Annotated in this window: 49 protein-coding genes and 1 pseudogene; 18 read left to right on the forward strand and 32 right to left on the reverse strand. The window is 67.1% G+C overall.

Going from position 1 to position 42,003, the window contains the following annotated elements; all coding sequences use genetic code 11:
- A partial coding sequence (locus DMX06_RS22565; RefSeq protein WP_146229522.1) for an IS3 family transposase occupies positions 1-95 on the forward strand: 95 nt, incomplete at its 5' end.
- Positions 96-477: 382 nt separating this feature from the next.
- Here DMX06_RS22565 and DMX06_RS22575 read toward each other — a convergent pair.
- Positions 478-708 carry a metallothionein gene (locus tag DMX06_RS22575; protein ID WP_082337739.1) on the reverse strand — a complete coding sequence of 77 codons (231 nt, stop codon included), beginning with the start codon at positions 706-708 and terminating at the stop codon, positions 478-480.
- The gene (locus tag DMX06_RS22580; protein WP_110739426.1) at positions 708-1,169 is read right to left on the reverse strand and encodes a phosphotransferase system, HPr-related protein; all 462 of its coding nucleotides are present in this window, start codon (positions 1,167-1,169) and stop codon (positions 708-710) included. Before DMX06_RS22580 ends, DMX06_RS22575 begins: the two co-directional genes overlap by 1 nt.
- Positions 1,170-1,324: 155 nt before the next feature.
- Here DMX06_RS22580 and ligD point away from each other — a divergent pair, with 155 nt between their 5' ends.
- From ligD to DMX06_RS22605, 5 genes are read left to right on the forward strand one after another with little or no spacing between them, the layout of a single operon-like run.
- Complete coding sequence (gene ligD / locus DMX06_RS22585; RefSeq protein WP_110739427.1) at positions 1,325-3,787, forward strand: DNA ligase D; 2,463 nt, start codon at positions 1,325-1,327, stop codon at positions 3,785-3,787.
- Complete coding sequence (locus tag DMX06_RS22590) at positions 3,787-4,809, forward strand: acyl-CoA dehydrogenase family protein (RefSeq protein ID WP_110739428.1); 1,023 nt, start codon at positions 3,787-3,789, stop codon at positions 4,807-4,809. Before ligD ends, DMX06_RS22590 begins: the two co-directional genes overlap by 1 nt.
- Positions 4,806-5,561, forward strand: coding sequence for a PIG-L deacetylase family protein (locus DMX06_RS22595; RefSeq protein WP_110739429.1), 756 nt, complete (start codon positions 4,806-4,808; stop codon positions 5,559-5,561). The genes DMX06_RS22590 and DMX06_RS22595 overlap by 4 nt, the downstream gene beginning before the upstream one ends.
- A 10-nt stretch (positions 5,562-5,571) precedes the next feature.
- The gene (locus tag DMX06_RS22600; RefSeq protein ID WP_110739430.1) at positions 5,572-6,171 is read left to right on the forward strand and encodes a class I SAM-dependent methyltransferase; all 600 of its coding nucleotides are present in this window, start codon (positions 5,572-5,574) and stop codon (positions 6,169-6,171) included.
- Positions 6,168-6,830, forward strand: a complete 663-nt coding sequence (locus tag DMX06_RS22605; protein WP_110739431.1) for a glycosyltransferase — start codon at positions 6,168-6,170, stop codon at positions 6,828-6,830. Before DMX06_RS22600 ends, DMX06_RS22605 begins: the two co-directional genes overlap by 4 nt.
- Before the next feature lie 17 nt (positions 6,831-6,847).
- Here the strand turns inward: DMX06_RS22605 and ku are convergent, their stop codons facing one another.
- The 8 genes and pseudogenes from ku to DMX06_RS22640 all read right to left on the reverse strand — a co-directional run bounded on the left by ku (position 6,848) and on the right by DMX06_RS22640 (position 12,764).
- Positions 6,848-7,684 carry a non-homologous end joining protein Ku gene (gene ku, locus DMX06_RS22610; protein WP_110739432.1) on the reverse strand — a complete coding sequence of 279 codons (837 nt, stop codon included), beginning with the start codon at positions 7,682-7,684 and terminating at the stop codon, positions 6,848-6,850.
- A 9-nt stretch (positions 7,685-7,693) separates the two neighbouring features.
- Entirely contained in the window at positions 7,694-7,831 is a 138-nt protein-coding gene (locus tag DMX06_RS26395; RefSeq protein WP_181427880.1) for a PSPA7_2676 family Cys-rich small protein, read from the reverse strand.
- An 81-nt stretch (positions 7,832-7,912) separates the two neighbouring features.
- Positions 7,913-8,818 carry an SDR family oxidoreductase gene (locus DMX06_RS22615; RefSeq protein WP_110739433.1) on the reverse strand — a complete coding sequence of 302 codons (906 nt, stop codon included), beginning with the start codon at positions 8,816-8,818 and terminating at the stop codon, positions 7,913-7,915.
- Between the two features lie 86 nt (positions 8,819-8,904).
- Positions 8,905-10,029: a carboxylate-amine ligase gene (locus DMX06_RS22620; RefSeq protein WP_110739434.1), complete on the reverse strand. Its 1,125-nt coding sequence runs from the start codon at positions 10,027-10,029 to the stop codon at positions 8,905-8,907.
- Between the two features lie 7 nt (positions 10,030-10,036).
- The gene (locus tag DMX06_RS22625) at positions 10,037-10,990 is read right to left on the reverse strand and encodes a methyltransferase (protein WP_110739435.1); all 954 of its coding nucleotides are present in this window, start codon (positions 10,988-10,990) and stop codon (positions 10,037-10,039) included.
- Positions 10,990-12,318 (reverse strand): annotated as a pseudogene (locus DMX06_RS22630) (iron-containing redox enzyme family protein). Before DMX06_RS22630 ends, DMX06_RS22625 begins: the two are co-directional and overlap by 1 nt.
- Before the next feature lie 13 nt (positions 12,319-12,331).
- Complete coding sequence (locus DMX06_RS22635; protein WP_110739436.1) at positions 12,332-12,511, reverse strand: hypothetical protein; 180 nt, start codon at positions 12,509-12,511, stop codon at positions 12,332-12,334.
- A gap of 61 nt (positions 12,512-12,572) precedes the next feature.
- Positions 12,573-12,764, reverse strand: a complete 192-nt coding sequence (locus DMX06_RS22640; RefSeq protein WP_110739437.1) for a general stress protein — start codon at positions 12,762-12,764, stop codon at positions 12,573-12,575.
- A 240-nt stretch (positions 12,765-13,004) separates the two neighbouring features.
- On the opposite strand from DMX06_RS22640, the gene DMX06_RS22645 reads away from it, so the two are divergent.
- Positions 13,005-14,216 (forward strand): multidrug effflux MFS transporter, encoded by a 1,212-nt coding sequence (locus DMX06_RS22645; RefSeq protein WP_110739438.1) that lies wholly within the window; start codon positions 13,005-13,007, stop codon positions 14,214-14,216.
- 5 nt (positions 14,217-14,221) lie between these two features.
- Positions 14,222-14,818 carry a TetR/AcrR family transcriptional regulator gene (locus DMX06_RS22650; RefSeq protein ID WP_181427881.1) on the forward strand — a complete coding sequence of 199 codons (597 nt, stop codon included), beginning with the start codon at positions 14,222-14,224 and terminating at the stop codon, positions 14,816-14,818.
- Positions 14,819-14,994: 176 nt separating this feature from the next.
- Here DMX06_RS22650 and hpaR read toward each other — a convergent pair whose 3' ends face one another.
- Positions 14,995-15,417 carry a homoprotocatechuate degradation operon regulator HpaR gene (gene hpaR / locus DMX06_RS22655; RefSeq protein WP_110739440.1) on the reverse strand — a complete coding sequence of 141 codons (423 nt, stop codon included), beginning with the start codon at positions 15,415-15,417 and terminating at the stop codon, positions 14,995-14,997.
- A 170-nt stretch (positions 15,418-15,587) separates the two neighbouring features.
- The gene (gene hpaA / locus DMX06_RS22660; protein WP_028688922.1) at positions 15,588-16,490 is read right to left on the reverse strand and encodes a 4-hydroxyphenylacetate catabolism regulatory protein HpaA; all 903 of its coding nucleotides are present in this window, start codon (positions 16,488-16,490) and stop codon (positions 15,588-15,590) included.
- Positions 16,491-16,652: 162 nt separating this feature from the next.
- Here hpaA and DMX06_RS22665 point away from each other — a divergent pair, with 162 nt between their 5' ends.
- The 8 genes from DMX06_RS22665 to DMX06_RS22700 all read left to right on the forward strand — a co-directional run bounded on the left by DMX06_RS22665 (position 16,653) and on the right by DMX06_RS22700 (position 23,717).
- The gene (locus tag DMX06_RS22665) at positions 16,653-17,327 is read left to right on the forward strand and encodes a fumarylacetoacetate hydrolase family protein (RefSeq protein WP_110739441.1); all 675 of its coding nucleotides are present in this window, start codon (positions 16,653-16,655) and stop codon (positions 17,325-17,327) included.
- Positions 17,324-18,103, forward strand: coding sequence for a fumarylacetoacetate hydrolase family protein (locus DMX06_RS22670; protein ID WP_110739442.1), 780 nt, complete (start codon positions 17,324-17,326; stop codon positions 18,101-18,103). Before DMX06_RS22665 ends, DMX06_RS22670 begins: the two co-directional genes overlap by 4 nt.
- On the forward strand, positions 18,100-19,560 hold the full coding sequence (gene hpaE, locus DMX06_RS22675; protein ID WP_110739443.1) for a 5-carboxymethyl-2-hydroxymuconate semialdehyde dehydrogenase: 1,461 nt from the start codon (positions 18,100-18,102) through the stop codon (positions 19,558-19,560). Before DMX06_RS22670 ends, hpaE begins: the two co-directional genes overlap by 4 nt.
- A gap of 90 nt (positions 19,561-19,650) precedes the next feature.
- Entirely contained in the window at positions 19,651-20,574 is a 924-nt protein-coding gene (hpaD, locus tag DMX06_RS22680; RefSeq protein ID WP_110739444.1) for a 3,4-dihydroxyphenylacetate 2,3-dioxygenase, read from the forward strand.
- Between the two features lie 11 nt (positions 20,575-20,585).
- Positions 20,586-20,996 carry a 5-carboxymethyl-2-hydroxymuconate Delta-isomerase gene (locus tag DMX06_RS22685; RefSeq protein ID WP_110739445.1) on the forward strand — a complete coding sequence of 137 codons (411 nt, stop codon included), beginning with the start codon at positions 20,586-20,588 and terminating at the stop codon, positions 20,994-20,996.
- Between the two features lie 7 nt (positions 20,997-21,003).
- On the forward strand, positions 21,004-21,807 hold the full coding sequence (hpaH, locus tag DMX06_RS22690) for a 2-oxo-hept-4-ene-1,7-dioate hydratase (RefSeq protein ID WP_110739446.1): 804 nt from the start codon (positions 21,004-21,006) through the stop codon (positions 21,805-21,807).
- 9 nt (positions 21,808-21,816) lie between these two features.
- Positions 21,817-22,617, forward strand: coding sequence for a 4-hydroxy-2-oxoheptanedioate aldolase (hpaI, locus tag DMX06_RS22695; protein WP_110739447.1), 801 nt, complete (start codon positions 21,817-21,819; stop codon positions 22,615-22,617).
- A 140-nt stretch (positions 22,618-22,757) separates the two neighbouring features.
- Positions 22,758-23,717: a ribonuclease Z gene (locus tag DMX06_RS22700; protein WP_110739448.1), complete on the forward strand. Its 960-nt coding sequence runs from the start codon at positions 22,758-22,760 to the stop codon at positions 23,715-23,717.
- A 58-nt stretch (positions 23,718-23,775) separates the two neighbouring features.
- Here the strand turns inward: DMX06_RS22700 and DMX06_RS22705 are convergent, their stop codons facing one another.
- Together DMX06_RS22705 and DMX06_RS22715 are read right to left on the reverse strand one after the other, a co-directional pair.
- Positions 23,776-25,344, reverse strand: coding sequence for a sensor domain-containing diguanylate cyclase (locus DMX06_RS22705; protein ID WP_110739449.1), 1,569 nt, complete (start codon positions 25,342-25,344; stop codon positions 23,776-23,778).
- A gap of 230 nt (positions 25,345-25,574) precedes the next feature.
- Entirely contained in the window at positions 25,575-26,456 is an 882-nt protein-coding gene (locus tag DMX06_RS22715) for a LysR family transcriptional regulator (protein ID WP_110739451.1), read from the reverse strand.
- A gap of 107 nt (positions 26,457-26,563) precedes the next feature.
- Here DMX06_RS22715 and DMX06_RS22720 point away from each other — a divergent pair, with 107 nt between their 5' ends.
- Positions 26,564-27,559 (forward strand): polysaccharide deacetylase family protein, encoded by a 996-nt coding sequence (locus DMX06_RS22720; RefSeq protein WP_110739452.1) that lies wholly within the window; start codon positions 26,564-26,566, stop codon positions 27,557-27,559.
- Positions 27,560-27,705: 146 nt separating this feature from the next.
- Here DMX06_RS22720 and DMX06_RS22730 read toward each other — a convergent pair whose 3' ends face one another.
- Complete coding sequence (locus DMX06_RS22730) at positions 27,706-28,260, reverse strand: ester cyclase (protein WP_110739454.1); 555 nt, start codon at positions 28,258-28,260, stop codon at positions 27,706-27,708.
- A 128-nt stretch (positions 28,261-28,388) separates the two neighbouring features.
- Between DMX06_RS22730 and DMX06_RS22735 the strand changes: the two genes are divergently transcribed.
- Entirely contained in the window at positions 28,389-28,805 is a 417-nt protein-coding gene (locus DMX06_RS22735) for a winged helix-turn-helix transcriptional regulator (protein WP_110739455.1), read from the forward strand.
- A gap of 7 nt (positions 28,806-28,812) precedes the next feature.
- On the opposite strand, the gene DMX06_RS22740 is transcribed toward DMX06_RS22735, so the two are convergent.
- From DMX06_RS22740 to DMX06_RS22820, 17 genes are all read right to left on the reverse strand, one after another.
- Positions 28,813-29,664, reverse strand: a complete 852-nt coding sequence (locus tag DMX06_RS22740) for a CsgG/HfaB family protein (protein ID WP_110739456.1) — start codon at positions 29,662-29,664, stop codon at positions 28,813-28,815.
- A 32-nt stretch (positions 29,665-29,696) separates the two neighbouring features.
- Positions 29,697-30,116: a curli assembly protein CsgF gene (locus tag DMX06_RS22745; protein ID WP_110739457.1), complete on the reverse strand. Its 420-nt coding sequence runs from the start codon at positions 30,114-30,116 to the stop codon at positions 29,697-29,699.
- On the reverse strand, positions 30,113-30,508 hold the full coding sequence (gene csgE, locus DMX06_RS22750) for a curli production assembly/transport protein CsgE (protein WP_110739458.1): 396 nt from the start codon (positions 30,506-30,508) through the stop codon (positions 30,113-30,115). Before csgE ends, DMX06_RS22745 begins: the two co-directional genes overlap by 4 nt.
- Entirely contained in the window at positions 30,505-31,023 is a 519-nt protein-coding gene (locus DMX06_RS22755; protein WP_110739459.1) for a type II secretion system protein, read from the reverse strand. The genes csgE and DMX06_RS22755 overlap by 4 nt, the downstream gene beginning before the upstream one ends.
- Positions 30,998-31,372, reverse strand: coding sequence for a type II secretion system protein (locus DMX06_RS22760; protein ID WP_110739460.1), 375 nt, complete (start codon positions 31,370-31,372; stop codon positions 30,998-31,000). Before DMX06_RS22760 ends, DMX06_RS22755 begins: the two co-directional genes overlap by 26 nt.
- Positions 31,373-31,377: 5 nt before the next feature.
- Entirely contained in the window at positions 31,378-31,851 is a 474-nt protein-coding gene (locus tag DMX06_RS22765; RefSeq protein WP_110739461.1) for a type II secretion system protein, read from the reverse strand.
- Positions 31,848-33,725 (reverse strand): secretin N-terminal domain-containing protein, encoded by a 1,878-nt coding sequence (locus DMX06_RS22770; protein WP_110739462.1) that lies wholly within the window; start codon positions 33,723-33,725, stop codon positions 31,848-31,850. Before DMX06_RS22770 ends, DMX06_RS22765 begins: the two co-directional genes overlap by 4 nt.
- Complete coding sequence (locus tag DMX06_RS22775) at positions 33,722-34,228, reverse strand: hypothetical protein (protein WP_110739463.1); 507 nt, start codon at positions 34,226-34,228, stop codon at positions 33,722-33,724. The genes DMX06_RS22770 and DMX06_RS22775 overlap by 4 nt, the downstream gene beginning before the upstream one ends.
- Positions 34,228-34,779 carry a type 4a pilus biogenesis protein PilO gene (gene pilO / locus DMX06_RS22780; RefSeq protein WP_110739464.1) on the reverse strand — a complete coding sequence of 184 codons (552 nt, stop codon included), beginning with the start codon at positions 34,777-34,779 and terminating at the stop codon, positions 34,228-34,230. The genes DMX06_RS22775 and pilO overlap by 1 nt, the downstream gene beginning before the upstream one ends.
- Entirely contained in the window at positions 34,766-35,308 is a 543-nt protein-coding gene (locus DMX06_RS22785) for a PilN domain-containing protein (RefSeq protein ID WP_110739465.1), read from the reverse strand. Before DMX06_RS22785 ends, pilO begins: the two co-directional genes overlap by 14 nt.
- Position 35,309: 1 nt before the next feature.
- The gene (locus DMX06_RS22790; protein ID WP_110739466.1) at positions 35,310-36,092 is read right to left on the reverse strand and encodes a hypothetical protein; all 783 of its coding nucleotides are present in this window, start codon (positions 36,090-36,092) and stop codon (positions 35,310-35,312) included.
- Positions 36,073-37,872, reverse strand: a complete 1,800-nt coding sequence (locus DMX06_RS22795) for a GspE/PulE family protein (RefSeq protein WP_258378904.1) — start codon at positions 37,870-37,872, stop codon at positions 36,073-36,075. Before DMX06_RS22795 ends, DMX06_RS22790 begins: the two co-directional genes overlap by 20 nt.
- A gap of 54 nt (positions 37,873-37,926) precedes the next feature.
- A complete protein-coding gene (locus DMX06_RS22800) occupies positions 37,927-38,460 on the reverse strand; it encodes a response regulator (protein WP_181427882.1) in 534 nt (177 codons plus the stop codon).
- Positions 38,461-38,699: 239 nt separating this feature from the next.
- On the reverse strand, positions 38,700-39,341 hold the full coding sequence (locus tag DMX06_RS22805; protein WP_110739470.1) for a SurA N-terminal domain-containing protein: 642 nt from the start codon (positions 39,339-39,341) through the stop codon (positions 38,700-38,702).
- Between the two features lie 21 nt (positions 39,342-39,362).
- Positions 39,363-40,853 carry a cytochrome c/ABC transporter substrate-binding protein gene (locus DMX06_RS22810; protein ID WP_375538114.1) on the reverse strand — a complete coding sequence of 497 codons (1,491 nt, stop codon included), beginning with the start codon at positions 40,851-40,853 and terminating at the stop codon, positions 39,363-39,365.
- Between the two features lie 152 nt (positions 40,854-41,005).
- Entirely contained in the window at positions 41,006-41,662 is a 657-nt protein-coding gene (locus DMX06_RS22815; RefSeq protein ID WP_110739467.1) for an SCO family protein, read from the reverse strand.
- On the reverse strand, positions 41,659-42,003 hold a 345-nt coding region (locus tag DMX06_RS22820), incomplete at its 5' end, for an SCO family protein (RefSeq protein ID WP_181427883.1). The genes DMX06_RS22815 and DMX06_RS22820, both read right to left, overlap by 4 nt.

Here is a 42,003-nt window from a genome sequence, read left to right on the forward strand (position 1 = left end):
AGGATTACATCGCCTATTACAACCAAGAACGCATCAGTCTCAGACTGAATGGCTTGAGTCCGGTAGAATTCCGAACCCAAGCGCTGGCCGCATAGCGCTACCTGTCCAACTTTCGGGGGTCAGTTCAACGGCGGGTAACTTTTTGAAGGATCAAAAAGTCACCAAAAAATCCTCGCTCCATTCATCCGGCCCCTACGCTTCGCTCCGGGGTCCCCTCGCTCCGTTCTTGCTCCCGGGAGGGCCGCGCTGAACGCCCCATCCTGGGGCGCTGCGCTTGACGGGCATCCATGCCCGTCACCTCCCTCCGCAAGAACTCCGCTCGGCCTCCTGAAGTCGCAATTGGCGGCGCCTGAACTATCGCGCACTTAGAAGCAAGATCAAGATCAACAGAATTACTGTTTAACAGTGCACGCATTGATGTAAAAACTACCCCTCGCCGGAGATTGCAACGAGGGGGCCATTGAAAGTAAAGGAATCTTATGGCGAAATAGGATCACTCGCCGGGAATGTTTCATCCAGCGCGTTATCGACATTGCTCTCCTTCGGCTGGGTCATCTCACCACATTTACAGTCAGCCATACGACAAGGCTCCCCATTGCGATGCCCCGTCGCGCAGGCTTCGCAGCAATAGGCCTTGCCATCCTGGACCACGGCATTGGCATCCACGGTGCAGGAACAGTGGTTGCAGGAACAGCGTTGCTCGTTCATCACGGCTCTCTCATGTCGTCATCAGGCACCACCTCATCGGCCCACGGCTCACCATCCAACGGGGCCGAGCGGGCCAGTTCGGCCTCATCCAGGCCGGTGCCGCCACCGATCTCGTGGGCTTCCACCTGGCGCAGGGTCTGGTCGGCAGGTCCGTTGCCTGTGCCGGGCTCATCCGCATCCCGCGCACCGGTTTCATCGAACAGCGTATCCGGGCTCAGGTCGTCGAGGGTGACATTGTCCTCGTGCAGGCTGTCGCTCAGGGCCTCGCCGCCGGTCATGCCGCTTTCGGCGACGCGCCGGGGCGGGTACTCCTCGGCGATCTCGCGCGCCGGACGCTCGTCGCCGACACGCCCCTGGCGTTCATCGCGGCGCTCGCTGAAATCCAGCTCGTGGACGCTGCCCATGCGGTCCTCGGTGTCGTCGATCTCGACCTGCGGTCTTTTGTCATCGGGTTCAGGCATGAACGTTCTCCGTCAGTGGGCTTCACATGGTCGACTGCCCCCACGAAGAAATGATTCAGAGTTTCTTCAAAGGCATCGCCCCGCGCTTTTTTTGAACTCCGCACCGCGCCGCCGCCTCCCAATCTTGAGACCCGCGAACCCTCCCGGAGCCCGCCATGGCCAAGCCCCTGCAGGAGTACCAGCGCAAGCGCGATTTCAACGCCACGCCCGAACCCGCTGGCAAACGCGCCCGCCGCCACTCGGCACACGCGTTGCAGTACTGCATCCAGAAGCACGACGCCAGCCACCTGCACTACGACTTGCGCCTGGAACTCGACGGCACCCTCAAGAGCTGGGCGATCCCCAAGGGCCCCTCGCTCGATCCCAAGGTCCGGCGCCTGGCGGTGCACGTGGAGGATCACCCACTGGATTACGCCGATTTCGAAGGAAACATCCCCGAAGGCCATTACGGCGCCGGTGATGTGATCGTCTGGGACCGAGGGGTCTGGGAGCCTGAGGGCGATCCGCATGAAGCCTACGCCAAGGGCAAGCTACGCTTTCGCCTGCAAGGCGAGAAGCTGTCGGGAATCTGGAACCTGTTCCGCACCCACCTGGCCGGCAAGAAAGAGCAGTGGATGCTGGTCAAGTCCCATGACGGGCAGGCGCGCAGCGAAACCGACTACCGCATCGTCGAGGCCCTGCCGGACAGCGTGCTGAGCGAGCGCACCCTGCCACCACGGCGCCCGGCCAAGGCAACCGCTTCCACACGCAAGCGCAAGGCCGGCCGCAAAGCCCTGCCGGCGCTGCTCCAGCCACAACTGGCGACGTTGGTCGACTCACCGCCCAGCGGCGACTGGCGCTACGAAGTCAAGTTCGACGGCTACCGGATCCTGGCGCGCATCGACGGTGACGACGTACGCCTGTTTACCCGCAATGGCCACGACTGGAGCGCGAAGATGCCTCGTCAGGTCAAGGCGCTCAAGGCACTGGGGCTCGACACGGCGTGGCTGGACGGCGAGATGGTGGTGGTCGACGATAACGGCGTGGCCGACTTCCAGGCCTTGCAGAACGCCTTCGACACCGAGCACGACGAACGCATCACCTATTACCTGTTCGACCTGCCCTGGCTGGGCGATGAAGACTTGCGCGAGCTGCCGCTGCAGGCCCGTCGCGCCACCCTGGCCAAGCTGCTGGAAGACAACGCTTCGCCGTTGCTCAGGTATTCCGCCGATTTCAAGGAGCCGGTCGACTCGCTGCTCGACAGCGCCTGCCGCCTGGAGCTCGAGGGGCTGATCGGCAAACGTGCCGACAGCCCCTACGTCGGCCGGCGCAGCAGCGACTGGATCAAGCTCAAGTGCAAGCAGCGCCAGGAGTTCGTGATCGTCGGCTACACCGACCCCAAGGGCAGCCGCCACGGCTTCGGCGCCCTGCTGCTGGCCCTGCACGACCCTGACAGTGGCCAGCTGCGCTACGCCGGCAAGGTGGGCACCGGCTTCAGCGCCGCCACCCTGGACAGCATCCTCGCCCGCCTGGAACCGCTGCAGACCGCCAAGCCTCCCTTGGCCAGCCCCCACACCGGAGCCGAAGCCCGCGGCGTGCACTGGCTCAAGCCGCAACTGCTGGCAGAGGTCGCCTACGCCCAGATGACCCGCGAAGGCGTCGTGCGCCACGCGGTGTTCCATGGCCTGCGCGACGACAAACCCGCCACCGCCATCGACCTGGAGCGAGCGATGCCCGCCAAGCGCGCAGCAAAACCCGAGGGCCTGGGCACCCTGCGCCTGACCCACCCCGACCGCGTGGTCGACGCAACCAACGGTGCCACCAAGCGCCAGGTCGCACAGTACTACGCCCAGGTCGCCGACTGGCTGCTGCCACAGCTCAAGGATCGACCCGTGGCCCTGGTCCGGGCACCGAATGGCCTGGGCGGCGAACTGTTCTTCCAGAAAAACGCCGGCCAGTTGCATATCCCCAAGGTGCTCAGCTACAGCAAGGCCCAGGCCGGTCAGGCGGCCATGGTGGTCAACCGCGCCGACAGCCTGCTGGGCGCGGTGCAGATGAACACGCTCGAACTGCACACCTGGAACGCTACCACCAAGGACTTCGACAAGCCCGACCGCTTCGTCCTCGACCTTGACCCCGATCCCGCGCTGCCCTGGAAAGCCATGATCGAGGCCACCCAACTGACCCTCACCCTGCTCGACGAGCTGGGCCTGAAGGTGTTTCTCAAGACCAGCGGCGGCAAGGGCATGCACCTCGTCGTGCCGTTGACCCGGCGCGCCGGCTGGGACGAAGTGAAGGACTTCAGCCATGCCCTGGTCGAGCACATGGCCGGCCTGTTCCCCGATCGCCTCAGCGCCGTGTCCGGGCCGAAGAACCGGATCGGGCGGATCTTCATCGACTACCTGCGCAACGGCAAGGGCGCCACCACGGTGGCCGCCTACTCGCTGCGCGCCCGCGAGGGCCTGCCGGTATCGGTGCCGATCTGGCGCGAGGAGCTGACCCAACTCAAAGGCGCCAACCAGTGGAACATCGGCAACCTGCAGGCCCGGCTTGGCGAAGTGGACGATCCGTGGGCCGAAATGCCCAGGACCCGCCAGTCGATCACCGCGCGCATGCGCAAGCAACTGGGGATCGCCTGATGGACCCGACTCGCTTCGACCCGTTGCTGCAACGACTCACCACCCGTTCGCAGCCCCTCGAACTCGACCCTTTGCTGCCGGACCTGCTGCGAGCGCTGCAAGACGAACACCTCGACCGGCTTCCCTTGCCGGGCCAGGGGCGGACCCTGGACCGCTGGCGGGCACTGGCGCGGGTCGCCGCTTGCGATCTCAGCCTGGCCAAACTCTACGAAGGCCATACCGACGCCCTGGCGATCCTCGCCGAATGCGCCGCCGCCGATCATGCCGGCGACGGAATCTGGGGCGTATGGGCTGCGGAGCCGCCGGATGCCCGCACCCACATCGTCGCCCGGGACGGCGAGCGGGTTCATCTGCAGGGCCGCAAGGCCTGGTGTTCGGGGGCGTTGCAGATCGACCGTGGGCTATTGACCGCCTGGCAAGACGACCAGCCGCAACTGGTGGCCATCGAACTGCCCCATCCCAGCCAGCGCATCCTGGCTGATCACTGGCAGGCCGTTGGTATGGCCAGCACCACCAGTGTCGCCATCGAGTTCGACGACTCGCCGGGGTTGGCCATCGGCGAGCCCGGCCAGTACCTGTCCCGCCCGGGCTTCTGGCACGGCGGCGCGGGCATCGCCGCCTGCTGGTACGGCGCGGCCGAGGCCCTGGCAGGCTACCTGCGTGAACACTGCCGCAAACCCCGGCCCGACCCGCACACCGATGCGCACCTGGGCGCCGTCGATGCCGCCTTGCACGGTGCCCGTGCCGCTCTTCGCGAATGCGCCGCGTGGATCGACGGGCATCCTCACGACGACGCCAGCTTCCAGGTGCGGCGTGCCCGCGCACAGGTCGAACAGGCGGTCGAGCAGGTCATCCAGCATGTCGGTCGGGCGCTGGGCGCCACGCCCTTCTGTCGCAGCAGCCATTTCGCCCGGCTCAGCGCCGACCTGCCGGTGTACCTGCGCCAGAGCCACGCCGAACGCGACCTCGCCGAACTGGGCCGGCAACTGACCGACAGGCCTGCAGGAGCATGGCAGCTATGAATGACAACCTGATCCAGGCCAGCCGCGGCACGCCCTGGAGCGACTGGCAGCATTGCGCGCACCTGGCCCGTGCCGCCTGGCTCAGCCCCGACCAGTTGTGCCCGCCGGGGCGCCGAGTGGTGCTGGTGGCCCCGCACCCTGATGACGAAATACTCATGGCCGGTGGGCTGTTGGCCGGTTTTCACGGACGTGAACGCGACCTGCTGTTGATTTCCGCCACCGATGGCGAAGGCAGCCACCCGCACTCCACACACTGGACCGAGCACCGTCTGCGGCGCCAGCGCCCGCTGGAAAGCCGGCACGCCCTGCAGCAGCTTGATCTGGACCTCGACACCCTGGATTGGCGGCGCCTCAACCTCAAGGACGGCGCCCTGCACCGCGACGAAGCCTTCCTGGTCAACCACCTCAACCAGTTGCTCAAGCCTGACGACCTACTGCTGACCACCTGGCGTGGCGACGGCCACTGCGACCACGAGGCGGCAGGCCGCGCTTGCGCGCAGGCAGCCCAGGCGCGCCGTGCGCAGCTCGCCGAGGTGCCGGTCTGGGCCTGGCACTGGGCCGGCCCCGACGACCCGCGCCTGCCATGGCCGCGGGCGCACCGCGTGCAGCTCGACGAAGCACGCCTGGCCCGCAAGCGCCAGGCGCTGGCCGCCCATGCCAGCCAGTTGCAGGCCGATGGCGACCGTCAGCCGGTATTGCCGGCAAACTTGCAGGCATGCCTGCTGCAACCTTTCGAACTGGTCTTTCTGTGAAGGGGTCGCCGTGAGTCTCGATGCGCGCTATTTCGCCGAACTGTATGCCAACGACGACGACCCCTGGGCGTTTCGCACCCGCTGGTACGAACGGCGCAAACGCGAGCTGGTGCTGGCCAGCCTGCCGCGCCAGTACTACGCCCGGGTGTTCGAGCCGGCCTGTGCCAACGGCGAACTCAGCGCGCTGCTCGCCGAACGCTGCGCCAGCCTGTTGTGCCAGGACATCGACGCCACCGCAGTGGGCCTTGCCCGCCAGCGCCTGGCCGGGGTGAGCCACGCCAGTGTCGAGCAGGCCCACTTGCCCGGGGACTGGCCCGGCGGGCAGTTCGACCTGATCGTGCTCAGCGAGATCGGCTATTACCTCGACCCCACCGACTGGCTGCAGGTGATCGAACAGGCGGTGGCCAGCCTGACCTGGGACGGTGGCCTGCTCGCCTGCCACTGGCGTCATCCCATCGCCGGCTGCCCGCAGGATGGCCGCCAGGTGCATGACAGGCTTTCCAGGCACCTGCCGCTGTATCCGCTATCGCGCCACGAAGAGGCGGACTTCCTGCTCGAATACTGGTCGTGCCAGCCCGGCGTGGTCGACCTGGACGAGACCTGTCCATGATCGCCGTGATCATTCCGGCCCACAACGAGGCCCGGCGCCTGGGGCGCTGCCTGAAGGCGGTGAAGGTCGCCGCTGAGCGGGCCGAGCTGGCAGGGTTGAGGGTCGAGGTGCTGGTGGTGCTCGACCGCTGCGCCGACGCCAGTGCGCTTGTCGCCAGACGCCACGGCGTGCATGCCTTGGAGCTGGCGGCAGGCAACGTCGGCATCGCCCGCCGGGCTGGCGCGGCCTGGATGATCGAACGCGGTGCGCAATGGCTGGCCTTCACCGATGCCGACAGCCGCGTGCCCGTGCACTGGCTGGTGTCGCAACTGCAATGGCACGCCGACGCGGTGTGCGGCACGGTGCATATCGAGCGCTGGCAACCCTGGCAGAACGCCGCCCTGCGCCAGTTGTACCGCAGCCGTTACCAGGCCCGGGAGGGGCACCGGCATATCCATGGCGCGAACCTTGGCGTGTGCGCGAAAGCCTATGAGCGGGTCGGTGGATTCCAGCCTCTGCCGGCCCATGAAGATGTGCAGCTGGTGCTGGCCCTCGAGGCCAGCGGCGCGCAGATCGTCTGGACCGCAGCGCACAGCGTGGCCACCAGCAGCCGGCGGGACAGCCGCGCTCGCCAGGGCTTCGGGGATTACCTGACGGGGCTGGAGGGGCAACTGCCGTAGCGTCTTTCGCAACAGGATTATGACGCTTTGCGCGGTCGCTTGACCGCCGGCTTCTTCGCCTTGGTCTTGCCCCCGAGGCTGCGCTTGAGCAGTTCGGTGAGGTCGATGATGTCCGCCCCCTTTTCCGCCGTCGTGCCATCGCCTTTGTCCACGGTCTCGATCTTGCCTTTGCTGGCCTTCTCCTCGACCAGGTCCATGATGGTCTGGCGGAATGCATCGTGGTACTCCTCTGGCGTCCACGGCCCACTCATGTCCTGCACCAGTTTCCTGGCCATCTCCAGCTCGCGCTTGTCCAGCTTGCTGTCGGTCACACTCTTGTCCAGCTCCAGCGACTCCAGGCCGCGCACTTCCTCGGGCCAGCGCAGGGTGATCATCACCAGCGCGTCCTCGAGCGGTCGCAACAGCGCCAGGTGCTGGCGGGTGTGCAGCACCACGGTGGCCAGGGCGACCTTGCCGGTGCTTTCCAGGGTCTCGCGCAGCAAGGCATAGACCTTGCCGCCACGGCGGTCGGGGCTCAGGTAGTACGGGGTGTCGAACTGTTGCAGCGGAATCTCCCCGGCATCGACGAAGGAAAATATCTCGATGGTCTGGGTCGCCTCGGGCCGGGCCTTGCGAATCTCCTCCTCGCTGATCACCACGTAGCGGCCCTTCTCGTACTCCACACCCTTGACGATGTACTCCTTGTCGATCTCCTTGCCGGTCACCTTGTTCACCCGCTTGTAGCCCACCGGCTCCATGCTGCGTTTGTCGAGCCAGTCAAAATCCACACGCTCGGTGCGCACGGCGGTGTTGAGGGAGACGGGGATGTGCACGAGGCCGAAGCTGATCGCACCTTTCCAGATTGCCCGGGCCATGGTCGGCTCCTACGCGTCGAACGGTTGGCCGGGCTGGCTGTAGCGCAGCGCGCCGCAGCGTTCGCAGCAATGGCATTGGAGCCCGGCGACTTCAGGGACCTGCAGGCTGCGCCACTGGCAGCCACGCAGCAAGCAGACGAGTTTCATCAGCCACCTCCCGGGCCCACCTGAACGGGGCTCTTACAAGGACTGACTGCGTGGCGCGGCGAAGGTTTATTCGACTTTGCCCTATGGCAGTGGATTACCCCCGGTGACGCCGAACACCTCCCCGGTGATGTAGCTCGATTCCTGACTGGCCAGCAGCACGTACAACGGCGCGCACTCGGCGGGCTGGCCTGGGCGCTTCATCGGCGTGTGCCCGCCGAAATCGGGGATCTTCTCTGGCGGCTGACCGCCACTGGGCTGCAGCACGGTCCAGATAGGGCCCGGGGCCACCGCGTTGACGCGGATGCCGCGTTCGATCACCTGCTTGGCCAGCGCCTTGGTGAAGGCAACGATGGCCGCCTTGGTGGTGGCGTAGTCGAGCAGCGTCGCCGATGGCTGGTAGGACTGGATCGAGGCGGTGTTGATGATGGTCGCCCCGGCCGGCATCGGCGGCACGGCAGCCTGGCACAACCAGAACAACGCGTAGACGTTGGTCTTGAGGGTGTGATCGAACTGTTCGTGGGTGATCTGGCCAATGTCCTTGCGCGCCACCTGCTTGCCAGCGACATTGACCAGGATATCCAGACCGCCGAGCTGTTCGTGGGCCTGGTCCACCAAATGGCTGCAGAAACGCGGGTCCTTGAGGTCGCCGGGAAGCGCCACGGCCTTGCGGCCTTCGGTCTCGATCAGCTGGACCACTTCACGGGCGTCACGCTCCTCCGAGGGCAAGTAGTTGAGGGCGATGTCGGCGCCCTCGCGGGCGAAGGCGATGGCCACGGCGCGCCCGATACCCGAATCTGCACCGGTGATCAGGGCGCGACGACCGGCCAGGCGGCCGAAGCCTATATAGGTGGTTTCGCCATGGTCAGGCTTGGGTTGCATGAGGGCATCCAGGCCAGGAGCGGGTTGGCCCTGGGCCGGGAAAGGCGGATGGGGGTACTGGGTCAGGGGATTTTGCAGGGTGAATTGGTCCTGGGGCTTGCTGGGCATGGGGTAGGGCTCCTTCTGGTTTGGCTTCGTGCTGCCGAATTGCGGGGCACACAGCTTTCGAGGCAGGCGACCAGCGGAAGGTTTACTCAATGAGTCCCGAGCACCGACAGTTGGTGGTCCATCACCTGTTTCACCACGTTGCGCATCGCCTGTCGGTCACTCAGGCCTTGTTCACGGGCCAGCGCATAGGTTTCGCGCTGGTTATCGGCACCGGTGCCGTCGCGCAAGATGCGCCGGGCTTGGATAAAGGCCCGTTCGGCATCAGCGCTGTCGGCCGGACACTGCACCTGCAGCTGAGCCAACCACGCCTCGGCGCTCACCGGCTGTTGCTCGTGCACGCCAATGAAGGTGCCCAGGCGCCCCTGACGCAGGGCACGCCAATAGTTTTCGTGGGTGAGCCAGCGCATCTCGCGGCTGGTGACGACGTCGTTGCGCCCCAGTGCATGCTCGACAAGATGGCGAAACAACCCGGCGATGGCCAAGGCATCTTCCAACCGGGGACAACCATCGCAGATACGCAGTTCGACTGTCGGAAACCGCCGCGAGGGTCTGATTGCCCACCAGAAGTCGCCGTCCTCGGCCAGGCTGCCGGTGCGTTGCAGCAGCGCCCGGTAGCGCTCGTAGGCACCCCAGTCCGGCAGCGGTTCGGGCAGCCCCATGTGTGGCCACTCCCCGCATACCACGCGTCGATAGCTCATGTAACCCGTGTCCTGGCCGCCCCAGTACGCAGACGAGGTGCTGAGCGCCAGCATGAGGGGGAGCCAGTACAACACCCGGTTGATCACCTGCATCCGATCGACGCCCGCCGGCACGCCGACATGCACGTGCAGGCCGTTCAACAGGCTGCGCCGGGCCACCAACCGGTAGTCGTCGAACAGCTGACGGTAGTGCGGGGTATCCCGCGGACGCTGGCGCAGCCATTGGGCACTCGGGTGACTCCCCGCGCCGTAGAGGCCGGCCCCCTCGCCCGCCAGTGCCTGGCTCAGGCGCTGGCGCTGCTCGATGAAGAAACAACGGGCCTGGTGCAGCGTGTCGAACACCGGTGAGGCTATCTCCACCTGGCTGCGGAACATTTCCTCGGCGAACCAGGGTCCCAGCGCATCGCGGCAACAGCGCGCCACGGCCGGGGACGGCGCGGCCATGACCCGCCCCGTGGCCAGGTCCACCAGCAGGTATTCTTCCTCGATGCCGAACGTGCAAGGCTGCGCCATGGCGCCATCAGCCCAGGCGGGTGACGGTCAGGGCCACGGCGGCAATGCGCTCGACCTGCTCGTAGCCTGGCTCGAGCAACTGCTCGCCGAACACGTCCGGGTCCAGCTCCCGGTACGACCAGCCGAATGCAGGCCCGGCCAGGCGCAGGCGAACGGCTTCAAGCAGCGCGTCGCGCCCCTCGACGATTGCGACTCCGGTATACAGCAGCAACGTGCCGCCGACCGACAGCCGCTCACGGGCTTGCTCGACGATGCGCAGGGACAGTTCGGCGCCCAGCGCGCCACCGCCGTGGCGGTAGGCGCGCTGGGCGGCGTCGAGCATGTAGGGCGGGTTGGCGACGATCAGGTCGAACGTGCCGACGATACCGTTGAGCAGGTCACTGGGCTGCACCGATACATTGGCCACGCCGGCCAGTGCCGCATTGACGGAGGTATGGCGCAAGGCCATGGGGTTGATGTCCACCGCGCTGACCTGCGCATGCTGGGCGGCTTGGGCGATCAGCAACGCGCCGACGCCACTGCCGCAGCCGATGTCGACGGCATGCTGCACGCGCTGGGGACTGTGCCGCAGGTGATCCTGGATCACCTGGGCGAACCGATAGCTGTCCGGGCCGAAGAACACCGCATCGCGGCTGTCGGTCGGCCAGGCGGAGTGCACCAGCAGCAGGTCGTCCAGGCTTGACCAGCGCACCCTGCAGCGCCACAGCGCCCCCTGTGGTTCGAGCACGCCGGCGATACGCAGGTGTTCCAGTTCATCGGCGCTGAGCAGCGACGCGGCGAACGGTCGGCTCCAGCCAAACACATCGCGCAGGGTGCGAGCCTGGCGCGCTTCGGCGCGGGCATTGACCCTTTTCTGGGTCGCCGGGGTTACGCAGGTGAAGCGGTAGCCGTCGGCACGCAGGCGTCGCCCCAGCTGCAGCAAAGCCTCGTCGGCATGGATCTGGTCCTGGTCGAGCAGCATCAGTTCGGCCCTCCATGCATCAAACCGGTGGCCTGGATGAACGCGCGGGTGGCGCGCAGGCCCTGGGGCGTCGAATGGCGATTGCCGGCCATCGCTTCGATCAACGCAGCCATGTCCGCAGCCTGGGCTTCGCAGGGTGCCTCATCCTCCAGTTGCAAGGCGCACTCCCACTGCCCCGGCGCCACTCGACGCACACCGGCACCCTGCCAGGTGCCGGCGATCCAGTCGTGCCAGAGCTGCTTTTCATAGGCATCGAACACACCAAACATCGCCGCCACCGGGCCATCGATCAGCGACCAGAATCGACTCTGCCGGGGATCGCTGTCGCGCGTGATCCACCCCTAGTCTTGCAGTGCATCCAGGAACCCGGGCATCGCACCGGGCTCGGCGAGCCACTGGTTGATGGTGCGTCCCTGCAGGCGACAACGGTCCGAATGCATGCACAGCCCATAGTGACGCTTGCGTTCCAGCATGCCGAGCAACTCGGCCTGCAGGTCGAACGAAGCGATCAACGACGGCGTGTCGACGCCCAGGTCATTGAGTCGGTAGCCGTGCCTGACGCGTTCATAGAACGCCGGCCCCTGGTCCCGGGCCAGGTCGGTGAAGCTTTCCAGGGAGCGCCGCGCATGACCGCTGGCGGCGTTGTCGATGGTCACATGCAACTGGAAGTAATGGGCATCGATGCCCAGCTCGGCCAGCTCATGGGTGGTGATCAGCAGGTGCAGGGGGGGCTGCTCGTAACCCAGGTTGTAACCGATCACTTCCGGCAGGAAACGCTCGCAGTGCTGTCCCAAGGCCAGTTGCAGCGCGCCTTGCAGGTATCGCGCGCAAGGTAGCGGTGCGCCGTGCAGGCAGCCGAGACGACTGAGCAACCGCTGATAGATCAACACATGGTTGCAACGCGGGTCGCCATCACCCAGTTCTTCGAGAAATGTGCGGATCAGCCCGTGAAAACGCGGGTCGCGCCAATGCCACAGGGTGCCGTGCAGCCATGCGCCGTCGACCGCCTTGGTTGGCGCCACCTGCTGCAGGAACCACAAGGCATGCGCCCGATTGTCGAAATAGCGGCGCGGGGCCCCCTGACGCCGTTGTGCAAGATAGGCCACGTGTTCCCTGGCGACCAGTTGCGCATGGGTTGCGGCCCATTCCGGCAACCGCCCGGGATCATCCGGCAGATCGTCCGCAAGCGTGCGCACGTGGCCCAGTTGCGCCTGCAGCCAGGCCTCGGTCGCCGTGGGGTCACGGCCCTCAAGCAGGACCCGGTAACGATGTTCCAGTCCATCGGTCGCCTTGTCGGTCGCCGTACCACCCGCTGTCATCGCCACCATGCCGGTACCTCGCTCATTGATTCTGCGGTCTGCTCTGAGGGGATGGGTTGGTCGTGGATGTCTCGGGCTGCTGCATCTGCAGCGAGGGCTTGCTCGGATCGGCGTCCTTGGCCGGGTGGTCGTTGTCGCGGTCGAAACAACCGCCCAGCAGGCACAGGCTGCCGATCAAGCAGATCAAAGGTGCAAAGCGCATGGGATGCCTCCTGGGTGGGCCAGGCGCGGTGTCAGGCGAACCCGGCACCGCGTGCCCTCACTTACGAGCGTCCGCCCTTGCGGCCGGACTCGCTTTGACGCTGATCGCCACCACTGCTCTGACCGCCCTTGCGGCCGGCTTCGGATGCCTTCTCGCGGTCATTGGCGAAGTTGCCCGGGTTCTTCGATCCACCCTGGCTGCCGGTCTTGTTGCTGTCCTGGCGACCGGTCATGTTGCTGTCTTTGTTGGCCATGGTTGCAAAACCTCATGTGGCTGTGGGATGCACGGCTGCATGCCGTACATGGTTGGGAGTACGGCGATAAGGAGGGATTCGGATTATTCCGGGGTGATCGGACCGGTGGCGCTAAACATGCCGATGCCCTGTATCTGGGACGCAAGGGGATGCAGGCATGGTTGACCCCTTCACGCACTCTGGCATAATTTGCACAACCTACCGGTCGGTAGGTTTATTTTGCCAACGGATTTTCCAGTCATGCCTGCTTCCAACCTGCGCTTCGCCGCCTCCCTCGCCCTGATCGGCGCCCTCGGCCCTTCGGCCATCGACATGTACCTGGCCAGCCTGCCGGAAATGGCCCGTGACTTCGCCACCGGCTATACCCAGGTGCAGCTGACCCTGACCGTCTTCCTGCTGGCGATGGGCGCTGGCCAACTGTTGTTCGGCCCCGTGGTGGACGCATTGGGGCGTCGTCGTCCGCTGCTCGCAGGCCTGGTGGTGTTCAGCCTTGCTTCCCTCGGCGCCGCCGCCGCCCCTTCGCTGGACACGTTGCTGCTGGCACGCCTGGTCCAGGGCCTGGCCAGCGCGCTGACGCTGGTGGTGATCATGAGCATGGTCCGCGACAGCGCCGACGGCGCGCGGGCGGCGCAGATCTTCGCCCTGCTGATGACCATCGAAGGCCTGGCGCCGATCCTCGCCCCGGCGCTGGGCGGGGTGATCGACGCGGCCTATGGCTGGCGGGCGATCATGCTGGTGCTGGCCGGGTTGGGGCTGCTGACCCTGGTCAACTCGATGCTGACGCTCGGCGAAACCTTGCCGATGGGGCAGCGGGTACGCCTGGCGCCGACCAGCGCATGGCGCACCTATGCACGCATCGCCGCCGACGGCGCCTTCCTGCGCCCGGCCCTGGCGTTGTCGGCGGTGTTCTTCTTCCTGTTTGCTTACATCGCCGGTTCCGCCTACGTGTACCAGCAGCATTTCGGCCTTTCCAGCGCCCACTTTGGCCTGCTGTTCGGGGCCTGCGGCGTGGCCATCCTGCTCGGCGCGGCGCTGTCCGGCTACTGGGTGACACGCCACGGCGTGGCCCGCGTGGCCTGGTGGGGCGCGCTGTGCATGGGCGGCGGTGCGCTGCTGACGGTACTTGCCGGGCTGACTGGCGCGGGCCTGGCGCTGCTGTTGGCGGGCGTGGTACTGGCGCTGTTCGGCTTAGGCATTTGCGAGGCCACCTTGATGGCCCTGGCGATGTCGTCGCAACAACGTGACGTCGGCTCCACCGCAGCCCTGCTCGGCGCTCTGCAACTGGTGATCTCGTCCAGTGCCACACCGTTGGCCGGGCACCTGGCAACAGTGGGGCCGCTGGCCTGGGCCTGGTTGCTGGCGGCCGCAGCGCTGGTCATCGTCGGTTTGACCCGCGCCGCCGTGACAAAGACAATCAGCGCCTCGCCCTACCCTAGCGTGAACCCGGAGTGACCGCCTTGAAAGCCCTGACCCCTTCCGCAGCACGCATCTGCGACCATGCCGTCGAGCATTTCGCCGAACATGGCTACGACGGCTCATCGCTGAACGAGATCGCCGTCCTGGCGGGCATGCGCAAGGCATCGCTGTACGCCCACTTCGCCAACAAGGACGCGCTGTTCGTGCGCGCCTTCGAGCGAGCGCTGGCGGACGAAACCGCCTACGTCGAGGCCGGTTTCGGCCACGAGGCGGCAGGCCGCGAGGCGCCGGGGCACTGGCACCCGCTGCACCTGGCAGAGCGCTATGCGGCCTCGGCCAACCTGCGCTTCGTGCTGCGCACGGCGTTCCTGCCGCCGGCGCCGATCCGCTCGGTCGTCACCAGCGGCTTCGAAGCCTACCTGGAGCAGATCCGCCTGGGCTTCTGCCAGGCCCTGCGCGAGCGCCATGCCTGGGCCCGCAGCGATGGCAACAAGCTGGAGCTGTATGGCGACGCGTACCTGGGGATCATCGACAGCCTGCATGTGGAGCTGCTGTATGCGAACCCGGCGGTGTATGCGCGGCGGGCGGCTTCGTTGCTGAAGATTCTCGATGATTCGTTACAGTTGGCCGGTCAGTAAAGGCCGCAAGCATTAACGCACGCCCCTGTGGGAGCGGCCTTGTGTCGCGAAAGGGGCGCGTAGCGGCCCCAAGATTTCAGCGTTGACGCATCAATCGATGGGGCTGCTACGCAGCCCTTTCGCGACAGCGCAGCCCCAAAAGGCTGGGCGATCTCCAACAGGGATTGCGCACGGTATCAGGGCCTGACTTTCTTCAGCTCATTCAGTAGCCCCATCAACTGCTCCAGCTTGTCCTCGCCGAACTGGCGCTGGATCTCCTGGTAATTGCGCTCCATCTCCTCGCTCATGGCCAGGAACGCCTGCTGCCCGCGCACGGTCAAGCTGATGAAGATCCGCCGCTGGTCCTCCGGCGACTTGCGCCTGCCCACCAGGCCGTCGCGCTCCAGGCGCTTGAGCACGCCGCTCATGCTCGGTTTGAGGATACAGGCCTGGTCCGCCAACTGGTGGCTTTCCAGTTCGCCCTGCTGGCGCAGGATGCGGATCACCCGCCACTGCTGCTCGGTCAGGTCATGGGCATTGAGGGCCGGGCGGAAGAACGCCATGGTCGCTTCGCGGGCCTGCAACAGGGTCAACGTCAGGGAAGGTCTAGGATTGGTCATCAGGATAAACGACTGGTTTTATTAAGATATTAATAAAGTGAAAACCATTTTCACCGGTGCTGTCCAGCCCCTGTGAAAAGTACCAGCGCTCCTGGCAAACGGCCATTCTCCAGACGCCCACCTCGTTGCACGATCGGCGCAAGCCTGCCCCCGGAGCCGATCGCCCCATGTCAACGCAACCCTGCCTGGCGCTGACGGTACTCCCCCGGCGTCATCTGCGCATGGCGCTGGAAGAAGCGGCTGAAGTACGCCGGATCCTTGAATCCCAGCCGATAGCAGATCTCGTTGGCCGAACCACCGGTGTACAGCAGCAAGCGGCGCGCCTCCTGCATCAGCCGCTCGAACACCAGCCGCTTGGATGGCAGGTCGGCCATGCGCCGGCACACATCGTTCAGCCGCGCCTCGGTGACGCCCAGCGCCGCGGCGTAGGCCGGCAGCGTCCAGTGGTCGAGGTAGTGGCGCTCGATCAGCTCATTGAAGCGGTGGAACAACTGCAGGTCCTCGTGCCGCGCGGGCGTTGCCTCCAGCGAATTGGCGCCCAGGCGCAGCAGGCTGATCATCACCAGGCGCGCCAGGTCCTGCACGGCGGTGCCCTGCCCGGCCTGGCCATGGCCAATTTCGTCGCCAAGCAGGTCGAACAGCTGCTCCAGGCGCCGCACTTCCCCGGCCGCCGCGCCTTGCAAGTGACCCAGGGCGACGCAAGCCGGTTGCAACCGCGGCCCCAACGCGAGCCCGGGCTCTGCCTGCAGCAGTTGCCAGACCAGTTGCTGGCGCACGGTCAGCACATGGCCGTCGGCGTCGGCCTCGGTGACGAAGGCATGGGGAATGGTCGGTGGGGTGAGGAAGAACATCGGCCCGGACTCGTGGTAGCGCTGCTCGTCCAGGTACACCCGCACACTGCCGGTCTTCACGTAGTGCACCTGGAAGAACCGGTCGTGGCGGTGCACCGGCATGTTGCGGCCGAAGAAACCGGCCAGGTTGCCCAGGCGGTCGTAGTGCACCTCGCTGTCGCTGTAGCGCTGGTCGTACACCTGACCGATGTTGATGTTGGGGATCGGCTGTCGCTCTTTCATTGTTGTTCTCGCAGCGGTGAAACGCGCCGGGGAAACCATCGTAGCACCACCGGCCAGCGGTGAACGCCTTGACGATCGTTAACATATTAAATATAACGTTAACACATTAACAAAAACACCACGAGGCGCCCCTGGTCGCCTCAATCACCGCAGGAGAAAAGCATGAGCCGTGCCTTGCACGAGGTCGCCAACGGCAGCTTGTTCGGCGTCGCCCTGAACTACCAGGGCCTGCTGCTGCAGCATCTGGCATCCTTCCATGAAGCGCCGTACCAGCAGCCGCCGGTCAAACCGGTGCTGTTCATCAAGACCCCGAACACCCGCAACGGGCACGCCCAACCGGTCACCTACCCATCGGCAGTCGAGCGCCTGCAACCCGGCCCCGCGCTGGGCGTAGTGATCGGCAAGGACGCCAGCCGCGTCAGCGTCGACGACGCCCTCGCGCATGTGGCCGGCTACACCATCGTCAACGAGTTCAGCCTGCCCGAGGACAGCTACTACCGCCCGGCGGTCAAGGCCAAGTGCCGCGACGGCTTCTGCGCCATCGGCCCGCAGCTGGTGCCGGTCGCGCAAGTCGGCAACCCCGACGCGCTGGGCATCCGCCTGTGGGTCAACGGCGAGCTGCGCCAGCAGAACAACACCCACAACTGCGTGCGCGGCGTGGCCCGGTTGATCGCCGAGATCAGCGAGTTCATGACCCTGCATACCGGCGACGTGCTGATCACCGGTACCCCCGAAGGCCGCGTCGATGTGCTGCCCGGCGACCAGGTGACTGTCGAGATCGACGGCCTTGGCCAACTGACCAATTCCATCGTCGCCGAACAAGGACTCGCCCCATGAAACACGCCCGTATCCAGTTCGACGGCCAGGTCCATCAGGTCACCGTCGAGGACGACCAGCACCTGCGCCTGGCCGACGGCCGCCTGGTCCATGCCGACCACGTCACCTGGCTGCCGCCGGCCACCGGCAACATGTTCGCCCTGGGCCTGAACTACGCCGACCACGCCGCCGAGCTGGCCTTCACCCCACCCACCGAGCCGCTGGCGTTCATCAAGTCGCCGGGCACCTACACCGGGCACGAGCAGGTCACCTGGCGCCCGGACAACGTCAAGTACATGCACTACGAGTGTGAGCTGGTGGCGGTGATCGGCAAGCCGGCGCGCAACGTCCGGCGCGAGGACGCCCTCGAGTACCTGGCCGGCTATACGGTGTGCAACGACTACGCCATCCGCGACTACCTGGAGAACTACTACCGTCCCAACCTGCGGGTGAAGAACCGCGACGCCACCACCCCGGTGGGCCCGTGGATCGTCGACGTCGCCGACGTGCCGGATCCGTCGAACCTGACGCTGCGCACCTGGATCAACGGTGAGCTGAAACAACAAGGCACCACCGCAGACATGATTTTCGACATCCCCTACCTGATCGAATACTTCTCAAGCTTCATGACCCTGCAGCCCGGCGACATGATCGCCACCGGTACACCGGAAGGCCTGGCCGACGTGGTGCCGGGCGACGAGGTGGTGGTGGAAGTGCAAGGCGTCGGCCGCCTGGTCAACCGAATCGTCAGCGAAGCCGAGTTCTTCGCCCGCAAAGCACACGAGGCAACAGCATGATCAAGCACTGGATCAACGGCCGCGAAGTCGAGAGCCGCGACACCTTCGTCAACTACAACCCGGCCACCGGCGAAGCCATCGGTGAAGTCGCCAGCGGCGGCGCCGAGGAAGTCGCCCAGGCCGTGGCCGCGGCCAAGCAAGCCTTCCCCAAGTGGGCCAACACCCCGGCCAGGGAGCGCGCCCGACTGATGCGCCGCCTGGGCGAGCTGATCGAGCAGAACGTGCCGCAGCTGGCCGAACTGGAGACCCTGGATACCGGCCTGCCGATCCACCAGACGCGCAATGTGCTGATCCCGCGGGCCTCGCACAACTTCGACTTCTTCGCCGAGGTGTGCACGCGCATGGACGGCCACACCTACCCGGTGGACGACCAGATGCTCAACTACACCCTGTACCAGCCGGTGGGCGTGTGCGGCCTGGTGTCGCCCTGGAACGTGCCGTTCATGACTGCCACCTGGAAGACCGCGCCATGCCTGGCCCTGGGCAACACCGCAGTACTGAAGATGAGCGAGCTGTCGCCGCTGACCGCCAATGAGCTGGGACGCCTGGCGGTCGAGGCCGGCATCCCCGATGGCGTGCTCAACGTGATCCAGGGCTACGGCGCCACCGCCGGCGATGCCCTGGTACGCCACCCGGACGTGCGCGCCATCTCCTTCACCGGCGGCACCGCCACCGGCCGGAAAATCATGCAGACGGCGGGCCTGAAGAAATACTCCATGGAGCTGGGCGGCAAGTCGCCGGTGCTGATTTTCGAAGACGCCGACCTCGAGCGTGCGCTGGACGCCGCGCTGTTCACCATCTTCTCGCTCAACGGCGAGCGCTGCACCGCCGGCAGTCGAATCTTCATCCAGGAGAGCGTGTACCCGCAGTTCGTCGCCGAGTTCGCCGCCCGCGCCAAACGCCTGGTCGTCGGTGACCCGACCGATCCGAAGACCCAGGTCGGCTCAATGATCACCCAGCAGCACTACGACAAGGTCACCGGCTACATCCGCATCGGCCTCGAGGAAGGCGCACGCCTGGTGGCCGGTGGCCTGGAGCGTCCGGCCGGACTGCCGGCGCACCTGGCCAAGGGGCAGTTCATCCAGCCGACGGTGTTCGCCGACGTGAACAACAGGATGCGCATCGCCCAGGAAGAGATCTTCGGCCCGGTGGTCTGCCTGATCCCGTTCAAGGACGAGGCCGAAGCGCTGCAGCTGGCCAACGACACCGAATACGGCCTGGCCTCGTACATCTGGACCCAGGACATCGGCAAGGCCCACCGCCTGGCCCGTGGCATCGAGGCGGGCATGGTGTTCATCAACAGCCAGAACGTGCGCGACCTGCGCCAGCCGTTCGGCGGGGTGAAAGGCTCGGGCACCGGGCGCGAAGGCGGGCAATACAGCTTCGAGGTCTTCGCCGAGATCAAGAACGTGTGTATATCCATGGGTAGCCATCACATTCCGCGCTGGGGCGTCTGACGCCATCGCGGGGCAAGCCCGCTCCCACGTGAGTCGTGGGAGCGGGCTTGCCCCGCGATGCGGCCACAACAACAATCACAGGAGATTCCCATGGGCAAACTCGCTCTTGCCGCCAAGATCACCCATGTGCCCTCGATGTACCTGTCCGAACTGCCCGGCCCCCGCCAGGGCTTTCGCCAGGCGGCCATCGACGGCCACCACGAGATCGGCCGGCGCTGCCGCGAACTGGGCGTGGACACCATCGTCGTGTTCGACACCCACTGGCTGGTCAACGCCAACTACCACATCAACTGCGCCGCGCACTTCGAAGGCCTGTACACCAGCAACGAACTGCCGCACTTCATCGCCAACATGGACTACGGTTTTCCCGGCAACCCTGAGCTCGGGCGTCTGCTGGCCGAGGAATGCAACCGCCTGGGCGTGGAGACCATGGCCCACGACGCCACCACCCTGGCCCCGGAGTACGGCACCCTGGTACCGATGCGTTACATGAACGCCGACCGCCACTTCAAGGTGATCTCGGTCTCGGCGCTGTGCACCTCGCATTACCTCAACGACAGCGCGCGCCTGGGTTGGGCCATGCGCAAGGCGGTCGAGGACCACTACGACGGCACCGTGGCCTTCCTGGCCAGTGGCTCGCTGTCGCACCGCTTTGCCCAGAACGGCCAGGCCCCGGACTTTGCCACCAAGGTCTGGAGCCCGTTCCTGGAGACCCTCGACCACCGCGTGGTGCGCATGTGGCAGGACGGCGACTGGGCCGACTTCTGCGCGATGCTGCCCGAGTACGCGGTCAAGGGCCACGGCGAAGGCTTCATGCACGACACCGCGATGCTGCTCGGCGCCCTGGGCTGGTCGCAGTACGACGCCAAGGCCGAGGTGGTGACGCCGTACTTCGGCTCCTCCGGCACCGGCCAGATCAACGCGATCTTCCCGGTCACGCCGCAGGACGGCAGCGCGATCCCCGCCGCCCAGGCCTCGAACCCGGCCGGCGTCACGTCCGCCAGCCGCCTGTAAGGAGCAGCTTCATGCCCCATCTGGTCCTGCTCTACAGCCCGGACATCGAAGCCGATGCCGATATGCCCGGCCTGTGCCGCGCCCTGGCCGACTGCATGCTCGCCCAGCGCGACGAACATGATCGCCAGGTGTTCCCCACCGGCGGCACCCGCGTGCTGGCCTACCCGGCCGCCCACGCGGCGATCGCCGATGGTCGTGGCGACTACGGCTTCGTCTACGCCAACCTGCGCATGGGCAGCGGTCGCAGCGCCACAGTGCACCGGCAGGTCGGCGATGCGCTGCTGGCGGTGCTGCGTCGGCAGTTGGACGCGCTGCTGGAACGTCGCCCGGTCGGGCTGACCCTGCAGATCGATGAAAGCCAGGCGCAGGTGTACGACGCCAAGCACAGCAGCCTGCATCCCCTGTTCCCCCGTCAGCCCTGAGGTCTCCATGCTCGACGCCCGCATCATCCAGCAAGCCGCCGCCCGCCTCGACCAGGCAGAACGCACCCGCGAACAGGTCGGCCAGTTCTCCCTGGAACACCCCTCGATCAGCATCGAGGACGCCTATGCCATCCAGCGTGCCTGGGTGGCGCAGAAGATCAAGGACGGCCGCAAGCTGGTCGGCCACAAGATCGGCCTCACCTCCCGGGCCATGCAAGTCTCCTCGAACATCACCGAGCCGGACTACGGCGCGCTGCTCGACGACATGCTGTTCGACGAAGGCAGCGACATTCCCTTCGAGCGCTTCATCGTGCCCCGGGTCGAGGTGGAACTGGCGTTCATCCTCGGCAAGCCGCTCAAGGGACCTAACGTGACCCTGTTCGATGTGCTCGACGCCACCGAGTGGGTGATTCCGGCCCTGGAGATCATCGATGCGCGCATCCAGCAGGTCGACCCGCTCAGCGGCGCCACCCGCAAGGTGTTCGACACAATCTCCGACAACGCCGCCAACGCCGGCGTGGTCATGGGCGGTCGCGCCGTGCGCCCGGGCGACGTCGACCTGCGCAAGGTGCCGGCGGTGCTGTACCGCAACGGCGTGATCGAGGAGTCCGGCGTGTCGGCGGCGGTACTCAACCACCCGGCCAAGGGCGTGGCCTGGCTGGCCAACAAGCTGGCGCCATACGACGTGGGCCTGGAGGCCGGCCAGATCATTCTCGGCGGCTCGTTCACCCGCCCGGTGGCCGCCCGCCCCGGCGATACCTTTCACGCCGACTACGACCTGCTGGGGTCGATCGCCTGCCGATTCGTCTGAGGAACCGCCATGGACATGCCCATCAATACCTTCAAGCAACGCCTGCGCGGCGGCCAGGCGCAGATCGGCCTGTGGCTCGGCCTGGCCGACCCGTACAGCGCGGAGCTGGCGGCCAACGCCGGCTTCGACTGGCTGCTGCTCGACGGCGAGCACGCGCCCAACGACCTGCGCAGCCTGCTCGGCCAGTTGCAGGCAGTAGCGCCCTACCCGGCCCAACCCATCGTGCGCCCGGTGATCGGCGACACCGCGCTGATCAAGCAACTGCTGGATATCGGCGCGCAGACCCTGCTGGTGCCCATGGTCGAAAGCGCCGAACAGGCACGCCAGCTGGTGCGGGCGATGCGTTACCCACCCCAGGGCGTGCGCGGTGTCGGCAGCGCTTTGGCGCGGGCGTCGCGCTGGAACAGCATCCCCGGCTACCTGGACCAGGCCGACGAACAGATGTGCCTGCTGGTGCAGGTGGAGAACCGCGAAGGGCTGGCCAACCTCGATGCGATCTGCGCCGTCGAAGGCGTCGATGGCGTGTTCATTGGCCCCGCCGACCTCAGCGCGGCCATGGGACACCGGGGTAATCCGGGGCATCCCGAAGTGCAGGCGGCCATCGACGACGCCATCGTACGCATCGGCCGGGCCGGCAAGGCGGCGGGGATCCTCAGCGCCGACGAAGCGCTGGCGCGACGGTATATCGAGCTGGGCGCGGCGTTCGTCGCCGTAGGGGTCGACACCACAGTGCTGATGCGCGGCTTGCAGGGGTTGGCGGGCAAGTTCAAGGAGGGGAACGCTGCCATCGCCCAGGGCAGTGTCTACTAGGCTTTGCAGGGCGTAAGCTCGATGTTGGGAGCGGTCCGGTGACAGCAGGAAGCAGCACTGGCCCCTCCGGCAGCACCATGCTAGCCTCCGCGCGCCCCGCACTGCGGGGCCGCAACAACATCGAATCAAGGAGTCAGGCAATGGACCTGCAGTTTCTGGGCACCTCTTCCGGTGTGCCCACCAAGGCCCGCAACGTCAGTGCGACCGCGGTCATCGAATCGTCCGGCACCGGCTGGTACCTGGTCGATTGCGGCGAAGGTACCCAACACCAGTTGCTGCACAGCCCGCTGTCGGTGCGCGACCTGCGCGCCATCCTCATCACCCATGTGCACGGCGACCACTGCTTCGGCTTGCCGGGGCTGCTGGCCAGCGCCGGCATGTCGGGGCGCAAGGAGCCGCTGCAGCTGGTTTTACCGGCCGACCTGCAGGCCTGGGTGCGCCAGAGCCTGGCGGTCAGCGATACCTACCTGCCCTTCGAGCTGCAGATGCAGCCGGTCGAGACCTTCACCGGGCTGGAACATGGCAATGTGCAGATCGGCGTGGTCGAGCTGTCGCACCGGGTGCCGTCCTACGGTTTCGTGTTCGAGGAGCGTGACCCAGAGCCACGGCTGGACACACAGCGCCTGCAGGCCGACGGCATTCCTGCCGGGCCGCTGTGGGGGCAGTTGGCCCGTGGCAGGACTGTCGAGCACGAGGGGCGCCAGCTCGACCCACAGGCCTACCTGCAACCGACGCGCCCGGCGCAGCGGATCATCGTCTGTGGCGACAATGATCGCCCGGAGCTGTTGAGCACGCTGGCGGCGAACGTGGATGTGCTGGTCCATGAGGCGACCTTCACCCAGCCGGTGGTCGAGCGTGCCCAGGCGACCTTCGGCCACAGCACCGCCGCCGCAGTGGCGCGCTTCGCCGAAACGGCGGGGGTGAAGAATTTGGTGCTGACGCATTTCAGTGCCCGCTACCAGTCGGGCGGCGGGCGTGGTGGCTCCATCGAGGAGGTGCGTGAAGAGGCGCTGGCGCACTACAACGGGCACCTGACCCTGGCCCGGGACCTGCAGCGTTATCGGCTTGGCCGTGATGGGGTGTTGGTCGAGGTCGAGTAACGCCCGCTCCCACGAATGCCCGCACAACGCTGGTGATGCCTGGGCGATTCCTGCGGCCTCAATGCGCCGGATGCTGCTCCGCGCTGGCCGCAAGACAGTAGCGATCCCGCCCCTGACGCTTGGCTTCATAAAGCGCCGCATCCGCCGCCGCCATCAGGTTCTCCGGGGTCACCGTCTCCAGCGTCGGTGCACCCACCGCGATACCGGCACTGGCCGTGACATGCCCCAACGGGCTGCCGGCATGCTCGATGCCCAGCCGGCGCAACAGCTGCAGGATCTCCTGGACGATCTGGCTGGCGCCCTGGACATCGGTATCGGGCAACAACAGGGTGAACTCCTCGCCACCATAACGCACCGCCAGGTCCCCTGGGCGCTTCAGCGCCTGTCGCAACAGCTCGGCGAAACGCCGCAGGCACTGGTCGCCCGCCGGGTGGCCGTAGCGATCGTTATAGGCCTTGAAGTAGTCCAGGTCGAGCATCACCAGGGCCAGCGGCCGGCCCTGGCGGCGCGCCCGGCGGATCTCCGGCTCGAACACCGCGTCCAGGCGTCGGCGGTTGCCCAACCCGGTCAGGCTGTCGCTCAGAGCCAGCGCCTTGAGGGTCTGGTGGGCCTGGTGCAGCGCGCGCTCGATGGCGATGCGCTCGCGCAATTGGCGTAAAACGATCCAGCCGAAGCCGGCCAGGCCAATCAGCAGCAGGACCAGCACGGCCACCGACTTGATCATGTCATGCCGCCAGGGCCCGACGATCGACTCGCGGGACAAGCCCGCCTGCACCACCAGCGGGTAGCTGGACAGCGCGCGGAACGCGTACAACCGCGTCGTGCCGTCAACCACTGCCACCGCCTCGGCCACCCCTTCGCTGGCGTAGGGCAGGTAATGACGGAAGATCTCGCTGCCGGCCAGGCTGCGGCCGATGACCTGCTCGACGAACGGCCGGCGCACGAGGATGGTGCCGTCGCGCTTGGCCAGCACCAGGGCGCCACGTTCATCGATCTTGAAGTCGCCGTAGTAACGCACGAACCAGTCGACCTTGATGGTGCCCAGCAGCACCCCCGCGAAGTGGCCATCGGGCAGGTCCAGGCGCCGCGAGATGGGGATGATCAGATCGCCCGTTGAGCGGCTGCGCACCACCGAGCCGATGCGCACCTGACGGTCGGCGTGGGTCTGGTGGTAGATGAAATAGTCGCGGTCGGCGTTGTTGGCGCCCGGCGGCACGGCATCCTTGTCGGTGACGATCCAGCTGCCATCGGCGCCATAGACGAACAGGCCGTGCAATTGCGGCATGATCCGCGCCTGTTGCTTGAGCAGGGCGTGCATACGCGGTCGATCGACATGGGCGAAGCCATCGCCTTCCAGGCGCTCGGCCAGGACGGCGGTGATCGCGTCCACCTGGCGGATGGCGTCCTCGGCGTGCTGGGCGGTGGCCCGTGCCAGGTTGGTGACCGCGTTCTCGGCGTCGCTGAACGCCTGCCGGTACTCGCGCCAGATCCGCCAACCCTCGATCAGCACGAACGCCAGCATCACCACGGCCATGAAACCGAGCACCAAGCGGAACAACGACACGGCGCGGCCCTCGCCGGTCACCGCGAAGACGCCGTCATCAGTGTGTTTCCTGGCTGCTGCCATCAAAGTCCCTTGTCGTCACGCACTGGCCGCCCATCACTATAGTTCAGCGCAACTGCTGGGTGTTCGCAGCAGATACATGGGCACAACTGTCCTTCTTCTGTGGGAGCGGCCTTGTGTCGCGAAAGGGCTGCAAAGCAGCCCCGGGATTTTCGCATCAGGGCAGACGCCGCTGGGGCCGCTGTGCGGCCCTTTCGCGACACAAGGCCGCTCCCACAAGGCCCCGTTCAACACTATGCCCCAAGCTCCGCCACGATCGCTTCCATCAGCGCCCGCACCCGCCTCGGCTGCACCCGGGCCGGCGGATAGACGATCTGCAGCGCCACCTGCCCGGCGCTGAAGTCGCCCAGCACCTCCACCAGCCGGCCACTGTCCAGGTCATCCTGCACATCGCGCAGCGACTTCAGGCACAGGCCATGCCCGTCCAGGGCCCAGCGCCGCACCTGCTCGCCGTTGTTGGCGACCCGCCGCCCGCGCACGCTGACCGGATACGCCGCCGAGCCCAGACGAAACGGCCAGACCCGCTCGGTGTGAATGCCGAAGCGCATGATGATGCAGTCGTGACGCGACAGGTCGTCCGGGTGCAGCGGTGTTCCATGCCGACGCAAATAATCGGGCGCGGCGCACACCACCCGGCGGTTATCACCCAGGGGCCGGGCGCGCAGTGAGCTGTCGGCCAATGTGCCGTAACGGACGGCGAAGTCGATGCCCTGCCCCACAAGGTCGACGTAGCCATCGGTCAGGTCCAGGTCGATCGACACCTCGGGGTGCTCGGCGAGGAAGCGGTCGAGCAGCGGCGCGATGCAGTGCTGGCCGAGGTCCACCGGGGCGCTCAGGCGTACCAGCCCGGAGATCTTCTGCTGGCCGTGCCGCAGCTGGTTCTCAAGCTCGTCGGCCTCGGCCAGCAAGCGCCGGGCGCCGTCGGCCAGCAGGCGACCGGCGTCGGTCAGGCTGAGCGAGCGGGTGCTGCGGGTCAGCAGCGCCACCCCGTAATGCGCCTCCAGCGCCGACAGGCGCTCGGACACAGTGGCCGGTGACAGGCCGCGCTCGCGGCCCGCCGCCGACAGGCTGCCCTTTTCGATGATGGTCAGGAACAAGGCCAGATGATCCAGCATGGTTTTCGCTTTTTCCGAAATATGATTTTGCCTTTCGGCTGATTATTGGCGATTTTTTCGCTAATTACACTGCCGGCATCGAAACCCACGCACTCAGGAGCGAACCGATGACCAGCAGAAGAGACTTCATGAAAGGCACCCTCGCCGGCGGCATCGCCGTGGCGGCGGGCGCGGCACTGGCGAGCGAGCCAGGCAGCACCAGCGGGACGACGCCAGGTAGCGGCGATGGCAAGGCGTTCTGGCCCAACGGCGTGCAACTGGTGATCTCGGTGTCTTTGCAATTCGAATCGGGTGGGCAGCCGGAGCATGCCGAAAGCCCCTTCCCGCCACTGGATCCACGCTACCCCGACACCATCGCCCCCAGCTGGTACCGCTACGGCCCGCTGGAAGGCGTGCCGCGCCTGCTCGCGTTGTTCGACCAGCACGGCATCAAGGTCACCTCGCACATGGTCGGCCAGGCCGTGCAAGCGTACCCGGAGCTGGCGGCCGAGGTGGTCCGGCGTGGTCACGAAGCCGCCGGGCACGGTCTGCACTGGGCCCCCCAGTACAGCCTGACGCCCGCCGAGGAGCGCCGCCAGTACGAGCAGGCCAGCGCCATCATCGAGCGCGTCACCGGGCAACGTCCGCTGGGTTTCAACGCGTTCTGGATGCGCCACTCCCGCGAGACCCTGAATATCCTCCAGGACCTGGGTTTCCTCTACCACATCGACGACCTGGCCCGCGACGAGCCCTCGATCACCCCGGTGCGCGGCAAGCCGTTCGCCGTGGTGCCCTACACCCTGCGCAACAATGACATCGGCCGCATCGCCGGATCCACGGCGATGACCGGCGCCGCCCTGCTGCAGGAGCTCAAGGACGAATTCGACGTGCTGTACGCCGAAGGCCGCCAGCGTCGCCGGCTGATGTCGCTGTCGGCCCATGACCGCATCGGCGGCACACCCACCGTGGTGCGGGCGCTGGACCAGTTCTTCGCCTATGCCCGCAGCCATGCCGGCGTGGCGTTCATGCGCAAGGACGACATCGCCCGCTGGACCCTGGCCCAGGGCGATGCGCCGGTCAATCCGCCGCGGGTGTTCGGCACAGCAAGACGGCCTTACGCCTAACCTGTAGGAGCGGCCTTGTGTCGCGAAAGGGCCGCGAAGCGGCCCCAGCGATATCTGCTTCGACGCTGAAATCCCGGGGCCGCTTTGCGGCCCTTTCGCGACACAAGGCCGCTCCTACAGGGGTTGCGTTGGGGCCACTTACTTGCTCACTGCCCCACCAGGCCCGCCTGGCGCATGAACGCCAGGTTGTCCTCCAGATGCCAGTCCTCGGCGATCCGGCCATCGGCGATGCGATAAATGTCCATGGCGATGAAGTCGATGGCCTGGCCCTGGCCCTGATGCTCGCCCAGCGTGCCGGTGAAGTGGCCGGTGAAGCGCAGCGCAGCGGTGACCCGGTCGCCGGCGACGATCATCTGCAGCACCTCGCAGCGCAGGTCCGGCACCGCCGCGCGGAATGCCCGGGAAGCCTTCAGCGGCCCTTCGACGCCCTGCGCCCGCCCCGGCGGCAGGGTGTTGTCGCGAAAGTCGGCGGCCAGCGCGGCGCGGGCCATGGCCTCGTCGCCGGTGTTCCAGAAGGTGTCGTAGCGGCGGGCGGCAAGGATCTGCTGCTGCGCCTGGGCCTCGGGCAGGCTCTGGTCGACCACCAGCGTGACCGGCGTCACCAGTTCGCTGGCGTTGCCCAGGTTGGCCGCCGCAGTCAGCAGCAGCGTGGAGATCCAGCGGGCGGCACGCAGCGCCGAAGCCTTGGTTTCGGTATTCATCCTGATTTCCTTCAGTGCGTTAACAAGGGGGCATGGCGCGGCCGCGAACCATGGACAACAGCCTAACCAGCCCCGACGAAGCGCTCAAGAAGGCACTTTTCACTCACCTGATTACCCTGGAGTAACCCATGGCCCACTACCGCGAATGCCCGGCCTACGACGTCTTCGCCCCGAACTGCCCGGCACGCCTGGTGCTCGATCGCCTGGCCGACAAATGGGTGCTGCTGCTCATCGACCGGCTCAGCGCCGGCGAACGGGTGCGCTTCAACCAACTGCGTCGGGATATCGCCGGCGTCTCGCAGAAGGTGCTGTCGCAGACCCTCAAGAAGCTCGAGCGCGACGGTCTGGTGGAACGCCAGGTACACCCGACCGTGCCGCCCACCGTCGAGTACGCCCTGACCGAATTGGGCGCGACACTGGGTGGCACCGTGGAACGCCTGGCGCACTGGGCGGAATCGAACATGCCGGCGATAGTTCAGGCTCGACAACGCTACGATGACAGGCCGAACCAAGGGTGCCCCCCACGCCTGCAGGCAAGCGCGTAACCTCGACTTACGGCTGCTGATACTGACTCAGGTACTTGTCCAGCACCGCCTTGTCCCCCGCCCCATCCCCCGCCACCTGCCACAACCGCCGCTCGATCCCCTGGGCCAGCAGGTGGCCCACCGCGGCTTCGATGGCCGACAGCACGCACAGCTGCGCCGGCTCGTTGGTGGTGTAGCCCACCTCGGCCTCGAGCAGCTTCTTGAACTCGATGAACTTGAACACCCCGGCGTTCTGCCCGACCGAGTAGATGGTCTTGCTGGTCATCACGTTGGCCAGCACCTGGCCGGTGCGCACGTCCACCGCCCGCAGGTTGACCGTAACCTGGTCGACCCGGTACTCCCGGGACAGGCCGATGCCCAGGTAGCGGGCACCCTCGCCGCCGCTGCGCACGTTGGTGTCATAGGCGATGATGCCGCCCTCAAGCATCAGGTTGGCCGCCTGCAGCGGCGGCAGCTCGCCCTGGATGTTTTCCGCGACGTCGGGCTTCTTCTGCGAGGCGCGGATGATCTTGCGCTCGGTCAGCAGGTTCTGCAGGCCCTCGCGCTCCAGCACCACGAACCAGCCACTGGCGTTGAGCGCGTCCATCAACATGCTAGCCGCCCCCTGGGTGACGCTGGTGGAAAACGAACTGGCCGGGGTCGGTTTGTATTGCCCGGTCTGGTCGCGGAAGCCGTACACCACCGCCATCAGCCGACCGCGTGGCCGGGGCATGTTGACCAGATCGTAGTAGGTCGAGGCCCGCGGCGTCAGCGTCGGGGTCTCGGGGTCCTGTTCGGCGGGCATCGGCTCGCGCAGGCCGCAGCCTTGCAGGCTACCCAGGGCAGCGAGGACCAGCAGTGTGCTCAGCAGGCGTTTCATGGCGTTCTCTCCCCAGTAAAGACCCTTCCCTCTCAGGGGTTCAGGCCGCTGACCTCAATGATCGAGACTTCCCCGGTGGCCCGGTCGGTGACCTTGATGCTCAGCGCCCCCGAGTCGTCGATGACGTCGATCAGGAAGGCGTCGGTGGACATGCTGCCGGTGTTGCCGTTGCTGATGTTGTCCAGCAGTTGCCCGAGCAGGCGCGACTCGAGCTGGTTGCTGAAGCGCTCCAGGGCCGAGGTGCCGGCGAACGCCGAGCTGCGGTCCTTGAGGTCGGGATCGTCGTAGTCGTTCTGCGCCTGGGCGTTGTTCAGCAGCCAGGCGCCATTGATCGGGTTGCCGCCGAAGGACGGGTTGACCGGGGTGTACACCAACTCCGTGGCCAGGGCCTGGCCACCGAGGCCGGCAGCCAGCAGGCAGGCGGCGATGCGTCGTGCAAGGTGGGTGCTCATAGCTCGTCCCTCTCAAGATCAGTTGTGTCCTGCAGCAGTCGTTGCAGCTTGCGCTGGATGATCTGTTGCCTGACCAGGTCGGCGGCCGCGATGGCCTCGTCGTTGAGTTGCGTGGTGTTGGGCGGCAGGAAGCGCCGGTACAACACCTCGCGCTCGTATTCCACCGTCACCAGGCTGCCCCAGCGGGCATCCGGGCGTTCACGCACCACCAGGTTGAAGTCGAGCCGGCTGGTGGCGCGCAGCCGGTCGCTGAAGGCGTGATAGAAGTCGTGGCCGATGTGCGAGATGGTGTTGTCGACGATGAAACCCATCATCTCGTCCTCGGCACCCGCCCGGGCCTGGCCCTGCAGCAGGGCCAGGCACAGGCACACCAGCGCGGCCAGGCGTTTCATGGCGCCTCTCCCGGGCCTGCATGCCGCCGGGCGTCGCCGGCGCTCTCGGCAAAGGCCTGTTCGGCGACGAACTGCCAGTCGCTGTAGTGCTCCAGCCCCTCGAAGCCGTTCCACTGGGCGTCGAAGCCGCTGCGCTTGAGCGGCGCGGCCTCGGAGCGGCTGTACACTCCGGTGATGCGGCCATCGACCGCGCGCAGCAGGCCCCACTCTTGGCCGCCGACAGGGTCTGGGTAGAGCCTGCGCAGGTGGCGCTGCGGCGCCGGGAAACGGTTGTCCTCCACCAGCTCGCCCAGCTCCTGCGGGTACTGGGCCAGGCCCGGCGAGGCGCGGTAGTAGCTGCGCAGTGCCTGGGCATACTGGCCGCCCACCCACAGCAGCTGGCGCTCGCGCTCACGCTGCACGCTGGTGGCCCACAGGGTGCCGGTAGCCGCCAGGGCCACGCTGCTGATGGCGATCAGCAGCAGCACGCCCAGATAGGTGAAGCCGGTTTCACCATTCGGCATAGAGGCTGCCATCACGCGCCCTCCCGCTGGCTCCACTCTTGATGTCGGCCACCCCGCCGGCCACGCCCTCGGGCGGTGGCACCAGCTGCCAGGCATCGCGACGTTCGGTGATCGGGTCGACCGGGGTGTTGCGCAGGTAGCGCTGCTCCACCAGCTGGTCGAGGGAATCGGGGTAGTGCCCGGTGTCGCCGTAGAAGTGGTCCAGCGCCTCGCGCAGTACCGCCAGGCTCTGGCGCAGGGTGGCCTCGCGGGAGGCCTCCAGGCTGTTGAAGTAGCGCGGCATGGCGATGGTCATCAGGGTGGCGATGATCGCCATCACCACCAGCAGTTCGATGAGGGTGAAGCCCTTGCTCGGTTTCATCGCCGTCACCATTGCCCGTAGGGGACGTTGTTGAGGCCCTTGCCGGCGGCCAGGGAGTACACGTCGAACACGTCCTCGCCCTCGCGCGGGCTGTCGGCCGCGCTGTCGTAGGCGCGCAGGCCCCAGCCGCCCTGGTCGTCGGCCTTGACGGCGCGCAGCGGGTCGTGGGGGATGCGCCGCAGGAAGTAGAACTTCGCGCCCTTGGCGCTGCGCACATCGCGCACGCCGTCCACCAGCACCTGCAGGTTCGGCGGATAGCCGCTGCCGTTCAGGCGCTTCTCGATGTAGCCGGCGTCGAAGGCGCGCTTGTAGGCATCGATGGCGTCGCGGATCTGGTACAGGGCCTCGCGCAGCTGCTGCTCCTTGCCCCGGCGCACCACGGTCTCGGTCAGTGGCGCGGCCATGCTGGCGAGCAGCCCGAGCAGCGCCAGGGTCAGCACCACCTCGATCAGACTGAAGCCCTGCTGGCGACGTGTCATGGCCGTGGCCTCGGGCTGGCGGGCACCACCGCCATCTGCCCTTCGACCAGCGGCGCCTCCTGCGACTTGCTGCCCGGCACCTCGGTGGGCACGGCGCTGGCCGGCACCGGCTGGGCCAGCTGGCGCACCTGCAGGGCCGACTCGGTGCCGGTGGCGAACTCCATGTCCGACGGGCTCTGGTACGGCAGGTTGCGCACGATGCGCGGGGTGATCGCCAGCACCAGCTCGGACTTGCTCATGTCGTCCTTGTTGCTGCCGAACAGCCGGCCCAGGCCGGGAATGTCACCCAACCCGGGGATCTTGTTGCCGCTGGCGTTGTGGTCGTTGCGTACCAGCCCGGCCAGCACCTGGGTCTCGCCGTCATGCAGGCGCAGGCTGGTCTGGGCATTGCGGGTATCGACCTGGACAGGGATGGTGCCCTGGCGGGTCGCCTCCAGGGGCGTGGCGTTGCTCACTTCCAGGGCCACCTTGATCGCCACCTCGTTGTTCAGGTGCACGGTGGGCTGCACTTCGAGCTTGAGGCCGACGTCCAGGTAGGTGACGCTCTCGGTGATCACCGGGCCCTGGGTCGAGGGCACCGAGGTCGCGCTGATGATCGGCACCCGCTGGCCGATGTGGATGCGCGCCTGCTCGCGGTTGCTGACCCGGATCACGGGGCTTGCCAGGGTGTTGATGTCCTTGTCCTGGGCGTTGATCTTGGCCTGCGGCGCCGGCGAGATGCTGATCCGGCTGGAGTCGATGCCGCGCAGCTGGTCGAGCACGCTCACCGACTTGCCGTCGCTGGTCAGCACGCCAAAGGTGTTGGGCCATTGCAGGCCGAGGTCGAGGATGCGCGAGGTGGCCACCTCCATCACCTCCACCTCCAGCACCACCTCGGGGTTGGACTGATCCTGGGACTGCAGCAGCTTCTCGACCATGCGCACGGCGTCGGGGGTGTCGCGCATGGTCAGGGTGTTGAGGCGCTCGTCGACGAACACGTCACGGGTCTTGAGCATGGTCTTGACCATGTTCAGCGCGGTGTTGGCGTCGATGCTGGTCAGGTAGAAGGTGCGCATGACCAATTCCTGGTAGTCCTTGGTCTTCTGCGGCGAGTCCGGGTAGATCAGCAAGGTGTTGTCGTTGACGATCTTCTGGCGCAGCTGGTTCTGCTCCAGCAGCAGGGCCACGGCGTCCTCGATGCGTACCTCGCGCACGAAGATGGTGGCCTTCATGTCCGGGCGCAGGTCCTTGTCGAAGATGAAGTTGATCCCGGCGACCTGGGCCAGCACCTCGAAGATGGTCTTAAGGTCAGCATCGCGAAACTCCAGGGTGACCGGGCGTTCCAGCTTGCTGCGCAGCTGCGGGTACGGCGTGGCGGTACGCGCCTGGACGTTCTCGATGTCGCTGCGCAGCATCTGGCCTTTCTGGTTCTGCGGATCCAGGCGCAGCACCTCGCGCATGTAGCGCTCGGCGCCGAACAGGTCGCCCTGGCGCAACGCCGCCTGGCCGAGGGCGACGCGATCGTCGAGGGTGCGGATCAGCTCCAGCTGGCGGATGCCTTCCTGGGCGCGGCGGTTGTTGGCCTCTATGGTCAGCACCCGGCCGTAGCCCATGCGCGCGCCGGCGAAGTCGTGGCGCACGCGGTCGCTGTCGGCCTGGGTCAGCAGCGCCTCGACCGCAGCCTGGCGGCCGTGGGCCAGGGCGATGTTCAGTTCGGTGTCACGCGGATCCTCGCGCAGGGCCTCTTCCAGGCGGGCGATCCCGGCCTCGTACTGGCCTTCCTTGATCAATTCCTGGCTGTCCTTGCGCGCGGCGCTCGAGCCGCATCCGCCGATGGCCACGCACAGGGCCAGGAGCATGAACGGTGCAGGCTTGCACAACTTCGACGATTTCATGGGGCGCTCCCGACAGACAGGGTCTGTGGCTGGTGCAGTGGCAGGTAGACCAGGCTCAGCTCGGTGGCCGAGACGTGGTCCAGACGGTAGGTGTCATCGATCACATCGCCCTGGCGCACGACGTAGAGCTTGTCGCCGCTCTGCAGGAAGATCTGCAGGTCGTCGCGCTCGCCCATGCGGCCGATGAAGCGAAACGGCAGCGTCGGGGCGGTGGGCGCGACGGCCACCGGAGCGGTGACCACGGGTTGCTCGGTGACGGTGGCCAGGGCCTGGGGTGGGGTCCATTGCTGGCTGGGGAACAGGTCTGTGGAAGCCTGTTCCGGCCTCTTCGCGGGTAAACCCGCTCCCACAGGGTCAGCTGCATCCCGGGACCCTGTGGGAGCGGGTTTACCCGCGAAAGGGGCCGCCTCGTCCTCCAGGCCGAACCAGTGCCCCGGCGCCCACGCCAGCGCGGCGCTCATCCCCAGGAACCCGGCCCACATCACCGCACGCTGAGTGTTCATCACGACCTCGACAGGTAAAGGGTCATGCGCACACGACCGGTCAGTTCCCGGTCACCGATCCGCTTGCGCTGCAGCTCCAGGTCCTCCAGCACCAGGGTCGGCAATTGGCCGAGCAGTGCCTTGAGAAAGCCTCGGATCTGCGGGTAGCTGCCCCGCACCGGCAGGACGATCTGGTAGCGCGCAAGCTGAGTCTTGGGGTCCACCCCCAGGGCGTACTCGCCGCGGGACAGGCTGATGCGCTCGGCGCTGGCCAGGTGGTACAGGCGCTCGATCAGCTCGCTGGCCTGGGGCTGGCCGGGCAGCTGCTGGCGCAGCTCATCCAGCGCCTGTTGCTCGGGCCGGGCCTGGACCTTCAGCTCGCCGCGCGCCAGGCGCTGTACCTGGACGCTGGCATCGGCCTCGCTGGCACGCAGTTCGCGCACCGCCTGCCAGTGCGGCAGCACCCCGGCCAGGGCGACGGCCAGCGCCAGGGCGCCAACCAGCAGCGCCGCCAGCCCTGCCCGGCCAAGGCGCCGCAGCGCTTCGTGGACGATCAGGCTAGGGACGCGCATGGCCGGTCTCCCAGGTGGCGGTGAGGTTGAAGCGCACCGGATGCTCGGCCTGCCCGGCCAGCACCTCGTGGTTGAGCAGCGACACGTCGGACAGCTCGGCGCTGCGCTCCAGGCGCTGGTGGTACTGCAGCATCGCCTCGAGGTTGCGCGCCTCGGCGCTGATGCGGACCTGGCCCTTGCGTGCGTCGGGGGTGAGGCTGAGCAGCGCCACGTCTTCCTGCGGCATGGCCTCGAGCATGGCGAACAGTTGCTGCCAGGGCCGCTGCAGTTGCTGCGAGACGCTGCGCATCTGTGCCAGGCGCTCGGCCTGCTCGCGGATCACCGCGCTGCTCTGCACGGCAGCGGTGGCCGGGCGCCGGCCGAGCTTGAGTTCGAGCTGGTGCACGCGGCCTTCCAGGTCTACCTGCTCGCTCACCAGTTGCTGCTGGGCCAGCACCAGCACTGCCAGCACGGCGCCGCCCAGGGCCAGCAGCGACCAGGCCAGGGGGCTGCTGTGGCGGGGCTGGAATTCCAGGTCGAGGCGGCGCATGTCAGGCCACCGCCCGCCACATGGCGCACAGCGGATCGGCCTCGGCGCTCGGCGCGCACAGCTGCACCGCCGCCAGCTGCGAGGCCGCCGTACGTCCCGGCGCGTGCAGGTACACCCGCGGCGGCTGCTCACCGTACAGCTCGCAGGTGCGCTCGATCAGCGCCTGCAGGGCCTGGTCGCTGTCGGCGCAGCCCTGGGCCAGCACCTGCTGCCAGGCGCCGCCGGCGGCCAGCAGCAGCACGCTGCGGCGCGGCTCGGCGAGCACGAACAGGAAGTCGCCCTGGGCCAGCTGCGACGAGCAGCGGTTGTAGGCGGCCATCAGGTAAGGCTGCACCGAGCGCAGGCTCAGGCGGCTTTCCCGGCCCAGGGCCTGCAGGCCCTGGAGCAGCGCCTCGGGCAGCGCGGTGGCGATGCGCGCGGCGCCCGCCGGCTCCGGCGACAGCACGATGCGCCAGTCGTCCAGGGCCTGGCCGTAGAGGTGTTCGAAGCAGGCCCGGGCGTAGATGTCCAGCTCGCCCGGGGTGCCGATGGCGTCGCTCCAGGGCACCAGGCAGAAGCGGCTGTAGCGGGCCGAGAGCAGCACCCGCAGTTGCGCGCCGCGTGCCGGGTGCTCGCCGAGCAGGCCGGCCAGGGCCTCCAGGGCCGGGGCCCAGGCGGGCTGGGCGGCATCGCAGTTGAAGGCGCGGCTGCCCAGCCACTGGTGTTGATGTCCGTGCCAGCGACCCAGGCCGACACCCTCGGCGCCGAGCACGGCGCAGTACCGATCAGGCGATAAATGTGACACGGTTGATCTCCTCGAGTGTGGTGCGGCCGTCGCGGACCAGGTCCAGGGCCGAGGCGCGCAGCAGGCGCAGGCCGCGTTGGCAGGCCAGCTGCTTGATCTGCGCGAGCGGGCGGCGTTCGACGATCATCTGCCGCAGGTCGTCGTCCAGGTGCAGCAGTTCGGCAATGGCGCTGCGCCCGCGGTAGCCGCTGCCACGGCACTGGCCGCAGCCCTGGGCGCGCACGAAGCGCCAGCCGGTCACCGCGCCACGGGCCAGGCCCGAGGCGGCCAGCAGTTCGTCGTCGGGCTCGCAGGGCACCGCGCAGTGCGGGCAGGCCAGGCGTACCAGGCGCTGGGCCAGCACGGCGTTGAGCGCCGAGACGAAGCTGTAGGGGTCGACCTGCATCTGGCTGAAGCGGCCGATCACATCGAACACGTTGTTGGCGTGGATGGTGGTGAACACCAGGTGCCCGGTCAGCGCCGACTGCACGGCGATCTGCGCGGTGTCCGGGTCGCGGATCTCGCCGACCAGGATCTTGTCCGGGTCGTGGCGCAGGATCGAACGCAGGCCGCGGGCGAAGGTCAGGCCCTTCTTCTCGTTGACCGGAATCTGCAGCACGCCGGGCAGTTGGTACTCGACCGGGTCCTCGATGGTGATGATCTTGTCCATGCCGTGGTTGATCTCGCTGAGCATGGCGTAGAGGGTGGTGGTCTTGCCGCTGCCGGTCGGTCCGGTCACCAGGATCATGCCGTAGGGCTCGCCGGCCAGCCGGCGCAGGGCGCACAAGGTGTGCTCCTCGAAGCCCAGCGCCTGCAACCGCACGCCGCTGACCTGGTCGGACAGGTCCTGCTTGTCCAGCACCCGCAGCACCGCGTCCTCGCCGAAGATGCTCGGCATGATCGAGACGCGAAAATCGATCTGCCGCTCGCCGATGACCACCTTGAAGCGCCCGTCCTGGGGCACGCGCTTCTCGCCGATGTCCAGCTCGGCCATGACCTTGATGCGCGAGATCACCTGCTCGGCGAAGGCGCTGCCGCTGGCCTTGCCGGCACCGTTGAGCACGCCGTCGATGCGGTACTTGATGGTCAGGCCCTGGCCGGTCATGCCTAAGTGGATGTCGCTGGCGTGCAGCTTGAGGGCGTCGTACAGGGTCGAGTTGACCAGTTTGACCACCCGGCTCTGGTCTTCGCTGATGCTGGTCAGCGACAGGCGCTGCAGCGGGTCGGCCTCGCCACCGGCCTCGGCGTCGTGGCCGAGGGCATCGACGGCGTGGAAGCTCTCTTCGTGGCGGGCCAGGAACGCGGCCAGGTCGGCGGCGTGGACCAGGTACAGCGGCGCGCCCTGCAGGCAGTCGTCGATCCAGGCCAGGCGGGCACTGTCGAAGGGGTCGGCGAACACGCCGACCCGCTCGCCGTTGTGCTCGACCAGGGCGAATTCGCGCTTCAGGCATTGCGCCAGGCTGACCTGGTCGAAGGCCGGGGCGCAGGCGAACAGGGTCTGGGTGGCGAGTGCCGGGTAATGCAGGGTGATGGCCAGGCGCTGGGTGAAGGTGGCGGGCGTGTCGCTGCAGAGGCGCTCCAGGCAGGCCAGCAGGCGCTCTTCGCCGGCTTGCTGGCGGGCCTGGGCCAGGAGGTCGCGGGAATAGCCTGGAATCACCAGTGCCCCGTTCGCGGGTAAACCCGCTCCCACAGGTTCGGCGCAATGGCGGGAAGCATGGGGGCCCAGTGGGAGCGGGTTTACCCGCGAAGAGGCCGGTACCGACAGCGGATCTTCCGAGGTTGTATCGATTGCCTGGGACATGGCCTGCGACTCCGCTCAGGGGCGGCGCCGCAGGCCGGGGGACCTTGGGCGCCGCTATTCCCCGGTGAGCAGTTGTTCGTCGTCAGGTTCGCCTGGCCTGGCGCCGTTGCGTCGGCGGTCGGCCAGGACCCAGCTGCCATCGTACAACTGCAAGGGGAACGACTCGTTCCTGTTCTGGCGTCGCTCGACGAACCCCGTGGCCGGCTGGTCGGTGCTCCTGCGCTGGCGCTCGATGCCCATCAGGTCGAAGACGGCGCGGGCCAGTTCCATCAGCGGGAACGGCTTGAACAGGACATGGGTCACACCCAGCTCGGCGGCGCGCTCACGGACCTCGGCGGTCGGGTGGGCGGTAATCAGCACGAAATGACACGACCTGTTCCTGCGCACGGTCTCCAGGACCTGAAACCCCTCCATATCGGGCAAGCGGTAATCCAGCACGATCACGTCCGGTGCCAGGTTCTCGGCCAGTTCGATACCCGAGGTACCGTCATGGGCGAGATGGACCTCCAGGCCTTGCGCCTGCAGATACGCTTGCAGGTTCTGCGCAAGGGTCTGTTCGTCATCGACTACCAATACTCTGTTCACCAAGGTCCACTCCCATGAACTGCCCGGTTTCCCGGTCTGCGAAGTGCGGCCTTGTAGAGGCTTGAGCAGGCTTCGTGCCAGGCATGAAAAGTCATAGCGCACCGCTTACAAGTCATTGATATCGTTGTTGCTTTAAATCCACTCCAGGCCATGCCGGCAGGTCTTCCCCCACAACCGGGGAAGCTGATGGCACTTTGCCTTTGGGGCATTCCCCAACTGTGGGGGAACGCCCAGGCACCCCTTCAGTCGGCGCGTTCCACTGTAGCGGAATCACGCAAACGTTGGCGCACCGCTTGCCGCGCCTGGGCCTGCAATTGCGCGACGAGCGCATCCCTGGCCAGGCGCAGGCCGTATTCAGGTAAGACCGAAGTATTATCACTTTGGTTCTGCGTTCCTTGCAGTCTTTGCCGATTGGCCTGATGGAAGGCCGCGACCTCGGCTTCGCTGGGCTCTGCCACCGCCGTCAGGCGGGCGTAGACCTGCTGGGCAGCCATCTCCTGACGAGTGTAGTCAGCGAAGCTGCGCCGATCGAAGTCCGCCTCCTCCAGGCGGCGCTCGAACACCGCAGGGCTTCCGAAGGCCGCCTCCACCTCGCCGACCCGGGCCGTCACCTGGGCGTCGCTGACCTCGATGCCTTGGCGCTGGGCCTCCTGCCACAACAGCTCCTTGTCGATCAGTTCGTCCAGGGCCTGCTCGCGTAGGCGCTGGTACAGGTTGGGGTTGCGGATGCTCGCCACCGCCCGCCCCTGGGCCTGGAGGTATTCGCTGAAATAGCGCTCCAGGCGCAGCACGCCGATGTCCACGCCGTTGACCCGTGCCACCGGCGTGTCGGCGTGGCTTGCCAGGGCAAGCAATGACAACAGGCAGGTAAACAGTATGCGCATGGTCATCCACTCCTGAAGCGGTCATGGTGTGTCCGGCACCGGGCGATACGGCGCCAACTCGACATAGTCCGGCCCCGGCAGGCTCACCGCCACCACATGGGCGCCCGCCATGCCCTGGCGGCGCCCGGGGCCGAAGCCCAGCAGCGGCGTGAGCCCGGTATCGACGTCATGCAATTGCTCCAGGGCGCCGAGCAGCTGTTCACGGCTGGCATCGCGCCCGACCTGTTTCAAGGCTTCGACCAGCAACTGCCAGGCGCACAACGTGCTGACCTGCAACGAAGCCTGCCGCGGTTCCAGCCCCTGGCGCTGCTGCACACCGGCCAGGGTCGCCCGCCCCCGCGCGCTCCAGTCGCCGGGCACGAACGGATAGGCCAAAAGTACCCGCCGCGACCAGGCCGTTGCCAACCCCGGCACGGCGCCGGCCACCTGGCTCGACGCGGCGAGCAGGTAAGGGTTGCGTCCACCGGCCTGCAGGCTGGACGCCAGCTCGGCAAACGCCTGGGCGCGCCCCAGGAAGACGATGCCTTCGCCCGCTACCGCCTGGCCGGTGAACGCTTGCACGGACACGCCGGTGAAGCCCAGTTGACGCAAACGCTGCTGTAGCACCTGTGCCGTCTCGGCCTGGTCCTCGCCGGCATAGACCACCCGCACGGCATCGGGGGCCAGGCCAAACGCATCGCGGGCATGCAAGGCCACGCTGAGCAATTGCTCGGGCACGCCCGGCAAAGGGTCGAACACCTGGGAACTGCCACCACTGCGCGGCGTGGCACCGATCAGCGGCAGGCCCGCCTGCTCCAGCTGGCGGCTGTCGAGCAACGGTGCAACCGGCGCGATCAGGGCGAAAATCCGCTCTCTATGTATCAGCTTGTCCAGCGCCTGGGCTGTGCTGGCCGGATTCGGTCCTGGGTCCAGCGCGATCAGTTGCAAACGACGCCCATGGATCCCCCCCGCCTGGTTCAACTGTGCGACGCCATCCTCCAGCACCGCCCTCACCGTCCGCCCGGCCTCTGCCAGCGGGCCTTGCTCGGGGAGCAAGGTACCGAGGCGCAAGGTACCCTCCTCCACGCCCGGGTCGCGGTCCTCGACCAGGCGCTTGAGGTAGGCCGCCAGGTTGCGCTGGTCGGCCAGGCTCAGCTCGAAGCGCGGCATGGCCGGGTCCAGGCGGTTGCCGGCGGGATCGACGCCGCTGCCCACGACCCGTGCCAGGCTGGCGTCGGTATAAGCCGGGTAGCGTCGGTTGTTGGCCTCGCGATCACCCGGGCCGAGGGCCAGGCGCTGCCAGTCCAGGCTTGGCGGCCGCACCCCGCCCTCGCTGCGGCCGCGCCCGTCGTTGCCATGGCAACTGGCGCAGGGCAGCACGCTGGCCGGCACGCTCATGTCCCCGGGGCCCACCCGGGCCAGCAACTGGGCGTCGCTGCTGGAGAGGCCTTCGCGGTAGAGGCGTTTGCCCGCTTGCTCCTGGGCCGTCAGATCCAGTGCGTGCGAGGTGTTGCACATCATCAGGATCAACATCAGGTACAGGGGCAGGCCATTTCTGATGCCTGCAGCGCCTCCTGTGGGAGCGGGTTTACCCGCGAATGCTGCACTGGGCTCACTGACGCATTCGCGGGTAAACCCGCTCCCACAGGGGCCGTACCGCCCGATTGCCCAGGGCTTCATGATGTTCACCGCCCCGCCAGCGGTTGGGTCAGCAGCTGCATGCGCTGAGCGATCGCCGCCGGTGGCGCGTCCGGGCGGATCTTGCTCCAGCGCTTGCCTGCCACGTCGCCTGCGATCAACTGCGTCGAATGCTGCTCGGGGCTGGGCAGGAACTGCCCCAGGCGCCCGAGCACCAGGTCGACGCTGGCCTTGTCGCCGGTCAGGAACAGCCAGTTCGGCCCGTCCACCCCTTGCTTGTGGGCAAACGCCTTGAGCACCTCGGGCGTGTCGTTCAGCGGGTCGCTGCTCACCGAGACGAAGGTCACCTGGGCCGCAAGCTCGGGCCCCATGGCCTCGCGCACCTCGCGCAACTTGCGGGTGATCAGCGGACAGGCGTCGTTGCAGTGGGTGAAGATCACGTTGAGCATCACCACCTTGTCCTTGAGCACATCGCTGTAGAAACGCAGTTCGCGGCCGTCCTGGTCCTTGAGCACGGTGTCGGTGAACCAGGTCTGCGCATCGCGGGTGCCACCGCCGCTGACCATGGGCTGCGGCGCGGGTTGCGGCGCCGGCGCGTGGCCCTCGTGGGCGAACGCGACCGAGGCGAGGATCCACAGGCAGCCACCGAGCACCAGCCAGTCGAGGCTGCGCATGCCGGCATGGCGGGAGGTCTGGGCGCTCATGGCTGCACCTCCTGGCCGGCGATGGCCGTACTCTTGGCGTGCACCCGGCGCGCGCTCAGGCGGTTGATCTCGCCGATCAGCACGTTGGGGTCGGTGAAGCCGTAATAGCGCGTCCAGTGCCCGCTGCGCCCGTCCCCGACCAGGATCAGCGGCGGGTGCTCGCTGAGGTTGGCGCTGAAGCTGCCCAGCCCCTTGAGCGTCTCGCTGATGGCATAGGGCGAGCCGGTCAGCCAGCTCCACCCCGGCCCGTGCTGGAACGCCCGGGCATACCCGGCCAGGCGTTTCGAATCATCGCGCTGCGGATCGACGCTGATCGACACCAGGCGGATCTCCTCGCCCAC

It is taken from the genome of Pseudomonas mosselii (assembly GCF_003205295.1).
In the GTDB taxonomy this organism is placed as follows: Bacteria; Pseudomonadota; Gammaproteobacteria; order Pseudomonadales; family Pseudomonadaceae; genus Aquipseudomonas; species Aquipseudomonas mosselii_B.

Bases quoted from the DNA above. Each gene is read 5' to 3' on its own strand.
- DMX06_RS22775 (WP_110739463.1), bottom strand. From the start codon at position 34,228: ATGAACACTCAGCGTGCGGTGATGTGGGCCGGGTTCCTGGGGATGAGC.
- ligD (WP_110739427.1), top strand. From the start codon at position 1,325: ATGGCCAAGCCCCTGCAGGAGTACCAGCGCAAGCGCGATTTCAACGCC.
- DMX06_RS22720 (WP_110739452.1), top strand. From the start codon at position 26,564: ATGACCAGCAGAAGAGACTTCATGAAAGGCACCCTCGCCGGCGGCATC.
- DMX06_RS22730 (WP_110739454.1), bottom strand. From the start codon at position 28,260: ATGAATACCGAAACCAAGGCTTCGGCGCTGCGTGCCGCCCGCTGGATC.
- DMX06_RS22795 (WP_258378904.1), bottom strand. From the start codon at position 37,872: ATGTCCCAGGCAATCGATACAACCTCGGAAGATCCGCTGTCGGTACCG.
- DMX06_RS22575 (WP_082337739.1), bottom strand. From the start codon at position 708: ATGAACGAGCAACGCTGTTCCTGCAACCACTGTTCCTGCACCGTGGAT.
- DMX06_RS22685 (WP_110739445.1), top strand. From the start codon at position 20,586: ATGCCCCATCTGGTCCTGCTCTACAGCCCGGACATCGAAGCCGATGCC.
- DMX06_RS22700 (WP_110739448.1), top strand. From the start codon at position 22,758: ATGGACCTGCAGTTTCTGGGCACCTCTTCCGGTGTGCCCACCAAGGCC.
- DMX06_RS26395 (WP_181427880.1), bottom strand. From the start codon at position 7,831: ATGAAACTCGTCTGCTTGCTGCGTGGCTGCCAGTGGCGCAGCCTGCAG.
- DMX06_RS22740 (WP_110739456.1), bottom strand. From the start codon at position 29,664: ATGAAACGCCTGCTGAGCACACTGCTGGTCCTCGCTGCCCTGGGTAGC.
- DMX06_RS22670 (WP_110739442.1), top strand. From the start codon at position 17,324: ATGAAACACGCCCGTATCCAGTTCGACGGCCAGGTCCATCAGGTCACC.
- DMX06_RS22615 (WP_110739433.1), bottom strand. From the start codon at position 8,818: ATGCCCAGCAAGCCCCAGGACCAATTCACCCTGCAAAATCCCCTGACC.
- DMX06_RS22635 (WP_110739436.1), bottom strand. From the start codon at position 12,511: ATGCGCTTTGCACCTTTGATCTGCTTGATCGGCAGCCTGTGCCTGCTG.
- DMX06_RS22590 (WP_110739428.1), top strand. From the start codon at position 3,787: ATGGACCCGACTCGCTTCGACCCGTTGCTGCAACGACTCACCACCCGT.
- DMX06_RS22640 (WP_110739437.1), bottom strand. From the start codon at position 12,764: ATGGCCAACAAAGACAGCAACATGACCGGTCGCCAGGACAGCAACAAG.
- DMX06_RS22815 (WP_110739467.1), bottom strand. From the start codon at position 41,662: ATGAGCGCCCAGACCTCCCGCCATGCCGGCATGCGCAGCCTCGACTGG.
- DMX06_RS22760 (WP_110739460.1), bottom strand. From the start codon at position 31,372: ATGAAACCGAGCAAGGGCTTCACCCTCATCGAACTGCTGGTGGTGATG.
- DMX06_RS22735 (WP_110739455.1), top strand. From the start codon at position 28,389: ATGGCCCACTACCGCGAATGCCCGGCCTACGACGTCTTCGCCCCGAAC.
- DMX06_RS22580 (WP_110739426.1), bottom strand. From the start codon at position 1,169: ATGCCTGAACCCGATGACAAAAGACCGCAGGTCGAGATCGACGACACC.
- hpaA (WP_028688922.1), bottom strand. From the start codon at position 16,490: ATGAAAGAGCGACAGCCGATCCCCAACATCAACATCGGTCAGGTGTAC.
- hpaH (WP_110739446.1), top strand. From the start codon at position 21,004: ATGCTCGACGCCCGCATCATCCAGCAAGCCGCCGCCCGCCTCGACCAG.
- csgE (WP_110739458.1), bottom strand. From the start codon at position 30,508: ATGAAACGCCTGGCCGCGCTGGTGTGCCTGTGCCTGGCCCTGCTGCAG.
- DMX06_RS22785 (WP_110739465.1), bottom strand. From the start codon at position 35,308: ATGCGCCGCCTCGACCTGGAATTCCAGCCCCGCCACAGCAGCCCCCTG.
- DMX06_RS22645 (WP_110739438.1), top strand. From the start codon at position 13,005: ATGCCTGCTTCCAACCTGCGCTTCGCCGCCTCCCTCGCCCTGATCGGC.
- hpaD (WP_110739444.1), top strand. From the start codon at position 19,651: ATGGGCAAACTCGCTCTTGCCGCCAAGATCACCCATGTGCCCTCGATG.
- hpaI (WP_110739447.1), top strand. From the start codon at position 21,817: ATGGACATGCCCATCAATACCTTCAAGCAACGCCTGCGCGGCGGCCAG.
- DMX06_RS22745 (WP_110739457.1), bottom strand. From the start codon at position 30,116: ATGAGCACCCACCTTGCACGACGCATCGCCGCCTGCCTGCTGGCTGCC.
- pilO (WP_110739464.1), bottom strand. From the start codon at position 34,779: ATGCGCGTCCCTAGCCTGATCGTCCACGAAGCGCTGCGGCGCCTTGGC.
- DMX06_RS22620 (WP_110739434.1), bottom strand. From the start codon at position 10,029: ATGGCGCAGCCTTGCACGTTCGGCATCGAGGAAGAATACCTGCTGGTG.
- DMX06_RS22755 (WP_110739459.1), bottom strand. From the start codon at position 31,023: ATGGCAGCCTCTATGCCGAATGGTGAAACCGGCTTCACCTATCTGGGC.
- DMX06_RS22605 (WP_110739431.1), top strand. From the start codon at position 6,168: ATGATCGCCGTGATCATTCCGGCCCACAACGAGGCCCGGCGCCTGGGG.
- DMX06_RS22595 (WP_110739429.1), top strand. From the start codon at position 4,806: ATGAATGACAACCTGATCCAGGCCAGCCGCGGCACGCCCTGGAGCGAC.
- DMX06_RS22715 (WP_110739451.1), bottom strand. From the start codon at position 26,456: ATGCTGGATCATCTGGCCTTGTTCCTGACCATCATCGAAAAGGGCAGC.
- DMX06_RS22770 (WP_110739462.1), bottom strand. From the start codon at position 33,725: ATGAAATCGTCGAAGTTGTGCAAGCCTGCACCGTTCATGCTCCTGGCC.
- hpaR (WP_110739440.1), bottom strand. From the start codon at position 15,417: ATGACCAATCCTAGACCTTCCCTGACGTTGACCCTGTTGCAGGCCCGC.
- hpaE (WP_110739443.1), top strand. From the start codon at position 18,100: ATGATCAAGCACTGGATCAACGGCCGCGAAGTCGAGAGCCGCGACACC.
- DMX06_RS22665 (WP_110739441.1), top strand. From the start codon at position 16,653: ATGAGCCGTGCCTTGCACGAGGTCGCCAACGGCAGCTTGTTCGGCGTC.
- ku (WP_110739432.1), bottom strand. From the start codon at position 7,684: ATGGCCCGGGCAATCTGGAAAGGTGCGATCAGCTTCGGCCTCGTGCAC.
- DMX06_RS22705 (WP_110739449.1), bottom strand. From the start codon at position 25,344: ATGGCAGCAGCCAGGAAACACACTGATGACGGCGTCTTCGCGGTGACC.
- DMX06_RS22810 (WP_375538114.1), bottom strand. From the start codon at position 40,853: ATGTTGATCCTGATGATGTGCAACACCTCGCACGCACTGGATCTGACG.
- DMX06_RS22625 (WP_110739435.1), bottom strand. From the start codon at position 10,990: ATGCTGCTCGACCAGGACCAGATCCATGCCGACGAGGCTTTGCTGCAG.
- DMX06_RS22765 (WP_110739461.1), bottom strand. From the start codon at position 31,851: ATGACACGTCGCCAGCAGGGCTTCAGTCTGATCGAGGTGGTGCTGACC.
- DMX06_RS22805 (WP_110739470.1), bottom strand. From the start codon at position 39,341: ATGCGCATACTGTTTACCTGCCTGTTGTCATTGCTTGCCCTGGCAAGC.